The 55,299-nt window shown below is 70.3% G+C and carries 55 protein-coding genes, 1 pseudogene and 1 riboswitch (1 of these 57 only partly in view); of the genes and pseudogenes, 30 read left to right on the top strand and 26 right to left on the bottom strand.

The features are described 5' to 3' along the window. Nucleotides 1-117 carry the final stretch of an ATP-binding cassette domain-containing protein gene (locus ACIBO8_RS36515; protein WP_396120099.1) on the top strand. 780 nt of this gene lie to the left of the window's left edge, so the window shows 117 of its 897 coding nt (coding positions 781-897); the start codon falls outside the window, past its left edge; the stop codon is at nt 115-117. After that, a complete protein-coding gene (locus tag ACIBO8_RS36510) occupies nt 114-1,712 on the top strand; it encodes an ABC transporter permease (RefSeq protein ID WP_396120098.1) in 1,599 nt (532 codons plus the stop codon). Before ACIBO8_RS36515 ends, ACIBO8_RS36510 begins: the two co-directional genes overlap by 4 nt. Nucleotides 1,713-1,720: 8 nt before the next feature. Here the strand turns inward: ACIBO8_RS36510 and ACIBO8_RS36505 are convergent, their stop codons facing one another. The 4 genes from ACIBO8_RS36505 to ACIBO8_RS36490 form a co-directional block, all read right to left on the bottom strand. Then, on the bottom strand, nt 1,721-2,212 hold the full coding sequence (locus ACIBO8_RS36505; protein WP_396120097.1) for a hypothetical protein: 492 nt from the start codon (nt 2,210-2,212) through the stop codon (nt 1,721-1,723). Beyond that, a complete protein-coding gene (locus ACIBO8_RS36500) occupies nt 2,205-3,860 on the bottom strand; it encodes a Na+/H+ antiporter (protein WP_396120096.1) in 1,656 nt (551 codons plus the stop codon). Before ACIBO8_RS36500 ends, ACIBO8_RS36505 begins: the two co-directional genes overlap by 8 nt. A gap of 71 nt (nt 3,861-3,931) precedes the next feature. Next, nucleotides 3,932-5,392: an adenosylhomocysteinase gene (gene ahcY, locus ACIBO8_RS36495; RefSeq protein WP_396120095.1), complete on the bottom strand. Its 1,461-nt coding sequence runs from the start codon at nt 5,390-5,392 to the stop codon at nt 3,932-3,934. A gap of 18 nt (nt 5,393-5,410) precedes the next feature. Next, nucleotides 5,411-5,491, bottom strand: a riboswitch (S-adenosyl-L-homocysteine riboswitch). 62 nt (nt 5,492-5,553) lie between these two features. Continuing rightward, on the bottom strand, nt 5,554-6,645 hold the full coding sequence (locus ACIBO8_RS36490) for a phytanoyl-CoA dioxygenase family protein (protein ID WP_396120094.1): 1,092 nt from the start codon (nt 6,643-6,645) through the stop codon (nt 5,554-5,556). A 73-nt stretch (nt 6,646-6,718) separates the two neighbouring features. On the opposite strand from ACIBO8_RS36490, the gene ACIBO8_RS36485 reads away from it, so the two are divergent. From ACIBO8_RS36485 to ACIBO8_RS36470, 4 genes are all read left to right on the top strand, one after another. Next, nucleotides 6,719-7,756, top strand: a complete 1,038-nt coding sequence (locus ACIBO8_RS36485) for a LacI family DNA-binding transcriptional regulator (protein ID WP_396120093.1) — start codon at nt 6,719-6,721, stop codon at nt 7,754-7,756. 81 nt (nt 7,757-7,837) lie between these two features. After that, on the top strand, nt 7,838-8,167 hold the full coding sequence (locus tag ACIBO8_RS36480) for a YciI family protein (RefSeq protein ID WP_396120092.1): 330 nt from the start codon (nt 7,838-7,840) through the stop codon (nt 8,165-8,167). Next, nucleotides 8,164-9,354, top strand: coding sequence for an RNA polymerase sigma factor (locus ACIBO8_RS36475; RefSeq protein WP_396120091.1), 1,191 nt, complete (start codon nt 8,164-8,166; stop codon nt 9,352-9,354). The genes ACIBO8_RS36480 and ACIBO8_RS36475 overlap by 4 nt, the downstream gene beginning before the upstream one ends. Then, the gene (locus ACIBO8_RS36470; RefSeq protein ID WP_396120090.1) at nt 9,354-9,851 is read left to right on the top strand and encodes a pyridoxamine 5'-phosphate oxidase family protein; all 498 of its coding nucleotides are present in this window, start codon (nt 9,354-9,356) and stop codon (nt 9,849-9,851) included. Before ACIBO8_RS36475 ends, ACIBO8_RS36470 begins: the two co-directional genes overlap by 1 nt. On the opposite strand, the gene ACIBO8_RS36465 is transcribed toward ACIBO8_RS36470, so the two are convergent. Genes ACIBO8_RS36465 through ACIBO8_RS36455 form a run of 3 tightly spaced genes read right to left on the bottom strand, consistent with a single transcriptional unit; the run spans nt 9,844 to nt 12,427 of the window. Then, nucleotides 9,844-10,671 carry a TIM barrel protein gene (locus ACIBO8_RS36465; protein WP_396120089.1) on the bottom strand — a complete coding sequence of 276 codons (828 nt, stop codon included), beginning with the start codon at nt 10,669-10,671 and terminating at the stop codon, nt 9,844-9,846. The two genes, ACIBO8_RS36470 and ACIBO8_RS36465, sit on opposite strands and share 8 nt — an antisense overlap. Beyond that, the gene (locus tag ACIBO8_RS36460; RefSeq protein ID WP_396120088.1) at nt 10,668-11,666 is read right to left on the bottom strand and encodes a Gfo/Idh/MocA family oxidoreductase; all 999 of its coding nucleotides are present in this window, start codon (nt 11,664-11,666) and stop codon (nt 10,668-10,670) included. Before ACIBO8_RS36460 ends, ACIBO8_RS36465 begins: the two co-directional genes overlap by 4 nt. Continuing rightward, complete coding sequence (locus tag ACIBO8_RS36455) at nt 11,666-12,427, bottom strand: SDR family oxidoreductase (protein ID WP_396120087.1); 762 nt, start codon at nt 12,425-12,427, stop codon at nt 11,666-11,668. The genes ACIBO8_RS36460 and ACIBO8_RS36455 overlap by 1 nt, the downstream gene beginning before the upstream one ends. A 242-nt stretch (nt 12,428-12,669) precedes the next feature. On the opposite strand from ACIBO8_RS36455, the gene ACIBO8_RS36450 reads away from it, so the two are divergent. From ACIBO8_RS36450 to def, 3 genes are all read left to right on the top strand, one after another. Continuing rightward, complete coding sequence (locus tag ACIBO8_RS36450) at nt 12,670-13,773, top strand: M48 family metallopeptidase (protein WP_396120086.1); 1,104 nt, start codon at nt 12,670-12,672, stop codon at nt 13,771-13,773. A 137-nt stretch (nt 13,774-13,910) separates the two neighbouring features. After that, entirely contained in the window at nt 13,911-14,675 is a 765-nt protein-coding gene (locus tag ACIBO8_RS36445) for a sulfite exporter TauE/SafE family protein (protein WP_396120085.1), read from the top strand. A gap of 10 nt (nt 14,676-14,685) precedes the next feature. Then, nucleotides 14,686-15,222, top strand: coding sequence for a peptide deformylase (gene def, locus ACIBO8_RS36440; protein ID WP_396120084.1), 537 nt, complete (start codon nt 14,686-14,688; stop codon nt 15,220-15,222). Between the two features lie 305 nt (nt 15,223-15,527). Here the strand turns inward: def and ACIBO8_RS36435 are convergent, their stop codons facing one another. Continuing rightward, nucleotides 15,528-16,682 carry a cytochrome P450 gene (locus tag ACIBO8_RS36435; protein WP_396120140.1) on the bottom strand — a complete coding sequence of 385 codons (1,155 nt, stop codon included), beginning with the start codon at nt 16,680-16,682 and terminating at the stop codon, nt 15,528-15,530. 465 nt (nt 16,683-17,147) lie between these two features. Between ACIBO8_RS36435 and ACIBO8_RS36430 the strand changes: the two genes are divergently transcribed. After that, entirely contained in the window at nt 17,148-17,567 is a 420-nt protein-coding gene (locus ACIBO8_RS36430) for a helix-turn-helix domain-containing protein (RefSeq protein WP_396120083.1), read from the top strand. Here ACIBO8_RS36430 and ACIBO8_RS36425 read toward each other — a convergent pair. The 9 genes from ACIBO8_RS36425 to ACIBO8_RS36385 form a co-directional block, all read right to left on the bottom strand. Further along, nucleotides 17,561-19,177, bottom strand: coding sequence for an MAB_1171c family putative transporter (locus tag ACIBO8_RS36425; RefSeq protein ID WP_396120082.1), 1,617 nt, complete (start codon nt 19,175-19,177; stop codon nt 17,561-17,563). The genes ACIBO8_RS36430 and ACIBO8_RS36425 overlap by 7 nt on opposite strands. Continuing rightward, entirely contained in the window at nt 19,174-19,503 is a 330-nt protein-coding gene (locus ACIBO8_RS36420; protein ID WP_396120081.1) for a hypothetical protein, read from the bottom strand. Before ACIBO8_RS36420 ends, ACIBO8_RS36425 begins: the two co-directional genes overlap by 4 nt. A 388-nt stretch (nt 19,504-19,891) precedes the next feature. Then, on the bottom strand, nt 19,892-21,058 hold the full coding sequence (locus tag ACIBO8_RS36415) for a sensor histidine kinase (RefSeq protein WP_396120080.1): 1,167 nt from the start codon (nt 21,056-21,058) through the stop codon (nt 19,892-19,894). After that, the gene (locus ACIBO8_RS36410; protein ID WP_396120079.1) at nt 21,051-21,767 is read right to left on the bottom strand and encodes a response regulator transcription factor; all 717 of its coding nucleotides are present in this window, start codon (nt 21,765-21,767) and stop codon (nt 21,051-21,053) included. The genes ACIBO8_RS36415 and ACIBO8_RS36410 overlap by 8 nt, the downstream gene beginning before the upstream one ends. Further along, nucleotides 21,760-22,239 (bottom strand): hypothetical protein, encoded by a 480-nt coding sequence (locus ACIBO8_RS36405; protein WP_396120078.1) that lies wholly within the window; start codon nt 22,237-22,239, stop codon nt 21,760-21,762. The genes ACIBO8_RS36410 and ACIBO8_RS36405 overlap by 8 nt, the downstream gene beginning before the upstream one ends. After that, entirely contained in the window at nt 22,236-23,411 is a 1,176-nt protein-coding gene (locus ACIBO8_RS36400) for a molybdopterin-dependent oxidoreductase (protein WP_396120077.1), read from the bottom strand. Before ACIBO8_RS36400 ends, ACIBO8_RS36405 begins: the two co-directional genes overlap by 4 nt. Next, entirely contained in the window at nt 23,384-24,019 is a 636-nt protein-coding gene (locus tag ACIBO8_RS36395) for a class I SAM-dependent methyltransferase (protein WP_396120076.1), read from the bottom strand. The genes ACIBO8_RS36400 and ACIBO8_RS36395 overlap by 28 nt, the downstream gene beginning before the upstream one ends. A gap of 11 nt (nt 24,020-24,030) precedes the next feature. Further along, nucleotides 24,031-24,645, bottom strand: a complete 615-nt coding sequence (locus ACIBO8_RS36390) for a DUF2064 domain-containing protein (RefSeq protein ID WP_396120075.1) — start codon at nt 24,643-24,645, stop codon at nt 24,031-24,033. After that, nucleotides 24,642-25,310 carry a glycosyltransferase family 2 protein gene (locus ACIBO8_RS36385; RefSeq protein WP_396120138.1) on the bottom strand — a complete coding sequence of 223 codons (669 nt, stop codon included), beginning with the start codon at nt 25,308-25,310 and terminating at the stop codon, nt 24,642-24,644. The genes ACIBO8_RS36390 and ACIBO8_RS36385 overlap by 4 nt, the downstream gene beginning before the upstream one ends. Nucleotides 25,311-25,433: 123 nt before the next feature. On the opposite strand from ACIBO8_RS36385, the gene ACIBO8_RS36380 reads away from it, so the two are divergent. Together ACIBO8_RS36380 and ACIBO8_RS36375 are read left to right on the top strand one after the other, a co-directional pair. Next, nucleotides 25,434-26,477 (top strand): NAD-dependent epimerase/dehydratase family protein, encoded by a 1,044-nt coding sequence (locus ACIBO8_RS36380; RefSeq protein WP_396120074.1) that lies wholly within the window; start codon nt 25,434-25,436, stop codon nt 26,475-26,477. 302 nt (nt 26,478-26,779) lie between these two features. Then, nucleotides 26,780-28,060 (top strand): hypothetical protein, encoded by a 1,281-nt coding sequence (locus ACIBO8_RS36375; RefSeq protein ID WP_396120137.1) that lies wholly within the window; start codon nt 26,780-26,782, stop codon nt 28,058-28,060. Nucleotides 28,061-28,137: 77 nt separating this feature from the next. Here ACIBO8_RS36375 and ACIBO8_RS36370 read toward each other — a convergent pair whose 3' ends face one another. Further along, nucleotides 28,138-28,881, bottom strand: coding sequence for an alanyl-tRNA editing protein (locus tag ACIBO8_RS36370; RefSeq protein ID WP_396120073.1), 744 nt, complete (start codon nt 28,879-28,881; stop codon nt 28,138-28,140). 85 nt (nt 28,882-28,966) lie between these two features. Here ACIBO8_RS36370 and ACIBO8_RS36365 point away from each other — a divergent pair, with 85 nt between their 5' ends. From ACIBO8_RS36365 to ACIBO8_RS36325, 9 genes are all read left to right on the top strand, one after another. Continuing rightward, nucleotides 28,967-29,587, top strand: a complete 621-nt coding sequence (locus ACIBO8_RS36365) for an L-threonylcarbamoyladenylate synthase (RefSeq protein ID WP_396120072.1) — start codon at nt 28,967-28,969, stop codon at nt 29,585-29,587. A gap of 314 nt (nt 29,588-29,901) precedes the next feature. Then, nucleotides 29,902-33,003, top strand: a complete 3,102-nt coding sequence (gene ileS / locus ACIBO8_RS36360) for an isoleucine--tRNA ligase (protein WP_396120136.1) — start codon at nt 29,902-29,904, stop codon at nt 33,001-33,003. 33 nt (nt 33,004-33,036) lie between these two features. Beyond that, nucleotides 33,037-34,074, top strand: coding sequence for a hypothetical protein (locus tag ACIBO8_RS36355; protein WP_396120071.1), 1,038 nt, complete (start codon nt 33,037-33,039; stop codon nt 34,072-34,074). A gap of 74 nt (nt 34,075-34,148) precedes the next feature. Continuing rightward, nucleotides 34,149-35,273: a citrate synthase 2 gene (locus tag ACIBO8_RS36350; protein WP_396120070.1), complete on the top strand. Its 1,125-nt coding sequence runs from the start codon at nt 34,149-34,151 to the stop codon at nt 35,271-35,273. Between the two features lie 169 nt (nt 35,274-35,442). Continuing rightward, nucleotides 35,443-35,967: a hydrolase gene (locus tag ACIBO8_RS36345; RefSeq protein WP_396120068.1), complete on the top strand. Its 525-nt coding sequence runs from the start codon at nt 35,443-35,445 to the stop codon at nt 35,965-35,967. Between the two features lie 49 nt (nt 35,968-36,016). Continuing rightward, nucleotides 36,017-37,420 carry a diguanylate cyclase domain-containing protein gene (locus ACIBO8_RS36340; RefSeq protein ID WP_396120067.1) on the top strand — a complete coding sequence of 468 codons (1,404 nt, stop codon included), beginning with the start codon at nt 36,017-36,019 and terminating at the stop codon, nt 37,418-37,420. A gap of 24 nt (nt 37,421-37,444) precedes the next feature. Next, nucleotides 37,445-38,413: a zinc-binding alcohol dehydrogenase family protein gene (locus ACIBO8_RS36335; protein WP_396120066.1), complete on the top strand. Its 969-nt coding sequence runs from the start codon at nt 37,445-37,447 to the stop codon at nt 38,411-38,413. Between the two features lie 73 nt (nt 38,414-38,486). Continuing rightward, complete coding sequence (locus ACIBO8_RS36330) at nt 38,487-40,460, top strand: glycosyl hydrolase family 28-related protein (RefSeq protein ID WP_396120065.1); 1,974 nt, start codon at nt 38,487-38,489, stop codon at nt 40,458-40,460. 60 nt (nt 40,461-40,520) lie between these two features. Next, nucleotides 40,521-41,672 (top strand): Gfo/Idh/MocA family protein, encoded by a 1,152-nt coding sequence (locus tag ACIBO8_RS36325; protein ID WP_396120064.1) that lies wholly within the window; start codon nt 40,521-40,523, stop codon nt 41,670-41,672. On the opposite strand, the gene ACIBO8_RS36320 is transcribed toward ACIBO8_RS36325, so the two are convergent. The 4 genes from ACIBO8_RS36320 to ACIBO8_RS36305 form a co-directional block, all read right to left on the bottom strand. Further along, complete coding sequence (locus tag ACIBO8_RS36320) at nt 41,669-42,565, bottom strand: RimK family alpha-L-glutamate ligase (protein ID WP_396120062.1); 897 nt, start codon at nt 42,563-42,565, stop codon at nt 41,669-41,671. The genes ACIBO8_RS36325 and ACIBO8_RS36320 overlap by 4 nt on opposite strands. Before the next feature lie 5 nt (nt 42,566-42,570). Next, nucleotides 42,571-43,551: a hypothetical protein gene (locus ACIBO8_RS36315; protein ID WP_396120061.1), complete on the bottom strand. Its 981-nt coding sequence runs from the start codon at nt 43,549-43,551 to the stop codon at nt 42,571-42,573. Nucleotides 43,552-43,633: 82 nt separating this feature from the next. After that, nucleotides 43,634-43,957, bottom strand: coding sequence for a hypothetical protein (locus ACIBO8_RS36310; RefSeq protein ID WP_396120060.1), 324 nt, complete (start codon nt 43,955-43,957; stop codon nt 43,634-43,636). A 75-nt stretch (nt 43,958-44,032) separates the two neighbouring features. After that, nucleotides 44,033-44,704, bottom strand: a complete 672-nt coding sequence (locus tag ACIBO8_RS36305; RefSeq protein ID WP_396120059.1) for a DUF305 domain-containing protein — start codon at nt 44,702-44,704, stop codon at nt 44,033-44,035. Between the two features lie 131 nt (nt 44,705-44,835). On the opposite strand from ACIBO8_RS36305, the gene ACIBO8_RS36300 reads away from it, so the two are divergent. Both ACIBO8_RS36300 and ACIBO8_RS36295 read left to right on the top strand, forming a co-directional pair. After that, nucleotides 44,836-46,275, top strand: coding sequence for an LVIVD repeat-containing protein (locus ACIBO8_RS36300; protein WP_396120058.1), 1,440 nt, complete (start codon nt 44,836-44,838; stop codon nt 46,273-46,275). 141 nt (nt 46,276-46,416) lie between these two features. Then, nucleotides 46,417-46,926 (top strand): class I SAM-dependent methyltransferase, encoded by a 510-nt coding sequence (locus tag ACIBO8_RS36295; RefSeq protein ID WP_396120134.1) that lies wholly within the window; start codon nt 46,417-46,419, stop codon nt 46,924-46,926. Nucleotides 46,927-47,510: 584 nt separating this feature from the next. Here the strand turns inward: ACIBO8_RS36295 and ACIBO8_RS36290 are convergent. After that, nucleotides 47,511-47,696 (bottom strand): annotated as a pseudogene (locus ACIBO8_RS36290) (IS630 family transposase); the annotation flags it as partial. A gap of 85 nt (nt 47,697-47,781) precedes the next feature. Continuing rightward, complete coding sequence (locus ACIBO8_RS36285; protein WP_396120057.1) at nt 47,782-48,174, bottom strand: hypothetical protein; 393 nt, start codon at nt 48,172-48,174, stop codon at nt 47,782-47,784. Between the two features lie 267 nt (nt 48,175-48,441). On the opposite strand from ACIBO8_RS36285, the gene ACIBO8_RS36280 reads away from it, so the two are divergent. Beyond that, nucleotides 48,442-48,759: a hypothetical protein gene (locus ACIBO8_RS36280; RefSeq protein WP_396120056.1), complete on the top strand. Its 318-nt coding sequence runs from the start codon at nt 48,442-48,444 to the stop codon at nt 48,757-48,759. Beyond that, nucleotides 48,692-49,252 carry a tyrosine-type recombinase/integrase gene (locus ACIBO8_RS36275; protein ID WP_396120055.1) on the top strand — a complete coding sequence of 187 codons (561 nt, stop codon included), beginning with the start codon at nt 48,692-48,694 and terminating at the stop codon, nt 49,250-49,252. Before ACIBO8_RS36280 ends, ACIBO8_RS36275 begins: the two co-directional genes overlap by 68 nt. Before the next feature lie 19 nt (nt 49,253-49,271). Here the strand turns inward: ACIBO8_RS36275 and ACIBO8_RS36270 are convergent, their stop codons facing one another. Further along, entirely contained in the window at nt 49,272-50,090 is an 819-nt protein-coding gene (locus tag ACIBO8_RS36270; RefSeq protein WP_396120054.1) for a M15 family metallopeptidase, read from the bottom strand. 380 nt (nt 50,091-50,470) lie between these two features. Between ACIBO8_RS36270 and ACIBO8_RS36265 the strand changes: the two genes are divergently transcribed. The 3 genes from ACIBO8_RS36265 to ACIBO8_RS36255 are packed head-to-tail and all read left to right on the top strand — an operon-like array spanning nt 50,471 to nt 51,998. Beyond that, a complete protein-coding gene (locus ACIBO8_RS36265) occupies nt 50,471-50,704 on the top strand; it encodes a helix-turn-helix transcriptional regulator (protein WP_396120053.1) in 234 nt (77 codons plus the stop codon). A 23-nt stretch (nt 50,705-50,727) separates the two neighbouring features. Then, complete coding sequence (locus ACIBO8_RS36260) at nt 50,728-51,825, top strand: LuxR C-terminal-related transcriptional regulator (RefSeq protein WP_396120052.1); 1,098 nt, start codon at nt 50,728-50,730, stop codon at nt 51,823-51,825. Further along, nucleotides 51,825-51,998 (top strand): hypothetical protein, encoded by a 174-nt coding sequence (locus ACIBO8_RS36255; protein ID WP_396120051.1) that lies wholly within the window; start codon nt 51,825-51,827, stop codon nt 51,996-51,998. Before ACIBO8_RS36260 ends, ACIBO8_RS36255 begins: the two co-directional genes overlap by 1 nt. Here the strand turns inward: ACIBO8_RS36255 and ACIBO8_RS36250 are convergent. Next, nucleotides 51,995-54,193: a carbohydrate-binding protein gene (locus tag ACIBO8_RS36250; RefSeq protein WP_396120050.1), complete on the bottom strand. Its 2,199-nt coding sequence runs from the start codon at nt 54,191-54,193 to the stop codon at nt 51,995-51,997. The two genes, ACIBO8_RS36255 and ACIBO8_RS36250, sit on opposite strands and share 4 nt — an antisense overlap. Nucleotides 54,194-54,285: 92 nt before the next feature. On the opposite strand from ACIBO8_RS36250, the gene ACIBO8_RS36245 reads away from it, so the two are divergent. Next, nucleotides 54,286-54,846, top strand: a complete 561-nt coding sequence (locus ACIBO8_RS36245) for a dienelactone hydrolase family protein (RefSeq protein WP_396120049.1) — start codon at nt 54,286-54,288, stop codon at nt 54,844-54,846. A gap of 55 nt (nt 54,847-54,901) precedes the next feature. Then, the coding region (locus ACIBO8_RS36240; protein WP_396120133.1) for an ATP-binding cassette domain-containing protein at nt 54,902-55,299 on the top strand (398 nt) is incomplete at its 3' end.

Here is a 55,299-nt window from a genome sequence, read left to right as displayed (position 1 = left end):
GCGCTCGAGCCCGCGCTGCGCCGCCTCGTCGACGTCGGGGTCCGCAGCCTCACCAGCCAGCCGCCGACGCTGGAGGAGCTGTTCCTCCGGCAGTACCAGAAGGACCCGGTCCGATGACCGGCACCGGGCGGCTGATCCGTCTCGTCCTGCGGCGCGACCGGGTGCTGCTGCCGCTCTGGGCCGTGGTCCTCGCGCTCGTGCCCGCGCTCTACGTCAGCTCCTTCGAGAGCCTGTTCCCCACCGCGGCCGACCGCCTCGAGTACGCCCGGGTCAGCGCCGGCAACGCGGGCTTCGTCGCGCTCTACGGGCCGCTGCACGGCGCCGGCCTGGGCGAGCTGGTCGCCTGGCGCGGCGGCTTCCTGCCGGTGATGATCGGCCTGTTCAGCCTTCTCACCGTCATCCGGCACACCCGTGCCGACGAGGAGGCCGGGCGAACCGAGCTGATCGGTGCCGGCGTCGTCGGGCGGCATGCCGGACTGGCCGCGGCGCTGATCGTCACCTGGGGCGCCAACGTGCTGCTGGCGCTGATCCTGAGCACGGCCATGGTCGCCCAGGGCCTGCCCGTCACCGGTTCGGTGCTCATGGCCGCCGGCTTCGCCCTCGTCGGCTGCGTGTTCGCCGGCGTCGGCGCGGTCGCGGCCCAGGTGACATCCGGCGCCCGCAGCGCCCGGTCGATCGCGGCCGTGGCGCTCGGAGTCGCGTACGTGCTCCGCCTCTCCGGGGACGTCAGCGCCATCGGCGGCGGGGCGGTCTCCTGGCTGTCCTGGCTGTCGCCGATCGGGTGGGTGCAGCACATGTTCCCGTACGGCGCCGACCGCTGGTGGCCCGGCGTGCTCGCCGTCGCGCTCACGGCCCTGCTCGCCCGGGCGGCCGTGGCCCTCGCCGCCCGGCGGGACGTGGGCGCCGGCCTGGTGGCGCCCCGTCCGGGCCCGGCGCGGGCGGCCGCCGGACTTCGCGGTCCCGTGTCGCTCGCCTGGCGCCTGCACCGCGGGTTGCTGGCCGGCTGGATCGCCGGTTTCGCGGCGCTGGGGCTGGTCTTCGGCGGCGTGGTCCGCAGCGTCGCCGACCTCAGCGCGGAGAATCCCCAGCTGGCGCGGATGTTCGAGCGGATGGGCGGCGCGTCGGGCGTCACCGACAGCTTCCTCGCCGGGGTCAGCGGGGTCATGGGAGTCGTCGCGGCGGCGTACGCCGTGCAGGCCACCCTGCGGCTGCGCGACGAGGAGAGCTCGGGTCACGCGGAGGCGGTGCTGGCCACCGCGCAGGGAAGGCTGCGGTGGGTCGGCAGCCACCTGCTCTTCTCGCTGGCCGGTCCGGCGCTCGCGCTGACGATCGGGGGTGCCGTCTGCGGCGTGGCCACCGGGCTGGCGATGCACGACGTCGGGGGTGAGTTCCCGGCCGTTCTCGGCGGCATGACGGCTCAGTTGCCGGCGGTCTGGGTGCTGGCCGCGCTCACCGTGCTGCTCTTCGGCGCCGTTCCCAAGGCCGCCCCGGCGGCGTGGGGCGCCGTGGCGGCCTGCGTCCTGCTCCTGCTGGTGGGGGCGACCCTGGACCTGAGCCAGTGGGTCATGGACGTCTCGCCGTTCACGCACATCCCGCACCTGCCCGGCGGCGAGCCCTCGGCCACACCGTTCGTGGTGCTGACGCTGATCGCGGCGGTCCTGGCGGCCGCCGGCCTGGCCGGGTTCCGGCGTCGGGACGTGCCCGCCACCTGATCCCGCGGTCAGATCGGGATCTCGACCGCGCGTACGTCCCCGTTGTCCGCGATCCGCCACAGGTCGCGCTCGTCGCCCAGGGCGATGCCGTCGACCGTGGCCGGGTCGACGACCAGGCTGGTCCCGTCGTCGAGCGCGAACGCCACCCCGCGCACGAGCCCGTCGGCGAAGTCGTCGTCCACGTAGAGGGTGACCGTCTTGCACTCGATCGCCCGGTGCACGCTCAGGTACATGCTGGTGAGGTCGATCAGCACCGGGCGCAGCTGGTCCTCGGCGTCGAGGTCCGGGTGCACCACGGGCTCGTCGACCACCCCGATGCGCAGCAACTGCCCGAGCTCGGGCACGGAGAGGTTGACGTAGCCCTGCCCGGGCGCGCCGATGTACACCTGCTTGCCGTAGAGGAGGACCCGCTCGGGGCTGCTGCTCAGGTCGCCGTACCCCGCGGCGAGCACCTCCTCGAAGCGGCGGCACCGGCGGAACAGCCGGATCAGCTCATCCATGGGCCGACCTGTCGGGCAGCAGGCGTTCTTCGTGGTCGAGTTCGCGTTCGAGCACCCGCATCCCCTCGTCCGAGAGCCGGCCGGCGTCGCGCCAGCGCAGCAGTTCCTCGCGCTGGGCATCGATGACCGAGCGGCGCACCCGCAGCGCGGCCTCGTACTGCGGCGAGACCGGCACCTCGTCCGAGTCCGCCCGCTCGAGCAGGTCCAGGCGCCGCCGGTAGCGCTCCAGGCGCAGCCCGAGCTGCTTGCGCATCGCCTCGATGGCGTGGTCGTCCACGTGGTCGTGGCGTTGCTGCTGGATCTCCTCGAGCCGGTCGAGGGCGGCCTGCACCGAGGCCGAGCGAGCCTCGTTGCGCAACCGCACCTTGTCCGCCTCGTTCGCCTTGAGGCCCAACATCCGTACCAAAGGTGCGAATGTGATGCCCTGTCCCACCAGGGTAACCAGGACGACCGCGAATGCGCAGAACAACAGCAGGTCCAGGTCGGGGAAGGGTTGCCCGCTGCGCGTGCGCGCCGGGATGGTGAAGACCGCCGCCAGGGTGATCACGCCCCGGGTGCCCGACCAGCTGAGCGCGACGATCTCCCGGCCGTCGAGGCGGCGTTCCCGGGCGCTCGTGTCCTCCTCCGAGGCGGGGTCGCCACCGAGCCGCGCGTGCATCGAGCGCGGCAGCATCTGCGTCAGCACCAGGAAGAGCGGGCGGAGCAGCAGGACGACGCCCACCGAGACCGCCACCGCGATGACGATCGTCGAGGTCCGGTACTCGGACAGGCCGTTGATCACGCGGGGGAGCTGCTGCCCGATGAGCAGGAAGACCAGACCCTCGAGCAGGAAGTCGACCAGCCGCCAGACCGCGGTGACCTGCAGCCGGCTGGCGCCCGAGGCCAGCCGGGGCGCGTCGTGGCCGACGATCAGGCCCGCCACCACGACCGCGAGCACGCCGGACACGTGCACCCCCTCGGCCAGCAGGTACGCGACGAACGGCGTGGCCAGCGACACCGCGTTCGCGATCAGCGGGTCGCGCTGGAGGGGCCGGGCGGCGCGTACCACGTACGCGACCACGATGCCCGCGATCACCCCGCCGGTCGCCGAGATGACGAACTCGCCGACCGCGGCGGAGAAGGAGAACTTGTGCCCGACCGCGGCGGACACCGCCACGCTCAGCAGCGTCAGCGCGGTCGCGTCGTTGAGCAGCCCCTCGCCCTGCACCAGCGTGACGATGTTGCGCGGCAGGCCGACCTTCTTGCCCACCGCCAGGGCCGCCACCGGGTCGGGCGGGGCCACCGCGGCGCCCAGCGCCACCCCGGCCGCGAGCGTCGCCCCGGCCACGAAGAAGTGGAAACCGACGCCGATCAGCAGCGCCGTGAGCAGCACCAGGACCACGGACAGGCTGATCACCGTACGCATGTTGCGGCGGATGTCGATCAATGAGGAGTCGAGCGACGCGCTGTAGAGCAGTGGCGGCAGCACCAGCGTCAGGATCAGCTCGGAATCGAGGTCGACGTTGGGGCCGGGCAGGACGGCGTAGAGAATGCCGAGGAGGGTGAGGAGGGCGGCCGCGGGCAGCCCGGTGCGATCGGCGATCCGGCGGACCCCGACGATCACCGCGACACCGGCGAGGATGAACAGCAACGTCATCTCGACACTCACCGGCACATTGTCCCGGAGGAACCCTGCGGCGGGTCACCTGCGCTCGATCGCGCAGATGACCCGCCGGGGAATCAGTAGCGGTAGTGGTCGGGCTTGTACGGTCCCTCGACCGGCACGCCCAGGTACTCCGCCTGCTTCTTGGTCAGCTCGGTGAGCCGGACGCCGAGCGCGTCCAGGTGCAGCCGCGCGACCTTCTCGTCCAGGTGCTTCGGGAGCACGTAGACCTGGTTGTCGTACTCGTCAGGCTTGGTCCAGAGCTCGATCTGGGCCATCACCTGGTTGGTGAACGAGTTCGACATGACGAAGCTGGGGTGGCCGGTGGCGTTGCCCAGGTTCATCAGGCGGCCCTCGGAGAGCACGATGACCGCGTGCCCGTCCGGGAAGCGCCACTCGTGCACCTGCGGCTTGACCTCGATCTTCTCGATGCCCGGCACCTTGGCGAGGCCGGCCATGTCGATCTCGTCGTCGAAGTGGCCGACGTTGCCGACGATCGCGTTGTGCTTCATCGCGGCCATGTGCTCGACCGTGATGATCTCGGTGCCGCCGGTGGTGGTGATGAAGATGTCGGCCTCGGAGACCACGTCCTCGATCCGGGCGACCTGCATGCCGTCCATCGCCGCCTGCAGCGCGCAGATCGGGTCGACCTCGGTCACCACGACGCGGGCACCCTGGCCGCGCAGCGTCTCGGCCGAGCCCTTGCCGACGTCGCCGTAGCCGCAGACCACGGCCAGCTTGCCGCCGAGCATGACGTCGGTGGCACGGTTGAGGCCGTCGACCAGCGAGTGGCGGATGCCGTACTTGTTGTCGAACTTGCTCTTGGTGACCGAGTCGTTGACGTTGATCGCCGGGAAGAGCAGGTCGCCGGTCTTGGCGAACTTGTAGAGCCGCGCGACGCCGGTGGTGGTCTCCTCGGTGACGCCCTTGATCTCCGCAGCGATCTTGGTGAACCGCTGCGGGTCCGACGCCAGGCTGCGGCGCAGGGTGTCGAGGATGATCGTGTACTCGTGGGGGTCCTCGGCGGTGGTCGCCGGGACCGCACCCGCCTTCTCGAACTCCACGCCCTTGTGCACGAGCAGGGTGGCGTCGCCGCCGTCGTCGAGGATCATGTTCGGGCCGAGGCCGTCACCGAAGTCGAACAGCTGCTCGGTGCACCACCAGTACTCCTCGAGCGTCTCGCCCTTCCAGGCGAAGACCGGGGTGCCGGACGGGGCCTCGACCGTGCCCTCGGGGCCGACGACGATCGCCGCGGCGGCCTCGTCCTGGGTCGAGAAGATGTTGCAGGAGACCCAGCGGACCTGCGCACCGAGCGCGACGAGCGTCTCGATGAGCACCGCGGTCTGGATGGTCATGTGCAGCGAGCCGGCGATCCGCGCGCCGCGCAGCGGCTGCGCGTCCTTGTACTCCTCGCGGATCGACATCAGGCCGGGCATCTCGTGCTCGGCGAGGCGCATCTGGTGCCGGCCGAAGGCGGCCAGCGACAGGTCCGCCACCGCGAAGTCGATGCCGTTGAGCTGCTGGAGACGTGATGACATGGAGAAGGGCACCCCCCTCGTCAGGAGGCGCCCTTGCGACAGTGGCCCACAGGCCGAGCGTGGCGGACCTCAGGGTCCGTCGCAGCGCCTCTCGGCAAGGGGCAGCGCCGCTTCGGGCGCCCCACCACCATAACGTCGCGATTCCAAGATCGGGAACCCGCTCAGGCGGCGGCCCGGCGTCGCTCCTGCTGATCGCGCAGGGCCTTCTCGAATTGTGACGCGTCCCACTGCTCGGTGAGCGCCTGCCGCATCAGGTCGGCCTGGGTCTGCGGGGCCATCCCGTCCACGGGCTGGTCGCGGTCGAGGTTCGTGGGAAAGGCGTACCCCTCGGCGGCCGTCGCGACGACGTTGTCCACGTTCCCCGGGTAAGCCCGCAGCACCGGATAGAGGGCCCGGCACATCGCGACGCGGTCGACCGTCTCCATGGCCCGCCCGAACGCCGACGAGACCTGGAGCAGGTTCGCCATCCGCCGGACGTCCGCGCTGCGGTTGGCGCCGGCGCCGTGGAAGAGCGCCGGGTTGAAGAAGGCGGCGTCGCCCTTCTCCAGCGGCAACTGCACGTAGTTGGCATCGAAGTACTCGGTGAACTCCGGCTGGTGGAACGCGAGATAGCCGCCCGGGTACTTCTGCGAGTGCGGCAGGTACAGCGTCGGACCGGTCTCCACCGGCATGTCGACGTGTGCGACGGCGCCCTGCAGGGTCAGTGCGGGGGAGAGCAGGTGCAGGTGCGCGGGATAGCGCTCGGCCAGCTCGCGGGACATGAAGCCCAGGTGGTAGTCCCGGTGCGCGACCTGTGCGACGCTGCCCGGGTTCACCACGTTGGGCTGCGAGGTGACCTGGTAGCCGGGGCCCAGCCAGCACTCGGAGATCAGCGCGAGGATGTCGTTGTCGTAGTACGCGGCGAAGGCCTCCGGATCGCGGACCGCGAACTTGTCCACGGCGCCCCAGATCCGGTCGTTGGCGCCGGGCTTGGCGAAGTGGTCGCCCCGGGCGGCCCCGGTGGCCTTCTGCTCCTCGATCATCGCGGTGAAGACGGCGGTCGCGCGGTCCACCACGGCTGCCGCGAAGGCGCCTTTGAACACCACGATGCCGGGGCCGTCCAGCAACGCCCGGATCAGTTCGTCGCGGGCCTCCCGTCCGGCCGTCCCGTCGTAGATCAACACGTTTCGTTCCACGCCGGCGGCGTGCCGATACTCGCCCGGGTCGGTGGTCTGCTCGACCAGTTTCCGGAAGTCGTCAAGGCAGATGTCCATGCCGTCAGGCTAGGGAGGGATACAACATCAAAGTCCCTTGAAAAGACCTCAAAAACCCCTCATCGTGTACGGGGTGAAGCACCCGTACCGCATCCGCGAGATCGCCGTCCAGTCCGGCCTCAGCCCGGCCACAGTGGACCGTGTGCTGCACCGGCGCGGCGGTGTCCGGGCGAGCACCGTGCGCGAGGTGGAGCAGGCGATCGAGGACCTCGACCGGCAGCGGTCCCAGCTGCGCATCGGCGGGCGTACGTTCATGATCGACGTGATCGTGCAGGCACCGTCGCGCTTCTCCACCGCCGTCCGCGCGGCGTTGGAGGCCGAACTGCCCGCGATGCGACCGGCGGTGATCCGCTCCCGCTTCCACCTGCTCGACAGCGCCGGCGTGACCGACCTCGTGGCCGTGCTCGACAAGGTGGGCCGCACCAAGTCGCACGGCGTGATCCTCAAGGCACCGGACGTGCCGGAGATCGTCGCCGCCGTTGCCCGCCTGGCCCGGCAGGGTATCCCGGTGGTGACGCTGGTGACCGACCTGCCGACCAGCCCGCGCGCGGCGTACGTCGGCATCGACAACCGCGCGGCCGGCGCCACCGCGGCCTACCTCGTGCAGGAGTGGCTGGCCGAACGCGCCGGCGACGTGCTGGTGGTCCGCGGGCACGGCTCGTTCCGCGGCGAGGACGAGCGGGAGATGGGATTCCGGGCCGAGATGCGTACGCGGGCCGCGGGCCGCCGCCTTTTCGAGGTCGTCGACGAGGAGGACCGCGCTGAGGCCGTCCACATCGGAACGCGGGAGGTGCTGGCCGGCAACCCGGCGGTCCGCGCGGTCTACTCCCTGTACGCGGGCGCCGGCGGCAACGCTGCGGTGGTGGATGCCTTCGACCGCGAGAACCGGCGCTACGACGTCTTCGTCGCGCACGACCTCGACGGCGAGAACACCGCCCTGCTCCGCGAGCGCCGGCTCTCCGCCGTGCTCCACCACGACCTGCGGCAGGACCTGCGCCACGCCTGCCACGTCGTCATGCAGGCACAGGGCGCACTGCCCGGTCCCGTACGGTCGAACCCCTCCGCGATCCAGGTCATCACCCCGCACAACGCCCCGCCGGCAGAATTCTGAGATTTCCGGTGCGATGCTGTCCGGATCCGCGCGGACCGTTCGTCACGAGGGTGGATCACCACCGGAGAGAAGGACGCTGAGATGAAGTACATGATGTTCGTCTGCACCGACACCGAGCCCGAGACGGACGAGTCGCAGGTGCCCGACATCGAGCAGTGGGTCGCCGAGAACGACGCCGCGGGCCGCCGCCGGGAGGGCAGCCAGCTCGCCCCTCCGGCGTCGGCGACGACAGTACGGGTCCGTGGCGGCGAGCTGCTGCTGTCGGACGGCCCGTTCGCCGAGACGAAAGAGGTGATCGTGGGCTTCGACATCCTCGAGTGCGCCGACCTCGACGAGGCCATCGAGGTGGCTCGCGCCCACCCGATGGCGTGGAACGGCCGGGTCGAGCTGCGCCCGTTTGTCGGGGAATGACCGAGGTCGCCGAGGCGGTCGCCGCCGCCGGCGTGGAGTCGCGGGCCCGGATCGTCGCAGGACTGATCCGGGTCACCGGCGACTGGCAGCTTGCCGAGGACTGCACGCAGGAGGCGCTCGCCCTCGCGCTGGAGAAGTGGCCGGGCGAGGGCGTGCCGGCGAATCCGGGCGGCTGGCTGGCGACGGTCGCACGTAACCGTGCGATCGACGTACTGCGGCGCGCGACCGTCGAACGCCGCAAGCTGACGGAGCTGGCGGTGCTCACCTCCGGCGCGGAACCGGCGCCCGCGTCCGACGACCGGCTCCGGCTGATCTTCACCTGCTGCCACCCCGCGCTCTCGCTCGAGGCGCGGGTGGCGCTGACCCTGCGTACCGTCGCGGGCGTGCCGACCGCGGACATCGCGCGCGCCTTCCTCGTCACCGAGCCGACGATGACGCGGCGGCTCACCCGGGCCAAGACCAAGATCGCGCAGGCCCGGATCCCGTACCGGGTGCCGTCCGGGCCGGCCCTGGGCGAGCGGCTGCCCGGCGTCCTTGCGGTGCTGTACCTGCTCTTCACCCGCGGCTACGACGTCGACGGCGAGCCGGCGTTCGCGGCGGAGGCGATCCGGCTCGCGCGGCTGCTCGCCGAGCTCATGCCGGACCAGCCCGAGGTCCGCGCACTCCTGGCGCTCTTCCTGCTCCAGCACTCGCGCCGGGACGCCCGCCGCGACGAGCACGGCAACCTGCTCACCCTGGACCGGCAGGACCGCAGCCGCTGGGACCACGACGCGATCACCGAAGCGCGGTCGTTTCTGCCACCCGCCGATGGCCCGTACGCGGTGCAGGCACACATCGCCGCCTGCCACACCGCCGACGTCACCGACTGGCCCCGCGTCGCCGCGCTCTACGACCGGCTCGCGACCCTCGTGCCCTCACCCGTCGTGCGGCTCAACAGAGCGGTGGCCCACGGGTACGCCCACAGCCCGGCGGCCGGACTCACCCTGCTCGCCGAGGCGCGCGCCGCCGGCGGCCTCGACGGGTATCCGCTGACCGTGGCCGCGGAAGCCGACCTGACCGCCCGCGCCGGCGATCGCGAGCGAGCGGTCACCCTGTACGAGCAGGCCGCCGCGGCCGCCCACTCCGACCCCGAACGGCGGGCCCTGCTGGCGCGCGCCGAGGAACTCACCATTCCCGAGGAGGACTGATGGAACCGACCGTCGAGCTCAACAGCGACTTCAGCGAGCCCGGCACCACGGCGGTGCCCTGGGCCGACGTGCTGGCGGTGCTGACCGGATCGGAGATGTTCTGGCTGTCCACCGTGCGGCGCAGCGGCCGGCCGCACGTCACCCCGCTCCCGGCCGTATGGGACGAGGGCGTGCTGCACTTCTGCACCGGCGATCAGGAGCAGAAGTCGGCGAACCTGCTGGCCAATCCCGCCTGCGTGCTGACCACGGGCACCAACCGGCTGCACCGGGGCCTGGACGTCGTGGTCGAGGGCACCGCCGTACGCGTGACCGGCCAGGACCGCCTCCGCCGGCTCGCCGCGCTGTGGAAGACCAAGCTGGACTGGGACTTCGAGGTCGACGCGGAGGCGTTCCACGACGACGACGGGCGTACGGCCTGGGTGTTCGGGGTCGCGCCGGACAAAGTGCTGGCGTTCGGCAAGAACCCGTACACCCAGACGCGCTACCGGTTCAGCTGAGGATCTCGCGCAGCCGCTCGGCGCTGCGCCGCACGTCCGCCACGGGACCCTCGCCCGCCGGTTCGGCCGCCAGGATCGTGTCCTGCTCGAGGACCCACCAGCCGTCGTACCCGTGCCGCCGCAGCGCCGCCGCGACCCGGGCGAAGTCCACGTCCCCGTCCCCGATCGGCCGGTACATGCCGGCCGCGACCGCCTCGGTGTAGGTGCGCTCCGCCCGGCGTACCTCCGCCGCCATGCCGGCGTCCACGTCCTTCGCATGCACGTGCGCGATCCGGTCACCGTTCCGCTCGGCCAGCTCGACCGGGTCCGTACCGCCGATCAGCAGATGCCCGGTGTCCAGGCACAGGGCGATGCCCGAGCCGTCCAGCACCCGCCGCACCTCGGCGGGAGTCTCCACCATCGTGCCGACGTGCGGGTGCAGCACCGCGGTCAGACCCCGCTCCCGAGCCGCTGCGGCGAGCCGGTCCAGGTTCGAGAGCACCCGTTTCCAGCCGGTGTCGTCCAGCTCCGGGCGGGTGTCGTACCCGTCCTGGCCGGTCGCGGCCGCGAGCACCACCGTGTCCGCACCGGCGGCGACGAAGCGGTCCAGGTCCACGGTGGGCTCGCCCTCGTGCAGGACGACCGGCACGAAGCCACCGACCGCGCACAGGCCCAGCTCGCGCAGGATGTCGTCGGAGGGCAGGAACCCGTCCGGGCCGAACTCCGTCGCGGTCAGGCCGATCTCGCGCATCTCGCGCAGCACCCGCTCGGCGCTCAGCTGATGCCCCCAGCCGGGGACCTCGCACACACCCCACGAGATGGGGGCTCCGGCGATCTTCATGCCGCACTCCTCACTTCGGTCATCCGTACGGGACGGTGCTCGCGCAGTGACACCGTGCACGCCTCGGCGATCCACTGCGCTTCCACGGCGTCCGCCACCGTGCAGGGGCTCTCACGCGTACCGGCCACGACCTCGGTGAAGGCGGCCAGCTGCCGGCGGTACGCCGTGGCGAACCGGTCCATGAAGAACGAGTGCGGCGGCCCGGCCGGGAACGTGACGCCCGGCTCCGCGGAACGCAGCGGCAGGCGGTCGTCCAGTCCGGCGGCGATGCTGTCGTCGGTGCCGTGCAGCTCCAGGCGTACGTCGTAACCCCGGCCGTTGTAGCGGGTGTTGGACACCACCGCCAGCGTCTCGTCGTCGAGGGTGAGGATCGCGGCGGTGGTCGCCGCATCGCCGGTGTCGGCGAACACCCGGTCGCCGCGGCTGCTTCCGGTCGCGTACACCTCGACCACCTCGCGCCCGGTGACGAACCGGATGATGTCGAAGTCGTGCACGCTGCAGTCGCGGAAGATCCCGCCCGAGGCGGCCAGATAGCCGGCCGGCGGGGGTGCCGGGTCCATGGTCGTCGACCGTACGGTGTGCAACCGGCCGAGAACGTTGCCCCGCACCGCCTCCCGGGCCGCGACGAACCCCGGGTCGAACCGGCGGTTGTACCCGATCTGGACCGTACGCCCGGCACAGTGCCGCAGCACCTCCTCGGCCGCGGCCGCACCCTTGGCGACCGGCTTCTCGCAGAAGACCGGCAAGCCGGCTTCCACCGCGGCGAGGATCAGTTGCGGGTGTGCGTCGGTCGCCGCGGCGATGACCACACCGTCCACGTTCCCGCGCAGCAGGTCGCCCGGATCCTTCGCGGGCTCGGCCCCGTATTTGGCGACGATCCGGTCGGTCGCCGCCGGGACGGCGTCCGTGACGACCAGGTCGACACCCGGCAGGGAACTGAGGGTCTCGGCGTGGAACGCGCCGATCCGGCCCAGTCCGATCAGTCCGATGCGCATCAGTCCATACCGCCGATCACTTGTTGGTCCCAGTCGACGACCGATCCGGTCACCACGCCGCTGCGCGCCGACAGCAGGAAGACCGCGAAGTCCGCGATCTCGTCCACCCGGGCGAGCCGGCCCATCGGCAACCGCTTACCGGCCTGCTCGCGCCAGTCGTCGCCGGCGTCGTGGTACGTCCGCTGCGTGACGTCCTCGCCCTCGGTGTCGGTCCACCCGATGTCCAGGCCGTTGATCCGGATGCGGTCGAAGCGGTGCGCGTGCGCGGCGTTGCGGGTCAGTCCCGCCAGCCCGGCCTTCGCCGCGACGTACGGCGCGAGATACGGCTGGCCGCCGAGCTCTGACGTCGAGATGATGTTGAGGATCGTGCCGGGCTCACCGCGGCGCAGCATGTCGCGGACCGCGGCCTGCATGAGGAAGAACGGCGCCCGGAGATTCACGGCGAGGTGCTGGTCGAACAGCTCCGGGGTGGTGTCGAGCAGCGTGCCGCGCGCCGTGAGGCCGGCGGCGTTGACCAGGCAGTCGATCCGGCCGTACCGGTCGACGACCGCCGCGGCCGACGCGCGCGCACTCTCCACATCGGAGACGTCGGCAGCGACATACATGACACCGATCTCCGCGGCGAGTCGCTCACCGACGTCGCGGCGGCGGCCGGTGACGACGACCCTCGCCCCTTCCCGTACGGCGGCGCGCGCGATGCCGGCACCGACACCTTGGGTGCCGGCGCTGATCAGCGCCACCCGGCCGTCCAGAAGCGTCATGCCTGTAGAGGATGGGTGGGTTAACGAGATCGTAACAAGGCGGGTGGCCCATCAAAAACACCTCAGCTTGAGGTTTTGTCCGTTCCTTCCCCTAGGGGTGAGCCCCCGCTGCCCCGATCGGCCGAAAGTCAGAGGCGTACGCGTGCAGTTCCGGCTCGGAGCCGATGCGCGAATCGGGCGAGCGGGCCAAGCTCTACTGCCGTAGAGCCTTCAGGCGAAGGCGTCGACCTGGAAGGACCACCATGACGATCGACGACGAGAATCGGCCCGCACGCCAGCGGGTCACGCTGACCGGCATCAGCTCCCGCGCCTGGGAGCACCCTGCCGACCGCGGCGCCCTGACCGCGCTGCGGGAGCTGCGCGGCTTCGACGATGTGGTGAAGGCGTTCTTCGGCATGTGGAACGAGCGGGGCTTTCGCCTCGCCTACCTGGCCGGATCCATCCGCGTCGACCACCGTCAGTACCCCCGCGTCTACGAGCGCTTCACCGAGGCCGCCGCAACGCTCGACGTGGCCGAGCTGCCCGAGCTGTACGTCACCCAGGCGCCGATGATCCACGGCGAGGCGATCGGCATGGACAAGCCGTTCATCGTCATCACCACCGCGGCCGTGGAAAAGCTCGACGACGACGAGCTGCGGGCGCTGCTCGGCCACGAGATCGGCCACGTCCGCAGCGGCCACGCCGTCTACAAGACGATCATGATGATCCTCACCCGCTGGGCGACCAACGTCAGCTGGATCCCGATCGGCGCCATCGCCCTGCGCGCCATCATCGCCGCCATGTACGAGTGGTGGCGCAAGGCCGAGCTCTCCGCCGACCGCGCAGGCCTCCTCGCCGGCCAGGACCCCGCCGCCTCGACCCGCCTGCTGATGAAGCTGGCCGGCGGCGGCGACCTGTCCCAGATCGACACCGCCGCCTTCCTCGAGCAGGCCGCCGAATACCAGGGCGGCGGCGACATCCGCGACAGCCTCCACAAGATCGGCATGACCGCCTGGAGCAGCCACCCGGTCCCGGTCGCCCGCGCCGCCGAACTCCGCCGCTGGATCGACTCCGGCGAGTACGCCCGCATCCTCACCGGCGAGTACGACCGCCGCGACTCCGACGGCAACGCCTCGGTCACCGCCGACGTCAAGGCCGCCGCGTCGCACTACCGCGAAACGTTCCAGAATTCGCAGGACCCGCTGGTGACGCTGGCACGCCGGGTGACGGGCGGCGCCGCGGACCTCGGCGACTGGGCCGGCACCCAGGCCGGCCGGGCCCGCAACTGGGCGAACACGGCGGCCGAAGCGGCCGGCCGGGCAGCCCGCCGAACGAGCCCGCCGCCCGACGACGCCCCCGCCACCTGACCGACCCGCCGGACGAGCTCGTGTCGTATCGCCCCACGGTCCGATGACTTGACCGCCGCTCGTCGCCCCGGCCCCCGTTCGAGGCGACGGGCGGCGGTCATTCCCTTGCCCGGCCGGGCTCGGAGGACACTCGACCCGTGCTGGATCTTGTCCTCGGCCTTGCGGCCGGCCTGGTCATCGCGCTGCTGACGACCCCCGCCGGGGTGTCCGGGGCGGTGTTCCTGCTGCCCGTGCAGCTGAGCCTCCTGGCCGTACCCAATCCGGCGGTGACCCCGACGAACCTGCTCTTCAACGTCGTGTCGGGACCGGGAGCCCTGCTCCGGTACGGCCGCCGCGGCGCGCTCACGGGCCCGTTGACCCGGCTGATGCTCCGCGGCACCCTGCCCGGAGTGATCGTCGGCGCGCTGCTCCGCGTCTACGCCGTGCCGGGCCCGCGCGCCTTCCGGATCATCGTTGCGGTGTTCCTGCTACCGCTGGGGGCGTGGCTCTGTGTCCGTACCGTCAGAACCGGGGTGCCGATCCGCGCCGAGCCGAGCCCGCGCAGCGTGACCCTGCTGTCCCTGGCCGTCGGCGTGGTGGGCGGGATCTACGGCATCGGCGGCGGCTCCCTCCTCGGCCCGATCCTGGTCGGCCGTGGCATGCCGGTCGCGGTCGTCGGACCGGCCGCCCTCGCGTCGACCTTCGTGACGTCGATCGTGGGCGCCGGCACGTTCGCCCTGCTCGCGCTGGGTGCCGAAGGCGCCGTCGCACCGCACTGGCAGGTCGGCCTGTCGTGCGGCGCCGGCGGACTGATCGGCGGCTACCTGGGCGCCCGGCTGCAACCCCACCTGCCGGAGACGGGACTACGGCTGCTCCTCGGCGCGCTCGCCACGAGCATCGGCCTTCTGTACCTGGCTTCGTAGTATTGGCGGCGTGCAAACCCGTGCCGGAACCCCACGACCGATCACGCGCTACGGCAACCCCGTGCTCCACCGTCGCTGCGCCGACGTCACCGTCTTCGACGACGACCTCCAGCAGCTGATCGCCGACATGTTCGCCAGCATGGCGGCCGCGGAGGGCGTCGGCCTGGCGGCGAACCAGATCGGCGTCGACGCCCGCGTCTTCGTGGTCGACTGCCCGGACGAGACCGGCACCAACGTCGTGGCCCACGTGGTGAACCCGATCCTGGACCTGCCCCACGACCGGGGGCTCGACGTCGACAGCGAAGGCTGCCTCTCGGTTCCGGGCGTCCGCGCCGACGTGGGCCGCCCGGCCACGGCGTCGGTGACGGGGGTCGACATGCACGGCAACCCGGTCCGGATCGACGGTACGGGTCTGCTGGCCCGCTGCCTGCAACACGAGACCGACCACCTGGACGGCATCCTGTACGTCGACCGGCTGCCGACCAAGAAGCGGAAGAAGATGCTCACCGAGAGCGCGGAAGCCCCAGGCGTCGGCGTCGCCGAGTAGCGACCCGCCCACCGTCGTCCTTCCGCTGCCGGCGTGGCGCTTCGGTGGGCTTTCCGCACCGGATCGCCTCGGCCGACCGGCTGGCCCGGGATGACGCAGGGGCCGACCCCGGCACCGGATCCGCCGAGCCGTCCTGTGCCGACCGGCGGATGAGTATGCCGTTTCGGCCGGTCACGCATGATCGCCGGTACGGATGGACAACAACCGCAACGGTCGATACTCTTTCCCTCGACGCCGTTGCGAGTTCTTCCCCCGTGGAATTCGCAGCGGCGCTCCTATTTCTCCTTCCGCGGCGTTGCCCGTCATCAACCCACGCTGATCGGCAGCCTCGTGTAGCCGCGGATGGCCAGGCTGTCCCTGCGCTCCGGCGCCGCCGCGAAATCGAGCTTCGGAAAGCGGTCGACCAACGCCGGAAGCGCGATCTGCGCCTCCAGCCGCGCGAGCGGCGCACCCAGGCAGTAGTGGATGCCGCCGCCGAACGACAGGGGCGCGTTGTCGGCGCGGGTCAGATCCAGCCGGTCCGGTTCCGCGAAGCGTTCCGGGTCACGGTTGCCGGCACCCAGGTACGCCACGAAGCGCTCGCCTCCCGACACCGGTACGCCCGCCACCTCGATGTCGTCCCACGCCACCCGGCTGATGAGTTGCACCGGGGTGTCGTACCGAAGAAGCTCTTCGACCGCACTCGGCGCGAGGCCCGGATCGGTGCGCAGCAGGGCTAGCTGCTCGGGGTTGCGCAGCAGCGCGACCACGCTGTTGGCCAGCAGGTTCGTCGTCGTCTCGAAGCCGGCCGCGAAGAGCAGCGCGGCCATCGTGAGCAGCTCGTCCTCGGTGAGCTTGTCGCCGTCGTCCTCGGCCGCGACGAGCGCGCTGATCATGTCGTCGGCGGGCTTCCTGCGCCGCTCGGCGGTGAGCCCGGCCAGATACTCCCGAATCGTCGCCGCCGCGGGGTCGGCCGTCTTGAGTACGTCGGAGGTGACCACCTCCAGGACCCGGGTCCAGTCCCGGACGAGCTCCTGGAACTGCGCCCGGTCCGGCTCCGGAACCCCCAGCAGCTCACCGATGACGTTGACCGGCAGCGGGAAGGCGAACGCCTCGACGAAGTCCACGTCGCCGGTCATGCGATCGAGCAGTTCACCGACCATTTCGGCGATCCGCGGCTGCAGCGCCTGCACCCGCCGGGCCGTGAACGACGAACTGACCAGGCGGCGCAGGCGCGTGTGGTCGGGAGGATTGATGACCAGAATGCTCGTGAACAGCTGCCGCAGCGCGGGATGGTCCTGCCACCCCGGACTCACGAAATCGATCATGTGCGGCGGCATGTGACCGAGCCGCGAATCACGGGTGACCGCCACACAATCGGCATGCCGGGTCACCACGAGCGCGCCGTCGTCGGCCCGCACGATCGGTGAGATCTCCCGCAGCCGGTGATAACGCGGGTACGGATCGTCGCGCCCGGTCATCCGCGTCAACTCGTCGAGCAGCGTCGATACCTCTGGACTCTCCACGATGGCCGTCATGCTGCCGAGCGTACCGGCGGGTTGAGTGACTGTCGTCCATGGTTTACGCTCGGCTTTAGTGTCATCAACGTGAGTTTACGGTCGTCAGTGGGGCCCAGCATCGGGGGATGTGCAGCCATTGGTTGCTCATGGGCATCAATGTGGCGGCCGGTTTCGTCGGTACGATCCCTTCGTCCCAGCGGTTCTTTCGTCCGAGCGGCTTTTCGACCGAGCAGCTCCTTCGACTGAGCGGTTCCCTCGTCGGAGCGGTGCTGTTGTCCGAGCCCCCTTCCTTCGACGGAAACGCCCCGGCAGCTCCTTCCGGATACCGCAGGGGTTCGTGCCAGCAACCTGCACGCGTGCGGACGGCCGACGTCCCCGTGCAGGCCGAGGATGAGCCGCCGGATCCGGCGAGGAGGGGGACGGCACATGCCGCGCGAGTTCTCCATCGCCGCGAAACTGGACCGGCTCTTCACCCAGGTCCGCGCCGCCGGCCAAGGCGAGATCAGCTACATGGCCGTCGCGGAGGCGATCCGTGCCGAGCAGGGCATCCAGATATCCCACACGTACATCTGGCAGCTTCGCACCGGCCGCCGCGACAACCCGACGGTCCAGCACCTGACGGGCCTGGCCGGATACTTCGGAGTCCCGGTCGCCTACTTCCTGGACGACGACGAGGCCCGCAAGATCGACGGCCAGCTGCAGCTCCTGCGAACGCTGAAGGACGCGCAGGTCACCGAGATCGCCCTGCGGGCGGCGGATGTGTCGCCGAGCAGCCGCGACACGATCGGGGAGCTGGTGCGGAAGGTGTGGGAGCTGGAACGCGACCGCGCGAAGGACGATCACTGATCGGCGTGCTGGTCGGGTGGTGAGCTGGCGTCGCGGCGTGTGGCGTGACGGGCGAAGCGGCGCGGTTCCCTGCGCCGGAAGGCGGCGCTTACGGCGCTGAGCCAGGCGACCTCGTCGGTCAATGCTCGTTCGTCGGCCGGGGCTCGTTTGTCGGTCGGGGTTCGTTCGTGGGTCGGGGTTCGTTCGTGGGTCGGGGTTCGTTCGTGGGTCGGGGTTCGTTCGTGGGTCGGGGCTTCTTTGTCGGTGAGGGTTCGTTCGTGGGTTGAGGCTCGTCTGTCGGCCGGGATTCGCAGGTGGGTTGAGGTTCGTTCGTCGGCCGGGATTCGATCGTGGGTAGGGGCTCGTTCGTGGGCCGGGGCTCGTTTGTCGGTGGGGGCTCGTTCGTGGGTTGAGGTTCGTCTGTCGGCCGGGACTCGTTCGTGGGCCGGGGTTCCTGCGTCGGTCGAGGATCGCTTGTCCGTCGAGGTTCGCTTGTTGGGCGGCTGAAAGCCGCGGCCGGCGGATCTGCTCGTGTCGGACCACCGGCCGCTCGTCGGGGCGGGGATGCCGGCCCGATGGCGTTCCAGCGCCAGGGCGATGCCGCATGCCTCGACAAGCGCCACATCGGCGGCGGAGCTTGCACCGTTGCTGGACGAGAGCGGCCGTGATGTTGTGGCGGGGGTGCTGAGGAACGTGCGGGCGTTGTCCAGTGCATCGGCGGGCAGGTAGTCGCGGAGCGCCAGCATGCCGTCGCGGATCTCGATCACCCGGCGGTAGAGCCGCAGGTTCACGTCGTCGACGGCGGCCAGTTCCACCAGGGCGCGGCGCCGGGAGAACAGGATGATCTCGGGGAACGTGCGGCGCATCGCACGCCATAGGGGACGGAGAGCCCACAGCGCGCGATACGCCCGCAGGACCGAGCGGATCTTGCCGGTCGCGGGGACCGCGGCGCCGACCACGGCCAGAATCGTGCCTGCTGCGCGGAGTCCGTTGGCGGCGGGCTCGATCGACTCGACACCGATGGTGACACCGCAGGCGTGCAGAACGATCAGAGTAGTCTTGAGCGCCGCGTACGTCGCCATGATCAGTGTGCCGACGGTGATGGCTCGCAGCCCGTTGCGGAGAAGTCCGGCGGGCGCGGAACGGCTGACCCGCCAGAACAACACGCTCGCGATGGCGAGGACCGCACCCAGGTAGCCGTTCAACGTCACCCAGTACGCCGCGGCTGAGGCGGCTGTGGGCGTACCCATGAGCTCTATGCCCTTGGTCTTGATACCTCCCGGCGTGATCACGATCAGCGTCAGCAGGATGAGCCAGACGCCGACGGCGAGCAGCACCTGGTAGCGCGCAGCCCGTGGCCGGGCCGAGTAGTAGGCGGTGACGAGCGAGATGAAGCGCAGCAGGAAGAAGGCGGTTGCCACGCCGATCAGGTGAGGGATGACCTGCGGCTGGCTGACCACGTCTCGGAGCAGGGCGTTTACTGCCGGCGTCGCGGTGGTCTTGGCCACGGCGAGGGTGCAGAGCGTCGCCCAGATGGCCCGTTGCTGGGCATCGCGCCACAGTGTCGGAAAGCGGACCAGCACCGTGCCCCACAGCAGTGTCAACAGGACGCCGGTCAGTACGCCGTTCAAGGTCTGAACTTCAGAACATCGGCCACTCGCCCCAGCGTGCCGTCGGGCAGTTCGGCGGAGGTCCGGTGCCGCGCGCCCCGCGCGCGGATCAGGGAGGCGAGCATCTCCGCCTCCCGCTCCTGGGCGGTCGTGTAACTGACGCGACCCAAGATCGTGTGAACCGTACGCGGATCGAGGTCCGGTACGAGCCGAGCGACCGCAGCATTGCCCCCGTCCAGCCCGGTCGTGTGGCCGCTCAGCATGTGCGCGAGTTCGTGAAGGACGATGTGTTCCGCGTGCAGCCGTGAGGTGTCCGGATCGAAGAAGACGTAGTCGGCGGCGGGCACCGAGATCCACAGTCCACAAGGGGCGCCCGAGGCGAGACCGGACAGTGGATAGAGGGTGAGCGGGCGACCTCGGTGAGTGGCCACTGTGGCGCAGAATGCATCGAGATCGAAGGGCTGGGGGATGGGCACCCCGTCGAGGTGTCGTTCGCAGCGCCTGCGGAGCCGACTCACCCGATCCCCCCGGTTTCGGTCCATCGGCCCGCAAGGCTACCCGCAATTTCACGCTCCGGACACAATTCCTGCTGCAGGGTGATGGGAGGGGTGCCGTCGCCGTTGGTGCTTCGTTAGGCGATGCCTGCCGGGTACGAAGGCTCGTCGTGCCGGGGCCTGGACGCGGTGCGCGTCCCCCGGCCGTCTCGGAGGCTTGCCTGGGTGGCTTGGGGGCGGCTCAGGTGGCTGCGGCCGGCCGGCGTGGAGAGTCCGAGTGCCCGTGAGGTGGTGCAGTGCCGCGTCCTCCGGCGCGGTGAGAGGCGAAGCGCTTCGGACCGCCTGGGCCCGAAGCGGCCGGCCGCGACGAATCCTGCCTGGTTGTTGGCGGAGGTGACATGGGCAGGCGCACCTCGAATCGGCATCCCACCGTGGTGTTGTCCACGTGCACCCGCCCGCCGTGAGCTTCGACCAGACCCCGGACGATGGCGAGGCCGAGCCCACCGCCGAAGGTGTCCTCCTGCGGCTGTGGAGTCCGAGCGCTCTCCCCTCGGAATGCCACTTCGAAGACGCGGGGCAGGTCTGCTTCGGGTATGCCGCCACAGGTGTCGGAGACCGTCAGCCACACCTCGCCCTGTTCGGTGCCGGCGTCGATCTGCACGGAACCATGGGGTGGCGTGTATCGCACGCTGTTGACGAGGAGGTTGGCGATCACCCGGGTGAGCTCCGGCTCGCCGGCTGTGATCACGGGCCAGTCCCCGTCGCGGGCGATCATGCGTACGCCGCGGCGCTCCGCCAGGGGAGCGGTGGTGGCGATGGCGTCCGACACGACGTCCGCGAGAGGCACGCTGGCGAAGGCGAGCTGCAGGGTCCCTGCGTTGATGCGGGACAACTCGAACAGGTCGTCGACGAGGTGGCTCATGCGTTCGGTCTCGACGCGGATGCGGCGGTGATAGTCCGCGACGGTCGCCGGATCACTGACGACCCTGTCCTCCAGTGCCTCGGCCATCGCCCGCAGGCCGGCGAGTGGCGTGCGGAGGTCGTGGGAGACCCAGGCGACCAACTCCCGACGGCTGGCCTCCACCTGTCGCTCTCGCTCGCGGGCTTGGACCGACCATACGGAGGCGGCCGCTAGACGGCGCCCGAACGTGGTCCCCACCGCGAGACTCACCGTCGCCGACGCCAGCACGGTGATGAGCACGACCTGCAGATCATGCGCGGACAGGAACATGGCGCGCGCGACCGCCGCGACACCGGCGACGACGGAGGCGACCGTGATCGTCAGCATGACGGAGATGTGCATGATGATCGATCGATGGCGGAGGAGTCGTAGGGACACCTCACCGAGCACCCCGACCACGGTGCCCGCGGCCAGCGCGTACACCCCGATCAGCATCAGGTCACGCATGGTCGGTGCCCATTCGCTCGAATCGGTAACCTGCGCCGTACGAGGTGATGATCCGCTTCGGCGAGTCGGTCGCCGGCTGGATCTTCGAGCGCAGCCGGGCCATGGCGGTGGTGACCGTGCCGGGCTCGCCTACTGACCAGCCCCAGACCCTTTCGAGGAGCTGCTGGTGAGTCCAGGTCCGGCCGGCGTGGTTCATCAGGAAGACGAGCAGGTCGAACTCGCCCTTCGTCAGCTTGACCGGCGCGCCGGCCATCGTGACGGACCTGCGGGAGATGTCGACGACCAGGTCGCCGTCGGCGAGCACGGACTGGTGTTTGTCCGCATGGCCGGTGCGACGGAGGATCGAGCGGATCCGGAGGGTCAATTCTCGTGGGGAGAACGGCTTGGTGACGTAATCGTCCGCCCCGACCTCGAGCCCGAGCACGCGATCGGGTTCCTCGCCGAGTGCCGTCAGCATGACCACCGGGAGATCGGGGGCAGTCCGGCGCAGGCGGCGGCACACCTCGATCCCGTCGATCCCCGGCATCATCAGGTCGAGGACGACGAGGTCCGGCATATCGGCGGAAGCGGCTCTCAGGGCAGCCTCGCCGTCGTGGACGAGCCGGACCCGGCAGCCGTCCTGTTCCAGGTAGCGCCGGACCACATCGCTGACGGTCGGATCGTCGTCGACGACGAGTACGTCATGGGTCACGACAACGACGCTACCCATCGGAAGGGCTCCGAGGGGTCGTCCGCATTCTTACGATCTTCTGACGATCGCCTTGGCCAGACGGCTTCCGGCGTCCAGCGCAGAGCCGACGAACGGCCTGGAGTGCGAGAACGGTGGCCCAAATCGCCGCCAGAATGAGCGCGAGTCCGTTTCCGTACGCCAACGGCAGCGCCGACGGATTGTCCGGACTTCGGCCGTAGCCGAGCACGAACGGCAGAGCGACCACCGTGACGACGAAGCTCACGATCATTGCGGCCCGGATCAATGGGGGTGATCGAGTCAGCAGGGCGCCGACTCCGATGACCAGCGGCATCAAGACCCCGTCATGCAGGACCAGCACAGCGCCGAGAAACAGCAGTACGCCACCCAGCTTGAGACCCGGATCGGTGACTGCTCCGATGACCGCAAACGCCATGAAGAACCCGCCGACCCCCATCAACAAGCCCCGGGCGCCACCAATGCTCCTTCTCATGACTCCTCGCCCGTATTGCGAATAGTGATCCGTTCGACCCACTTCGTTTGAAGCACGCCAGGTCGATTCGGAGCGATGAGCCGTGCGGGATAACCGTGGTCCAGGTGCAGGATCGCGCCGTTGAGCTTGAGCGCTATCAATGTCAATCCATCCCTCAGGTGCGAGGCCGGCACGGTGGACGCCCGGTAGCGACCCTTGCGCTCGAGTGACTCGACCTCCGCAGCTGCGCCATCCGGATCTCCACCGACGAGCGCGGCCAGATCCCGGAGACGTACGCCGCTCCAGACGCCGGTGGCGCTCCAGCCTTCGACGCAGGCGATCGGCAAGATCACGGTGTGTTGGCTCATGGCCGCAAGGTCGGCGACGGAGAGGCTGATCTCGCGTTTCGGCCCGACCACCACCAGCCGATATGAAGGATCGAGAGCTTGTGTCCGAACGTCTGCCCCCACAGCGGTCTTGTTGACCGGAAGGCCCTGCGGTCCAGTGGTGGGGCGCCGGGGAGCAAGCAGGGATATGCGAGCCAACGGGCTGATGGTTTGTCCCACCGTGGCCACGGTGATGACGCCCGCTGCGGCTGCAACCGTGGTGAGGAGTCCACGGCGGCTGAGTCCACCTTTGTGATCCTCAACGTTCAAGCGGGTGAGGGAATCGCGCGCGATCCGTAGCTTCACGCCGATGTGGGTGAGCAGTGCACCGATCGTCAACCACGCCACCCAGTAATGACCGGTTGTGAAGAAGTAAGGCAGTGCGCCATACCAACGGGAGATGTTCAGAACGCCGCCGACGACCTGGAACAGGGCGCCCGCCACCAGCACTGCGATGCTCGCTCGTTCGACGGCGTGACGAATGGACCGCAACGGGGGCCGCTCGAAGAGCCGCGGGTAGACCGACCACAGCTTCGCGCCGAGCAATGGCACGCACGCGAGTCCCGTCGCGACATGAAGTCCCTGAGTGAAGCGGTAGAGCCCGACGGGACGCGAGGGCCAGGAGAACCACGCGGGCGGGTGTTGAATGAGGTGGCTGATCAGACCGGTGGCGAAGCAGGTCACGAACGCGATGCCGAGAGCAATGCCGAGTTGACTCGTCAGACGCGTGGACCGGAGTTGCGAGGGGAAAGCCTCGGGCCGCGCCAGGTCGGGAAGCCTCAGTTCTTTGCCAAGGACACGAACCATCGCCCCGCCTCCTGCCACGTGTCCACCGGATGCAGGGCCGCCGGGCCGGAAAAGGTCGCCAGGTCGTCCGCCGCTACTTCAGCCCAGCGGAAGGACGCGGCGGGGCGATCGCTGGGACCGCGTACGGTTGCCCGTCCCGCCCAGCTTCGTACGCCCGGAGGGGAAAGCTCGACGTGCACCCGACCTGTCGTGCTGACCAGGTCGTGGCATCGCCGGAGGAGGGCGCAGGGATCACCCCCGATACCCACGTTCCCGTCGGCGAGCAGAACGTCCGTCCACCTCCCGTGGCCGGGTACGGGTTGGAAAACGTCGCGGCGCAGCACGACCGCCCCGCGCATGCGAGCTATGCGCACCGCCGTACTGCTGATGTCCACCCCGAGGGCGGGACGTCCGAGTTGATGAAGGGCGACGGTCAAGCGGCCGGGACCGCAGCCGACGTCGAGTGTCGGGCCGGAACAGCGGCCGAGCAGTCCCGCGTCGCCCGGCAGATGGTCGGTGTACCAGTCGGCCGCGTCGATCATCCGTTCCGCGCCGAACGCGTCTCGAAGGATCAGCTCGGCACCGCGGTGCTCCTCGGCTGCCCGTAACGCGTCGTCATAGTGGCTCATGACCTCGGCGCTCATTCCGTCATCGCCTCCACGGTGCTTCTGAAGCGGCCGCCGGTGGAGCACATCTGAGCGACGGCCCGAGCGTCCGGAGCCGTGTCGACGTCGCGGAGCACCGGAAGGAGGGTCACGCGGAGTCCGCGATCCCGAAGCGCGGTCAAGGTCTGCGCCCCGGTCTCGGGGGTGGATGTCGCAATGGAACGCAGCACTGAGGCGTCCCCCGCCCTGCGAAGCCCGAGCGCCCACCAACCGCCGTCCTCGGCGAGGCCGAGCGTGGCGTCTGCGTCGGTGAAATCCGCCGCACGGGCCAACAGCTTCGCGGTCAGCTGGGGTGTGTCCATGCCGACCAGTACGGTGGGTGGCCCGGCGGTGTCTGCGAACGCATTGGCCAGGCGATCCTTCAGCCACCTGCCTCGTTGAGCCAACCTGGTCCAACCGGCAGGGGCTGGGTGGTCCCCGTCGACCACAAGGGTTCGCCGGGTCGCGGGGGCACTCGACACCGCGACGATCGTGTCCGAGAGGGCGGCGGCAGCCACGTCAGCGGCCTGCTCATAGGTCCATGGAGGGCACAGTCGAGTCTTGACGCGGCCGGGGACAGGCGTCTTGGCGAGAACGAGGAGCTGAGTCATCGGGTCAGCACCGCCTGCATGTCACGGATGGCCCGAACCGTGCCTCGGACAGTCCCCGTGACCTTGGATTTCGTGCCCACGGCTCGCGAAAGGTAAGGCACGTCGAGCTCGGTGACTCGCCATCCCGCCCGGCCGGCGGCCACCAGCAGCTCCAGCGGATAGCCGAATCGGCGGTCACGCAGGCCGAGGCTTAGCAGGGCGGCTCGCCGGGCCGCCCGGATGGGACCGATGTCGTGCACGGAGAGGCCGGTCGTCCGGCGCACTCTGCGGGCAAGTATCGCGTTTCCAGCCCGCGCATGCATGGGCCACGAGTTACGGCTGGTGGGTCGACGTCGGCCCACGACCAGGTCGGCGATGCCCTCTCGAACCGGGTCTGCGAAACGGGTCAGCTCGCGGGGGTCGAAGGAGCCGTCGGCGTCCATCACGCACACCACGTCATCGGCCGGATCGGCGGCGATGAGCCCGGCGTGAACCGCGGCGCCGTAACCAGGCTGTGGAACGGACACCACCCGAGCGCCGTACGCACGAGCGATGTCGGCCGACCCGTCGGTGGAGCCGTTGTCAGCCACGATCGCGCGGAAGCCGACCGGCAGCCGCGTCAATAACCACGGCAGGGCGGGAGCCTCGTTCAAACAGGGCAACACGACATCGGTCATGTAGGGCAAGCTATCGCCGATCGAGCCGGGATAACCCTTACAAAGTGCTGACGAATCTGCACTTCTTACGAAGCTCTGACGCTTCGACCAAACACCTTTCCGCCGGTCATCGGTCGACATACGGTCGGCATCGTGACCCAGGTACTCGTAACCGGCGGTGCCGGCTTCATCGGAACCCACGTGACAACCGCCCTGGTGGCGACCGGCTATTGCGTGTCCGTCGTGGACAGCGCGCACCCGGCTGCGCATCGTGACCCGATTCCCCAGAATGTCGCGAACGCTCCGGTTACGATCGTGGATTTGCGCGACCGGGAGGCCGTGGCCCGTGCGTTACGGGGGGTGGAAGTGGTCGTGCATCAGGCGGCGATGGTCGGGATGGGCCTAAATCTCGACGATCTTCCTGACTATGTCAGCAATAACGATCTGGGCACCGCGGTGCTTCTGGCCGAGATGGCTCGGGCCGGCATCGGTCGCCTTGTGCTGGCCAGCTCCATGGTTGTCTATGGAGAAGGTGCGTACGAATGTCTTGCGCACGGTAATCAACGACCGGCTCCGCGTCGTCCGTCCGACCTTGTTGCCGGCAACTTCGAGCCCACGTGTGTGCTTTGTGGTGAGGACCTCACGTCGTCGCTCGTTCCGGAAGATGCGCCGCTTGAACCACGCAGCGTCTATGCCGCTACCAAGGTTGCTCAAGAGCACCTTGCAGCGGCTTGGGCCCGTCAGACAGGCGGGTCTGTGGTCGCGCTTCGGTACCACAACGTGTACGGGCCAGGGATGCCGCGAGATACGCCGTACAGCGGCGTGGCGGCAATCTTCCGGTCAGCACTGGAAAGAGGGCAGGCGCCGCACGTCTTCGAAGACGGTCGGCAAAGACGGGACTTCGTTCATGTGGCCGATGTGGCCAGGGCGAACGTCGCGGCTGTCGAGGCGGAGGTCGAGGGATTGGTCGCCTACAACATCGCCTCGGGTCGGCCTGCAACGGTCGGCGACATGGCGACGGCCCTGTCTGACGTGATGGGTGGGTCCCGACCGGTCGTGACGGGCGAATTCCGGTTGGGGGATGTGCGGCATGTCGTTGCCTCGCCGCAGAAGGCAGCCCGAGAGCTGGGGTTTCGTGCTCAGATTGACATAACGACAGGCATGGCCGACTTCGCGCGCGCCGCTCTACGGCGATGAGCATCAAGCCGGGGCCGGGGCCGGGGCCGGGGCCGGGGCCGGGGCCGGGGCCGGGGCAGGGGCAGGGGCAGGGGCAGGGGCCAGGGCCCGGGCAGGGGCAGGGACCAGGACCGAGACCCGGGCTAAGTAAGAGATCAGGGCTTAAGCCACGGCGGGGATCGCGGTTGCAGGTCGTGCTTGAGTCGCGCCCAGAACTGCAGCCGGTTTCCCAGCGACGGCCCGAGCCGGAGCTACAGCCGCAACCGCAGCTCGAGCGACAGCTTCAGCAGCAAGCTGGCTGGCGAGTCCCCCGCGTAGACGCGATTGCGGGTGCTTCCGCCCTGTTGCTGGTCGCCCTGGCCGCTGTGGTCGGCGGGCTGCTCTACCTCCACGGTCGGCCCGTGCAGGCGAGTGCCGCGCCGTTCTACGCGCATTGGCTTCCACACATCGGGCCGGGAACGCCGATCGCCATTGCCGTCGCTGCGGCGGTGATGTGGAAAGGTCCCGAGCTCGCCGCACGGATGTCGTGGCGTTCCCTACTGCTTGCCGGCTATCTCTCGGCTGTTGTTTGGACGGTGAGCCTCGCGCTCGTGGACGGTTGGAAAACCGGTCTCGCCACGCGGCTCACCACGACTCCTGAGTACCTGCACGAGGTGCCTGGGGTCATCGACGTGCGTGCGGCAGTCCGGGGTTTCGCGGGGCGGATCCTCGACTTCCAACCGGACTCATGGACGACTCATGTAGCCGGTCATCCACCGGGAGCCTTGCTGACATTTGTCTGGCTGGACCGGATCGGGCTCGGCGGCGGGGGATGGGCCGCGATCGTGTGCGTCCTGGTCGGTGCTCTTGCAGCAGTCGCGGTTCCCGAGACGTTGCGCCTGATCGGAAACGTCGATGTCGCGCGCGTGGTGGTTCCCTTCGCGGTCCTCTTTCCCGGTGCTGTCTGGATCGGTGCTTCTGCGGACGGCTTGTTCGCTGGTGCTGCGGCTGTCGGAATCATGCTGCTCGCGAGGGGGCAGCGGAGATGGGCTGTCGTCGGAGGCGGACTGCTTGCCTTCGCGGTCTACCTCTCGTACGGTCTGGTGCTGCTTGCCCCCATCGTGGTCCTCGTCCTCGTCCGACGACGGGCTTGGTCGTCCATGGGCGTCGCCGTGCTCGGCGGGGCGGTCGTCGTGGCCGCGTTCACTGCTTCGGGTTTCTGGTGGCTTGACGGGTACCACCTGGTAGTGGAGCGGTACTACCAGGGGCTGGCCAGTGTGCGGCCGTACGGATATTGGGTCTGGGCGAATGTCGCCGCGCTTGTAGGTAGCGGCGGCCCAGTGCTGGCGGTCGTTCTCCGCCGTGCCTTCGCGCAGGCGATTGCCGCGCGCTCGCGTCACCTGCCCAAGGCGACATGGCTTCTACCCCTGGCGGCCGCCGCGGCGATTCTGCTGGCCGACATCTCGGGGCTCAGCAAGGCGGAAACCGAACGGATCTGGCTCCCCTTCGCGGTGTGGTTCACCGCCGGCGCAGCCTTGCTGCCCGCGCAGAGCCGACGCAGCTGGCTCGCCGTCCAGGCGGCGACAGCCCTGCTCATCAACCACCTACTTCTGACGAGCTGGTAGCGATGGCAGCACAGAGCAGGCCGCGAAGCGACGCTCGCCCGGCGTGGGCGACGACGTCGACTCTTACGGGCGGGCGTTCAGACCAGCCGGATCCGTACGCGCCGGTTCTGGCGACCCTTGCTCTCGACCTTGACCACCTGCACCCGCCCGACCTGGGCCGTGGATGCGACGTGCGTACCGCCGTCGGCCTGGACGTCCAGGCCGACGATGTCCACCACCCGGATCTCCGGGTTGTCCAGCGGGGGCAGCGCGTCCTGGGTGCGGACCAGGTCCGGGATGCGAAGGGCCTCCTCGCGCGGCAGCACCCGCGCGACGATCTTGCGGTCGGCGGTGATCTCGGCGTTCACGGCGTCCTCGAGGGCCTGCTTGAAGCCCGGCGGCACCTCCGGCAGGTTGAAGTCCATGCGGGCCTCGCCCGGCTGCATGTTGCCGCCGGTGACGAGGGCGCCGAAGTCGCGGAATACGGTGCCGCAGAGAATGTGCAAGCCGGAGTGGGTCCGCATGAGGGTGCTGCGGCGGTCGTCGTCGATCGCGCCGCGCACGCTGGTGCCTGCCGGGGGTATCGGGTCGCCGGGGGCCGGGATCAGGTACAGGTCGTCGCCCTTGCGGGTGTCGACGATGCGGGTCTGGACGCCGGACCAGATGAGGACGCCGTGGTCCGGGGGCTGGCCGCCACCGCCCGGATAGAACGCGGACCGGTCGAGGACCACGCCGGCGTCCGGGTCGGCGGGGTCGGACCAGACCACGGTGCAGTCCCATTCGCGGATCGTCGGGTCGACCCAGTCGAGGCGGTGGGTGTGCCCGTGGTGCTCGAAAGCCATGGGCGCAGAGTAGCGCTGACGCCGGCCCCGGGCCGTACGCCTGTCGTTGATCGACGACTGCGTTGCGGGGACCTAGGCTTTCCGGATGGCCAAGTACTTCGACGTGCACCCGGACAACCCGCAGCCCCGGGCCATCGCGCAGATCGGGCGGATTCTGCGCGACGACGGGCTCATCGCGTACCCGACCGATTCCTGTTACGCGCTCGGATGCCGGATCGGCAACGCCTCCGGGATCGACCGGATCCGGGACATCCGGCATTTGGGCAGCGGTCACCACTTCACGCTGGTGTGCCGGGATTTCGCTCAGCTCGGTCAGTTCGTGCAGATCAACAATGCTGTTTTCCGTACGGTCAAAGCCGCCACCCCGGGCAGTTACACCTTCATCCTGCCGGCGACCCGGGAGGTGCCGCGCCGGTTGTTGCACCCGAAGAAGAAGACCGTCGGGGTGCGGATTCCCGAGAACACCGTGACGCAGGCGATCCTCGCGGAGCTCGGCGAGCCGCTGCTGTCCAGCACCCTGCTGCTGCCCGACGAGGAAGAGCCGCTCACCCAGGGCTGGGAGATCAAGGAGCGGCTCGATCACGTGGTCGACGCGGTCATCGACTCGGGGGAGTGCGGCACCGTGCCGACCACCGTGATCGACCTGTCCGAGGGAACTCCGGAGATCCTTCGGGTCGGTGCCGGGGATCCGGCTCGGTTTGCCTGAAAACCGCTCGGGTACGGGCACCCGGCCGCGTTAGCATTCGATTCCGCGAGGCGTTGACGAGGACGAGTAACGCCGGAAGCAGCCTGAGAGCGACCGGGGACGGTGGGAGCCCGGAGGTGTGCCCGGCGCGAAGATCACCTCCGAGCCGGACGACCAGAAACGGAGTGGATCACGCATCGCCGTGGTCAAGGAGGGTGGTACCGCGGGGCCCGTGCCTCGTCCCTCCGCCGGTGAGCCCGACGAGCGGGTGCGAGCCCGAGGAATCGGGTGCGCGCCCGACGAGCCGGGCGCGAGCCCGACGGAGGAGCGTGACGATGTACCGGTCCGTACCCGCGCAGGTCGACCTGGGCGAGCTCGACCACGAGGTCCTGCACTTCTGGCATGCCAACAGCGTCTTCGCGCGCAGCCTCGAGCAGAGTGCCGGGCGACCCGAGTGGATCTTCTATGAGGGTCCGCCGACCGCGAACGGCATGCCCGGCACCCACCACATCGAGAGCCGGGTCTTCAAGGACGTGTTTCCCCGGTACAAGACGATGAAGGGCTTCCACGTCGCCCGCCGGGCCGGGTGGGACTGCCACGGGCTGCCGGTCGAGCTCGCCGTGGAGAAGGAGCTCGGCTTCACCGGCAAGCAGGACATCGAGGCGTACGGGATCGCCGAGTTCAACGCGAAGTGCCGGGAGTCCGTCACCCGGCACACCGACGCGTTCGCCGCGTTGACCGAGCGCATGGGCTACTGGGTCGACATGGACGACGCGTACAGGACCATGGATCCCGCGTACATCGAGTCGGTGTGGTGGTCGTTGCAGCGGATCTTCGAGAAGGGTCTGCTGGTGGAGGACTTCCGGGTGGCGCCGTGGTGCCCGCGGGACCAGACCGCGTTGTCCGATCATGAGTTGGCGCAGGGCTACGAGACCGACGTCGACCCCTCGGTCTTCGTGCGCTTCCCGATCACCGGCGGACCTCTGGCCGGCACAGCGTCGCTGCTGGTGTGGACTACTACGCCGTGGACGCTGGTCTCCAATACCGCGGTCGCCGTCCATCCGGAGGTGACCTACGTGGTGGCCACCGACGGTGCCGAGCGGCTGGTGGTGGCCGAGCCTCTGCTGGAGCGGGTGCTCGAGGGCTGGTCGCGCACCGGGGAGAGCTGGAGCGGCAAGGAGCTGGAGCGGTGGGCGTACCGGCGTCCTTTCGATCTGGTCGACGTGCCGGATGCGCACATCGTCGTGCTTGCCGAGTACGTCACGACCGACAGCGGCACGGGGTTGGTGCATCAGGCGCCCGCGTTCGGGGCGGACGACCTTGCGACGTGCCGGGCGTACGGTCTGCCGATGGTCAATCCGGTGCGCCCGGACGGTACCTTCGCGCCGGAGGTTCCGCTGGTCGGCGGGATGTTCTTCAAGAACGCCGACGCGCCGCTGGTCGCCGATCTGCGAGACCGGGGGCTGCTGTTCCGCGAAGAACGGTACGAGCACAGCTACCCCCACTGCTGGCGGTGCCACACTCCGCTCATCTACTACGCACAGCCGTCCTGGTACGTCCGCACCACCGCCATCCGCGACCGGCTGCTGCGCGAGAACGAGCGCACCCACTGGCAGCCCGAGACGATCAAGTACGGCCGCTTCGGCGACTGGCTCACCAACAACGTGGACTGGGCGCTGTCGCGGTCCCGGTACTGGGGGACGCCACTGCCCATCTGGCGCTGTCCCGACGGCCACCTGAGCTGCGTGGGGTCGCTGGCCGAGCTGAGCGCCAAGGCCGGGCGTGACCTCACGGACCTGGATCCGCATCGGCCGTTCATCGACGAGGTCACGTTCGCGTGCGAGTGCGGCGCCACTGCCACGCGCGTGCCGGACGTCATCGACGCCTGGTACGACTCCGGGGCGATGCCGTTCGCTCAGGTCGGGTACCCGTACCGGACCGGGGAGCTCAGTTATCCGGCGCAGTTCATCGCGGAGGGTATCGACCAGACGCGGGGGTGGTTCTACACGCTCATGGCCGTGGGCACGCTGGTCTTCGACCGGTCCGCGTACGAGAACGTCGTCTGTCTCGGGCTCATCCTGGCCGAGGACGGCCGCAAGATGTCGAAGCACCTGGGCAACATCGTGGAACCCATGCCGCTGATGGAACGGCACGGTGCGGACGCGGTGCGCTGGTTCATGGCCGCGGTCGGCTCGCCGTGGTCGTCGCGACGCATCGGGGACACCGCCCTGCAGGAGGTGGTCCGGAAAACGCTGCTGACGTACTGGAACACGGCCGCCTTCCAGGCACTGTACGGGCGTACCGCGGGCTGGTCCCCGTCGGCGGCGGACCCGGCGCCGGCCGACCGCCCGGTGCTCGACCGCTGGGTGTTGTCCGAACTGCACACCCTGGTGACCGCGGTGGATCGGGCGATGGCCGCGTTCGACACGCACGAGGCCGGGAAGCTGCTCGCGGGTTTCGTCGACGACCTCTCCAACTGGTACGTGCGCCGCAGCCGCCGCCGGTTCTGGCGTGGCGACCCGGCCGCGCTCGCCACCCTGCACGAGGCGCTGGCGACAGTGACGTTGCTGCTCGCGCCGATCACGCCGTTCATCACCGAGCGGGTGTGGCAGGACCTGGTGGTGCCGGTGACGCCGACCGCCGTGCCGTCGGTGCACCTGGCCGCGTACCCGGTCGCCGACGAGGCCCTGGTGGACGGGGAGCTGGCCGGGGAGATGGCGCTGGCCCGGCGGCTCGTCGAGCTGGGCCGTGCGGCCCGCGCGGACTCGGGCATGAAGACGCGGCAGCCGCTGGCCCGGGCGCTCGCCTCGGCGCAGGGTTTCGCCGGGCTCGGCTCCGAGCTGCTGGCGGAGGTCGCGGCGGAGCTCAACGTCGGCGTGGTGCTCGGCGTGGGCGCGGCCGGGGAGTCTCTCGTGGACACCACCGCCAAGGCCAACTTCCGCCCGCTGGGCAAGAGGTTCGGCAAGGCGGTGCAGGACGTGGCCCGGGCGATCGCGGCGGCGGACGCGGCTGCGTTGAAGCGCGAGCTGGCTACGGGTACGGCGACGGTCACCGTCGACGGCGCACCGGTCGAGCTGGCGCCCGACGAGGTCGTGATCACCGAGACGCCGCGCCAGGGCTGGGCGGTTGCCGCCGAGGCAGGCGTGACGGTGGCGCTCGACCTTTCGCTGACGCCCGAGCTGCGCCGGGCCGGCCTCGCCCGGGACGCGATCCGGCTGATCCAGGAGGCGCGCAAGGCGAGCCGCCTGGAGGTCTCCGACCGGATCGCGCTGCGGTGGACGGCCACCGACGACGACACCGCGGCCGCGCTGGAGGAGCACCGCGATCTGGTTGCCGACGAGGTGCTCGCCACGGAGTACGCGGCCGGCGCGCCGTCCTGGGGTGTGCCGGTCAGCGACCCGGGGACCGGCCTCACCTTCTGGCTGCGGAAGGCCTGAGGGGTGCGGACGGCAGCGGCGGTTCTGGCTGCCGTGCTCGCGCTCGCAGGCTGCACGACGTCCGGGCCGCGATGGGAGGAGATCACCCTCCCGGCCACGCAGCCGGTCGTCCTGCGCGACGCCGTGCACTGCGCCGACCACTGGTACATCGTCGGCGCGCTCGGATCGTCGGGCGCGCCTCAGCCGTCCGGAGAGCTCCAGCCGTCGGGCGCGCCTCAGCCGTCCGGAGAGCTCCAGCCGTCCGGCGCGGATCCGAGCCCGGCCGCGTGGGAGAGCTCCGACGGCCGGGCCTGGCGCAGCATGCGGATCGTGCCGCAGCCCGGCAGCTACTACGGTCCCCGCAACGTGCTCTACTCGGTCGCCTGCGCCGGGGGCCGGATCGCCGCGTTGGGCGCGCAGAGCGGCGGCGCCCACGGTAATCCGCGCACCAGCAGTTGGATTCAGCGCAAAGACGGCGCCCTGGCCGAGGTCTCCGCTCCCTTCGAGCTGTACGGCGGTGACGAGGCCGTGGACGCCGGCCGGATCACGGGCGGGCCGACGGGTTTCCTCATCGTGGGCAATCGTACGAGCGGCCCCGCCGCCTGGGTCTCCGCCGACGGCGCCCGATTCACCCGGCACGAGATCGGGGAGAAGGGCTCGCTGGCTCGCGACGGTGTGGTCCTGGCCGACCGGTACCTGCTGGTCGGCGGACCGGCCGCGGGATGGGAGTCCACCGACGGCATCCGGTGGACCGAAGCGCGCCTGGACGGTGTCGAGGCTCAGCGCGTCACCGTCCTCGGGGGCGACGTCATAGCGGCCGGGCAGCGCGGCGAGAGGTTCGGTGCCTGGCGGTGGCGGTCCGGGTCGTGGACCGATCTCGGCGATTTCGGTACGGCCACCCCGGCCGGCCTTCGCTCGCTGACGGTCTGGGACGGGCACCTGGTGGCGGCCGCCGACCGGGTGTGGTCGACGCGGGACGGCCGCGCCTGGCACGAGGTCCCGACGCCGGCGCCGCCGGTCGCGGTGGCCGGTGCCGGGACGGACCTGCTGCTTCTCGGCGGCGGGCGCGCCTGGCTGGCTCACACGGTGTGACATTTTCCCCACGAACGAACGGCCTGACCAGCCGTAAGATTCGAGCTTCACCGATGCGTTCACCGGGAGTCACCATGCTGACCGTTCCCCCTGGCCTCGCCGGCGTAGTCGCCTTCGACACCGAGATCGCGGAACCCGACCGCGACGGCGGGTCCCTGCGCTACCGCGGCATCGACATCGAAAAGCTCGTCGGCAAGGTGTCCTTCGCCGACGTCTGGGGGCTGCTCGTCGACGGGGACTTCGGTTCCCCGCTGCGCCCCGAGGAGCCCTATCCGCTGGCCCTGCGTTCGGGCGATATCCGGGCCGACGCCCAGGCGGCCATCGCGACCGCGGCCCCGGCCTGGAACGCCCGCCCGCTGATCGACATCGACGACGCGCAGGCCCGCGTCGACCTGGCCCGGACCTCGGCCACGCTGCTCTCGCTCGTGGCCCAGGGCGCGCGCGGCACGGAGCTCCCCGCCGTGCCCGAGCGGCGGGTCGACGAGGCCTCCAGCATCGTCGAGCGATTCATGATCCGCTGGCGTGGCGAGCCCGATCCGAAGCACGTCAGCGCGATCGACCGCTACTGGATCTCCGCCGCCGAGCACGGCATGAATGCCTCCACCTTCACCGCGCGGGTCGTCGCGAGCACCGGCGCCGACGTGCCGGCGGCCATGTCCGCGGCGGTCGGCGCGATGTCCGGCCCGCTGCACGGCGGCGCGCCCTCGCGGGCCCTGCACATGGTGGAGGCGGTCGAGCGGTCCGGGGACGCCCGCGGCTACGTGAAGCAGGTGCTCGACAGCGGCCAGCGGCTCATGGGCTTCGGCCACGCGATCTACCGCGCGGAGGACCCGCGCGCCCGGCTGCTGCGTGCCACCGCCAAGGAGCTGGGTGCGCCCCGCTACGAGGTGGCGAAGGCGCTGGAGGACGCGGCCCTCACCGAGCTGCGCGAGCGCAAGCCCGACCGGGTGCTCGAGACCAACGTCGAGTTCTGGGCGGCCATCATCCTCGACTTCGCCGAGGTGCCCGCGCCCATGTTCACCTCGATGTTCACCTGCGCCCGGACGGCGGGCTGGGCCAGCCACATCCTCGAGCAGAAGCGCCTGGGCAAGATCATCCGGCCCTCCGCGGACTACGTCGGCGTGGCCGACCGCGACCCCTCGGAGATCGCCGGCTGGGAGGACGCGCTGAAGCGCAACGCGGGCCGGACCTACGTCTGACCGTTCACGGTGCTCGGTGGCAGCGTGACAACCGGGTCATGACGGCGGCGCCGCAAAGGCAGCGGCCAAGGAGCGCAGCCGAGGAGCACAACCGGCCGCGGCCGGGCGTCCGAGTGACGCCCGGCCGTTTGGCTCCCGTAGTCCAGGGCAAGCGCGAAGAGTGGCCCTAATGACTGCCGCGGATCTCGAGCTTCCGGCCGGCGCGACCGGTGTGGTGGCCGTCGTTCGGGGGAGCGGCTCCCGCCTGGTCGCCGAGGCGCTGAACCGGCGCGGCCTGGGCACGGTCCCGGTGGACCTGGGCGCCGGGGAGGACCCGGCCGACCGGCTGGCGGGGGTCGTGGACTGGCTGGGCGAATACGGCCCGACCGCGGACCTGGAGGTCGGGCTCTTCGGCGCGGGCGCCGGCGCGGCGGCGGTCCTGCTCGCGGCGGCGGCCCGGCCCGATCCGGTACGCGCGGTGGTGTGCCACGGCGGCCGCCCCGACCTCGCCGGTCCGGCCCTGATCGAGGTGGCCGCCCCGACCCTCTTTTTGGTGGGCGAGCGCGACGGCGAGGGGCTCGAGCTCGATCGCCAGGCGTGCGCGACCATGACGGTGGCCGTCGAGCTGCGGATCGTCCCCGGCGGCGGGGACCAGGTGGCGGAGCAGGCCGGGGAGTGGTTCGCCGGGCACCTGGAGCGCCGGCCGGCGCATTGACGCAGCCCACAACGGCTCAAGTGCGGCGTGGGCGGTCCGATGGGGTGGCGTGTCCCGGACCGGCGTACGACTCTTCCTCGTGGTGATGTTCGTCGTCACCCTCGTCGAGGCGGTGTACTACTACGCGGTGCCCGGCGAGGTTCTTCACGTCGTCGCGTACACCGTGCTGTGCTCGCTCGCCTGGTGGTCGGCGTTCCGGTGGCCCCGGGGCGGCGGCCGTACGCCGTGGCTGCTCATCGCCACCGGGATGACGCTGTGGTTCGTCGGGGACGCGTACGAGCTGTTCGAGGTGCACTTCTTCGGCAGCACCCCGGACGTGGGGCTGGCCGACGCCTTCTGGTTGGGCGGCTACCCGCTGCTCGCCATCGCGCTCGCGCTGATCGCCCGGAGCCGGGCTCCCGGCCGGTTGCGGGGTGCGGTCGTCGACGCCCTCACCCTGACCGTGGCCGCCGGGGCGGTGAGCTGGCAGTTCATCATGAAGCCGCTGACCGAGGGCTTCACCCTGGCCGAGTCCGCGGTGCCGCTGCTCTACCCGTTCGCCGATGTGGTGCTGCTCAGCGGCGCACTGGTCGTCGCCCTGTCGCCCGGGATCCGCACGGCGCCCACCCGGCTCGTGCTCGCCGGCGCCGTCTGGTTCCTCGCCATGGATCTCGGGTGGAATGTCCTCCCGTACCTCGTCGACAGTCAGCTCTACGGCCGGCTCGGCGCCGCGACGCTCTTCGGCAACGCGCTGGTCGTGGCCGCCGCGCTGCACCCGGCCCGGGGTGAGCTCGCCCGGGCGGGCACCGAGGCCGGCACCCTGCACCCGGCCCGGATCTTCTTCCTCGCCGTGGCGCTGATGACCGCCCCGCTGCTCACGCTGGTGGCCGACGACAAGATCACCGCTGTGGTCGCCTCGGCGGCCTGCGCGTTGCTGGTGATCGTGCGCTTCACCGCGGCGGTCCGCGAGCAGGAACGGGCGCAGGCGCAGCTCGCGTACCAGGCCCGCTGCGACCCCTTGACGGGCCTGGCCAATCGTTCGGTGCTCGGCGACCGGCTGGCCCGGGCGGTGCCGGCGCCGGACGAGCCGGTCGCGGTGCTCTACCTGGACCTGGACGGCTTCAAGCAGATCAACGACCGGTACGGCCACGAGGCGGGCGACGCGGTCCTGCGTACGGTCGCCGGCCGGCTCTCGGCCGCGGTCCGCGAACAGGACCTCGTGGCGCGGCTCGGCGGGGACGAGTTCGTGCTGCTCTGCCCGGGGGTATCCGCCGAGGAGGCGGCCCGGCTGGCGGAGCGCCTGATCAACGACGTCTCCTGGCCGGTGTCCTACGAGGGCCACCACCTCACCGTCGGCGCCAGCATCGGGATCGCGGCGCGCACCACGATCGGCGACGAGGGCCTGCTGCGGGTCGCGGACGCCGCCATGTACGAGGCGAAGCGGCTGGGGCGCGGACGTTACATCCTGAGCTAGATTGATTCCATGGAAACTACTTCTATGGAAGCCATCGTGTTGGAAGCGCCCGGCCCGCCCGAAGCCCTGCAGCTGCGTCGGCTGCCGATTCCCGTCCCCGCGCCGGGCCAGGTGCTGATCCGGGTGAAGGCGTTCGGGCTCAACCGCTCCGAGCTGCACACCCGGCTGGGGCTGGCCGAGGGTGTTACGTTCCCGCGGGTGCCGGGCATCGAGGCAACCGGCGTGGTGGCCGCCGCGCCAGGCGGCGAGTTCGAGCCGGGTCAGCAGGTCGTGGCGATGATGGGCGGCATGGGCCGCACCTTCGACGGCGGGTACGCGCAGTACACCTGTGTCCCCGCCGGCCAGGTGATCCCGTTCCGCAGTGACCTCGACTGGGCCGTGCTGGGGGCGGTGCCCGAGACGTTGCAGACCGCGTACGGCTCGCTGACCGAGGGTCTCGACGTGCGGCCCGGGCAGACGCTGCTGATCCGCGGCGGCACGTCGTCGGTCGGGATGACCGCGGCGGTGCTGGCGAAGCGCCTCGGCATCACCGTCCTGTCGACCACTCGGAACGAGGCCAAGGCGCCGGCGCTCAAGGGCATCGGCGTGGATCACGTGCTGATCGACGACGGCGCGGTGGCCGAGCGGGTGCGGGAAATCGTGCCGGACGGGGTGGACAACGCGCTGGAGCTGGTCGGCGTCCCTACTCTGCCGGACACCCTGCGTGCCGTTCGGAAGCTCGGCGTCGTCTGCTTCTCCGGCATGCTCTCCAACGAATGGATCGTGAAGGACTTCTATCCGATCGGTTACCTGCCGCGTGGCGTGCGGCTGTCCGCGTACGGCGGGGATGCGGACGATCTGCCGCAGGTGGTGCTGCAGGACTTCCTGGACGCCGTGGCGGCGGGGGAGGCGGTCGTGCCGCTGGACCGCACGTACCGGCTGGACCAGATCGCCCAGGCGCACGCGGATATGGAGGCGAACCGCGCGGCGGGCAAGCTCGTCGTTCTGCCCTGAAAGAAGTCGACGAGAATACGAAAATTGCTGACTGCCTCTTGTGAACTTCGTAACAGCCACTTATGGTCTCCGCATGTCGCGAACGAGGAGCCGAACGAGAAGCCTGGTGGTCGCCGCCCTCCTCGGGCTCGGGTCGGCCGTCGTCCCCGGTGGACCGGCCGGCGCCGCACCCGCCGTACCCGTGACCCGGTCCGCCCTCGACCCGGCGCTGGTGGCAGGGCGTGGGGAGGCCGTCGGCTTCCTCGAGCAGGAGGCGGAGAACGCGCGCTTCACCGGCTCGGTCATCGGTCCCGACCGCACCGCGTACACGCTGCCCGCCGAGGCATCCGGCCGGAGGGCGGTCCGGCTTACGCCGGGCCAGTACGTCGAGTTCACGCTGCCCCGCGCGGCGAACGCGATCACCGTCCGCTACGCCCTTCCGGACGCGCCGGGCGGTGGCGGGATCACCGCACCGCTGGGCGTCAGCGTCAACGGCACAGCGCGCCGCACCATGACGCTCACCTCCCGGTACGCGTACCTCTACAACCAGTACCCGTTCACCAACGACCCCGGTGCGGACCTGCTGCATCCGGATTGGTGGATCACCGAGTGCGGCTGCGTACCGGCCGCGACGACGCCCGCTCCGGTGATCGTGAAGCCGTTCCGGCCCATGCACTTCTACGACGAGCAACGGCTGCTGCTGGGCCGGACGTACGGGGCCGGCGACACCGTACGGCTCACCGCATCCGCGGGCGCCGCCTGGACGGTCATCGACCTGCTCGACTCGGAGCTGGTGGCGCCTCCCAAGGTGACCGCACACGCCGCCGACGCGCTGCTCTTCGGCGCCGATCCGACCGGACGCCGCGACTCAGCCGCCGCCCTGGACCGGGCGATCGCTTTCGCCCGCAAGGCGCGCCTCAAGGTCTACATCCCGCCGGGGACCTACCGGGTGGACCGACACATCATCGTGGACGACGTGACCATCGAGGGCGCCGGCAACTGGTACACGATCATCAAGGGGCGGCAGGTCACCCTCGGCGAAGCGCACACCGGCGTCGGCTTCTACGGCAGGGACGCGGCCGACGGTGGCAGCCACAACGTGCATCTGCGCGACTTCGCGATCGAGGGCGACGTCCGCGAGCGCATCGACACCGACCAGGTCAACGGCGTCGGTGGCGCGCTCACCGACTCGTCGGTGGAGCGGCTGCACATCCGGCACACCAAGGTCGGCATGTGGTTCGACGGCCCGATGCGCCACCTGCGGATCGAGGGCAACGTCATCGTGGACCAGATCGCCGACGGACTGAACTTCCACACCGGCGTCACGGACTCGCTCGTGCGCAACAACTTCGTGCGCAACACCGGCGACGACGGGCTGGCCATGTGGTCGGAGAAGACCGCCGACGCCGGCAACACCTTCGACCACAACACCGTGCAGACGCCGACGCTCGCGAACGGCATCGCGATCTACGGCGGCACGGACAACACCGTGTCCGGCAATCTCGTCGCGGACCCGGTCCGGGAAGGCAGCGGCATCCACGTGGGCTCCCGGTTCGGCGCCGAGCCGTTCGCCGGCCGGCTCACGATCAAGGACAACACCGTGGTACGGGCGGGCACGTACGAGCTGAACTGGACCATCGGCCTCGGCGCCATCTGGTTCTACGCCCTGGACCGGACGATCGACGCGGACATCCGGGTGACCGGTGACCACTACCTCGACACCACCTACAACGCGATCATGCTGGTCAGCGACTGGAGCGTGAAGGACCGCTACGCGATCCGCGGGGTGGCTTTCCGGGACATCCAGGTCGACGGTACGGGGACCTCCGTGGTCAGCGCCCGCACCGAGGGCTCGGCGTCCTTCGAGAACGTGGACGCGCGCCACGTCGGCGCCGTCGGCGTCAACAACTGCGGGTCCTTCCACTTCACCCCGGCCGGTTCGGAATTCGCCCTGACGGATCTCGGGGGAAATGACGGGGGGTGGCTGGCGCCGTACCTTCCGAATGTGATCTCGTGCGACGACCGGCCGCCGGTGGTCCCGCCACCGCCACCCACCACCTGGGAATGAGGGCTTTTTGAGGTACGGGCGGCCTTGGCCGCCCGCCTCGGCCGCTCCTACGCTGCGGCCATGAGGAGATCGCTGGGCGTCGCCGTCGCCGGATTCGGATGGATGGGCCGGGTCCACACCCAGGCCTACCTGCGGGTGCTGCACCACTTCCCGGATCTTCCGGTACGCCCGCAGCTGGTCGCCGTGGCCGACGAGGTGCCCGGCCGCGCCGAGGAGGCCGCCGACCGGTACGGCTTCACAAGCCCGACCCGGAACTGGCGCGACCTGCTCACCGACCCGGCCGTCGAGGCGGTCAGCATCGGCGCGCCCAACTTCCTGCACCGCGAGATGGGCGTCGAGCTGGCGCGCGCGGGCAAGCACATCTGGATCGAGAAGCCGGTCGGTCTCACCTCCGCGGACGCCCGCGCCGTCGCCGAAGCGGTCCGATCGTCGGGGGTGCAGGGCACCGTCGGGTTCAACTACCGCAACGCCCCCGCGGTGGCCGCCGCCCGCGAGCTGATCGCCTCCGGTGCGATCGGCGAGGTCACCCACGCGAGGTTCCGGCTGTTCAGCGACTATGCCGCCCACCCGGACGGCGCGCTGAGCTGGCGCTTCGAGCGGGCCCGCGGCGGCAGCGGGGTGCTCGGCGACCTGGCGGCGCACGGCGTGGACCTGGTGCGGCACCTGCTCGGGGAGATCGGCTCGCTGGTCGCCGACACGGCCGTCTTCGTGCCGGAGCGGGCCCGGCCGACGGGAGCGACCGCCGGGCACACCCGGGCCACCGGCGGAGAGCTCGGCCCGGTCGAGAACGAGGACTACGTCTCCGCGCAGCTGCGGCTGGTGTCCGGGGCGCGCGCGGTGCTCGAGGCCAGCCGCGTCGCGGTCGGCGACCAGAACAACTACGGCTTCGAGATCCACGGCACCCGCGGCGCGGTGTCCTGGGATTTTCGGCGGATGGGGGAGCTGACGGTCGGCTCGGGCGGCGACTACCAGGACCAGCCGATGAGTACGGTCCACGTCGGACCGGGGCACGGCGAGTTCGCGGCCTTCCAACCGGGCGCTGGCACCGCCATGGGATACGACGACCTCAAGGTGATCGAGGCGTGGCACTTCCTGCGGTCGATCGCGCAGGGCCGTCCCTCCGGTGCGACCCTCACCGACGCCGTACGCAGCGCCGAAGCGCTCGACGCGATGAGCACCTCGGTGGAATCCGGGTCGTGGGTGACTCTCTAGGCGGCGGCGCGGGCGATGATCGCCTCGGCGTAGTGGCCGCACTGGTCCGGGAAGTGCGGGAAGAACTTCACCGGCGCCACCAGCTCCGCCTCCAGGAGCAGCAGGCCGGAGGGGGACGCCGGGTCGATGATGAAGTCCAGGCGTACCGACAGCGGCTCGTTGACCAGCAGGCCGCGCAGCTCGGCGTACGTCTGCCGGATCACCCGCTCCTGCTGGGCGGTGAAGCCGGGATAGGGCTGCGGGTCCGGGTGGAACGCCCGCGCCCGGTCGCCCGGCCGCAGGATGGCCGCCTTGGTGACGGCGTGCGAGATGGCGCCGTCGAGGGTGACCACGCCCAGTTCCCGGTGCGTGTCGATGGCCGCCACGTACGGCTGGACGATCGCGGTGCCGAGCTCCCGCAGGTAGGCGGCGAGGGCGGGCAGCTCGTCCGCGGCGAACTCGCGCGCGCCGAGAGTGCCGCCGGACGCGATCGGCTTGGCGACCACCGTGGGCCGCGCCGGGTCCACCGTCCGGAAAAGGTCACGCAGGGTGTCGGGATCCGGCTTCTCGACCAGCGTGGTGGGCACGATCGGTACGCCCGCCTCGCCGAGCCGCGAAAGATACCTCTTGTTCGATCCCAGCGCGATCGCGTCGAGCGGGTTGAGCAGGCGGGTGCCGTCCAGTTCGCGCGCCCACAGCCACTGGTCGAAGGCGGACAGGTCGGTCCACATGCTCCACGGCGATTGCAGCACCACCGCGTCGTAGCCGGCCCACTCGACCCGCTCGCCGCCGTCCCAGGTGACGATCTCGGGCGTCGCTCCGCGGGCGCGCAGCTCGCCGGCCACCAGCGGGCTGTCGGTGTCCCGCCAGAGCGGGTCGGGGAAGCCGCGCGAGGTGACCAGGGCGATCCGCATGGTGGTCAGCGCGCCCCGGCGATCCGTGGACGCCCGCCGGTCGGCTGCGCCCAGGCCGGCAGCTCGCGCCGGCCGGACCGCACCTCCTGGGTCGCGTCGGCGGCGGCCGCCGGGACCGGAAGCGCCTGCGTGACCACGGCCTGTGTGGTTTCCGCCCCGCTCGCGATCTGTCCCAGTCCGAGCCCTGCCTCCACGGCGGCGGCCACCGCGGGAGGGCTCAGCACGACCTTGTCCCGCTCCGCTCGGTCGAGCACGGCCCGGGCGGCGTCCGGCAGGGCACGCCGGGCGGCTTCCGCCACCGCCTGAGCGGCCATCACCTCGTTGCGCAGGGTGCGTACCGCTGCGGTCGCCACGTCGGCGGCCTTCCAGGCGGCGTCCTCGGCGTCCAGCGCCTTCTGGTACTCGGCGAAGCGATGGTCGGCCGCCGCCCGCGCGAGCACAAGCTCCTGCTCGACGGGGTGCAGCGTCGGGTCCCAGCCGTTGCGGTAGGTCAGCGCGTCCAGGAGCTGGGTGTCGGAGAGGTCGCCGCGACGGTGGGCGGCCTGAGCGGCCCGGCGCAACGCCTGCACCCGCTCGCCGCCGTCGTCCCCGGCCGGCTCGGGTGTCGCGTACGCGGCGGCCCGGCGTGCCCGCTCCAGCGCCGCGTCCGCGTCCTGCCACGCCTGCCATGCGTGCTCCACCAGGGACTGCGCCTGCTGGCATTCCTCGCGGCGGCGTTCCGCGGTGGCGGCGGCACCCCGGGCCGCCACGGCGATCTCCTCGGCGTACCGGATCGTCTCCTGCGCCTCCGCGGCCCGCTGCTGCAGCTCGGCGCGTTTCTGCGCGGCGGACTGCTGCAGCCAGGCGGTGATCTGCCGTGGCCGGCGGACACCCCGGGGAAGTGCGAGTCCGCCGAGGGCGACGACGGCCAGCACGATCAGCGCCAGCCAGATGGCGGCCGCCCGGCCGCCGCTCTCGCCGACGAGGAGCTCAAGCGCGTGTTCCATGTCCCATCCCTTTTCCACCAACGAGCACCGGTAATCGATCGGCCCCGATCCGCCCGCGGGGGGCCGGGGAACTGCCGTGCGATCAGGCGGTGGTGGGAGGTGCCCGCGACCCGGTGGCGAAGCCGCTGACCTGGCCGGCCAGGAGGGTGATCGGGGCCGTCGCGGCGAGGGGGACCGCGGCATCAAGGGCGACGGCCGGACCGGCGGCCGGGGCCGTGGCGAGCAGGAACGACGGCGGCTCGGAGGCCGGCGCGGGGGTGATCTCGGCGGCCGCGACGGTGGCGGTCACCGAGACGGGCGCCGGCTCCACGGGCGCGGCGGTGACGGCTGCCCCGCCGAGCAGCGCGAGGAAGAGCGAGGCGACGAGCGGCAGCCGCGTACGCCGCAGCACCCCCCGCACATCCACACCGGACAACCTATCCAGGAACATCAGCCCCGCGCACCTCCCGTACGGAGGATCGTGATCGATGCAACCCCGTCCTCACGGAAGTCGCAGCTGTTCCATGCGGCGGATCTCACTGCCCTGCTCGACCGCCATCTCGTTGGCCATCTCGCGCAGCTGTTGATCGCTTCCGCCGCCCACGACGTCGCCGGCCATCTGGATGGCCCCCCGGTGGTGGGCGCTCATCATGGTGACGAACTTGCGGTCGAAGGCCGCGCCGGTGAGCCCGGCGAGCACCGCCATGTCGGCGTCGGACTGCATGCCGGGCATGGTGCGGTGGTCGTGCGCCGGATCGCTCGCCGGCAGCCTGCGGTCGCGCAGCCAGGCCCGCATCCAGGTCACCTCGGGCGCCTGAGCGGCGCCGATGCGGCTCGCCAGCGCCCTCAGCCGGGGATCGCCGGCCCGGCCGGCCGCGAGCCCGGCCATCTCGATCGCCTGTCCGTGGTGGACGATCATCATCTGGACGAAGGCGGTGTCGATCGAGTTGAACGTGGCGCCGTCCGGCGCCCGGACCTCGTCGGAATCCGTCACCACCGCCGGGTCGCCCGGCTTGCCCGGAAGGACGACGCGTTGCGGCGGCACGGAACTTGCCGCGGCGCGCGGAGCGGCAGCCGACCTGTCGTCGCCGGAGCGTGCGGCCACGGCGGCGCCGCCCGCGCCCAGCACCACCGCGGCGGCAGTGATCAGCGTCAATGTCCTCTGGCGGCTCATCGGGTCCTCTCGGCCACGCGAACAAGCTTCCCCGGGTCAGTGCCGGAGCACTACTGTAGCGACGAACGTCAATGCGCACCGACCGTGACCACATCATGCCCCTCGGTGCGTCGACAGCCGGAAGGAGCTTCATGAAGCACTCTGCCCCACGAGGGCGGCAGCTCAAGCGCCTGGCGGGCCTGAGCGCGGCTGCAGTCGTCGCCGGCTTGCTCGCCGCGCCGTCCAGCGGCGCGGCGCAGGCCCCGGCCGACCCGGGTACGCCGCCCGGCGTCGACGAGGTCGCCAGCACGCCGAACATCAACCAGGTCGCCTACCTGCCGAAGACGGGCCCGTTCGCCACCTCGACCAACACCGACTGGGCCTTCCAGGGCAGGTACGCGTTCGGCGGCAACTACAACGGCTTCACCGTCTACGACATCGCCGACCCCAAGGCGCCCGCCGTCGCGGCCCAGGTGCTCTGTCCGGGATCGCAGAACGACGTCTCGGTCAGCGGCAACCTGCTCTTCCTCGGTACGGACTCCCAGCGTACGAACGACTCGTGCGACAACGCCGCGTCGACGAGCACGGCACCCGGCGACCGCTGGGAAGGCATCAAGGTCTTCGACATCAGCGACCCGGTGACGCCGCGGTACGTGAAGTCGGTCAAGACGACGTGCGGCTCGCACACACAGACGCTGGTGCCCGGAAAGGCGGGCGACGACTCGGTCTACATCTACGTGTCGTCGTACAACCTGGCCGGTGCCGACCAGCCGAACTGCGCGCTGCCGCACGACAAGATCTCGATCGTACGGGTGCCCCGGAGCGACCCGGCCGCCGCTGCGGTCGTCGCCACGCCGGTGCTGTTCCCGGACGGCGGGAACCCGGGCGGGCCCGCGAACCAGGCCCCGACGACCGGGTGCCACGACATCACCGCGTACCCGGAGAAGGACATCGCCGCGGGCGCCTGCATGGGTGACGGCGTGCTCATGGACATCTCGGTCCGCTCGGCACCGCGGGTGATCACCACGGTCCGCGACACCGAGAACTTCGCCTTCTGGCACTCGGCGACGTTCAACAACAACGCCACCAAGGTCGTCTTCACCGACGAGCTCGGCGGTGGCGGCATGGCGACCTGCAACCCGGAGATCGGACCCCACCGCGGCGCCGACGCGATCTACGACATCGTGGGCCGCGGCGCCGATCGCAAGCTGGAGTTCCGCAGCTACTTCAAGATCCCGCGGACCAACACCGACACCGAGAACTGCGTGGCCCACAACGGCTCGCTCGTCCCGGTGCCGGGCCGCGACATCATGGTGCAGGCGTGGTACCAGGGCGGCGTCTCGGTCTGGGACTTCACCGACTCCCGCAACCCCAAGGAGATCGCGTACTGGGAGCGCGGCCCGATCTCGGCCACCCAGTTCGTGCTCGGCGGCTCCTGGTCGGCGTACTGGTACAACGGCTTCATCTACTCCAACGACATCAGCAAGGGCGTCGACGTGCTGGAGCTGAAGGACGTCCGGACCAACCCGGCGCGCCGGGCCCGTACGGACGAGTTCAACGCCCAGTCGCAGGACAACTACCGCAACTGGTGACGACCTGCGTCACAGGCCCGGTCCTTCGCGGGGCCGGGCCTGCCCGCATCTGGCAAGGTGCGAGACGTGGAGAACCTCTGGCTGCAGAAGATCGCCGAGAACCCGGGCCACTCGCGCTGGTACATCGAGCGGTTCCGGACCATGGCGGCGGAGGGCGCCGACCTGGCCGGCGAGGCCCGTCTGATCGACGCGATGGTGCCGCGCGGTTCCCGGATCCTCGACGCGGGCTGCGGCACCGGCCGCGTGGGCGGCTATCTGGCGGCCGCCGGTCACGACGTCACCGGCGTCGACCTCGACCCGGAGCTGATCGCGGCCGCCCGGGAGGACCACCCCGGCCCCCGTTGGCTCGTGGGCGACCTGTCCGAGCTGGACCTGCCGGAGCGCTTCGACCTGATCGTGTCCGCCGGCAACGTCATGACGTTCGTGGCGCCGAGCACCCGCGTCGAGATCCTCCGCCGGCTGCGCGGCCACCTGAGCCTGGGCGGCCGGGTCGTGATCGGTTTCGGCGCGGACCGCGGCTACGCCTTCGCCGACTTCCTCGCCGACGCCGCGAGTGCGGGTCTGGCGCCCGGCGTGCTGCTCGGAACCTGGGACCTGCGCCCGTACACCGAGGACTCCGACTTCATGGTGGCCCTCCTGGAGCCGCGCTGATCGCTCAGCGGTCGTTCAGGCTGAAGTGCATGTTCAAGGTCACCGCTTGGTCATATCCCTGGTGAGGGTGCTGAGCGTACTGGTCGATGTTGGTGGGTGTTCGACGGCCCGACGACGGCCCGGAGGGCCCAGAGATGGCCCAGAAATCACTCCGGCTCCGGCTCGCCAACGCTCGAGCGGCAAGCTTGCCGTTGTAGTTCATTTCGAACCAAGCGGCGGAATGCGCTGACCTTGCCGCATTGCCCGAATCGCTGCCGTGTGCAGGCGTCCAACATCCCGACTGGCTGGGCCTTCTCCTTCGCGATCGTCTCCGGCCTCGTCCTCGGACGACGCGAAGTCGTCAAGCTGGTCTTGGGCCTCGTCCTGATCGTCCGGGCGGCGCAGCGAGACCTTCCGGCTATCGCTCGAGCGATCTTTCCCCCGAATAGCCGCAAGTAGCTGAGGAAAGATCCGGGATCCGCTTCGTGTGGCACGTCCAGGCGTCGGCCCCGGTCATCCCGATCAGGATGACCGGGGCTTCGTCATAAGCGCCGATGCCGTGCGAGCTGCCGCCAGTCCGCGCGCCGGGAGCGAAGCGGCAAGGCGCGGACCGCGTCCTCACCGCCCTGGACGAGGCGGGCGATCGCCGGGACGGTGTTCCCGCTGGCCGACGCCATGATGACCATCGCCCGCCGCAACCGGATGGGTGACCCGGTCCCACGCCGCACGATCGGCTGTAATCGCCGGCCTTCCTCATCGCTGGGCCGGCGGCCCCGAACGGGATCTGCCATCCACACAGCCTGAACCCCGACCACAGCGAACCCGGGAACGCCGACCGGCGTGTCACCCACCCGGCCAACGTTCGCGGTCAGAGCACTAGCTTGGGCCAATCCACAGCGCGAGCCAGCCTGCGATCATGCTGCTGACGCTGACCGCCAGCGAAAGGATGTCGAAGCCTCGGGGCCGGCTCGGTTCCCCTGACGGCTGCCTGCGGGGGAGCCCTGGCGATGCGGTCGCCCGGACGGACTTGTCTGGGTACCGGTAACGGGCCGCCCTCCGATCGCGGTCGTGGCCGAAGACCCGCCCGAGCCGATCGAACCGATGGCGATAGCACCCGATCAACAGGCCGAGGCCGATGTTGCGGCATGCCTGCCGCTGGCGCGTGTAGCCGCCACACTTGAACGGGGCGATGAAAGTTAGGTACGGCACGAACAGGGCGAGCGCGACGAAGATCGCAAGACGACGCTGGTCGGAGATCCAGAAGAGCACGGCCAAGATGGCTAGTACGAAGCCACCAACCGCCCGCCCGGCAACCTTCGAAGACCTGCGGGCCATAGACCGACGCTAACGTCCGTCATTGAGAAGCGGAAGCCAGGCATGGGGTAGCCAATCCGACAGGGCCGGGACGTGCTCGCCGTGTCGCCACTGCGACGTACAAGTCCAGCGACGGTTGCATCGACGGCATCGGGTTGCGCCGGGCACCTTCGGGTGGTGCGTTTGCTACGGTCGGGCCAGGCGGGGATGGGCGGACGCGGAGTGACGCAGACAGCGATCGAGTTCCGGCGATGGGTCGGGAAGCTGGTGTTGTTCTTGACCCTCTGCTGGGTGGTCGTCCTGGTCTCCCTGGTAAGCGGCGCGGCCCGGGGTGCCTCGATCTCACCGCTCAATGCCGTCCTAGCTGTGCTGCCGGGTTGCGCCTTTGTGCCGGCCGCCTACTTCGTCGTGCAGCTGCACAGGACGACGGACTCCGTGCAGATCGGCCGGCTGTGGCCCAAGACGTTGGTGTATGGGATCGCCGGATTGGTCCTGCTGTTCGGTGGCGCCTACGCCGTCTACGCGGGGAGCCAGTCGTGACGTTCCAAGTCGAGCCGACGGACCTCGTCGCCTATGCCGCCCGAGTGCCGCTACCGGAGTCAGTCGCCCGAGTCGCGCAAGCGCATCTCGCGGAGTTCGCTGCCGTGAGCGTGACGGTGCCGTGGGAGGACCCGCGCCGAGGACAGTTGGTGACTGTCCCGCTGTTGTTCACGACGACCCACCGGAAGCCTCTGCTCAGAGCGGATTCGCCGCCACTTCCTGGCACCCGGCGCTCAAGGGTGCCGGTATCCAGCGGACGCGGGCTAATGGCCTGCACGCGCTACGCCATTTCTACGCCTCGGCGCTGCTGCACGCGGGCGAGAGCATCAAGGCCGTCGCCGAGTGGCTGGGCCACGCCAATCCTGCCTTCACGCTCCGCGTGTACGCCCACCTGATGCCCGACAGCCCTGGGCGCGCTCGAACGGCGCTGGACGCGCTGTTTGGCGGCTCCGACGCAACCGACGGCCCAGCGACGGCCCAGAAGGGAAGCTGATCTTCATATGCGCAGGTCGTCAGCGGTCGTTCAGGCTGAAGTGCATGTAGTCCTTCAACGTGCGCCAGCGTCCGCCCCAGGAGAGGCCGTTCGCCGTGAACGCGCGAACGGCGCCGGCCGCATGCATCATTCCGCGCCGGTACGGGGCTCGCGCCAAGAAGTCCACGCCGGAGCGCGGGTCGATGTAGGAGCCCCTGATCATCGGGTTCTGCACCGGGTTGACGTCGATGGCGAGCCCGTACGCGTGCTGCGACAGCGTCTTGCTCCCGGCCACCTTCCGGCAGCTGTAGCCCGAGGTCACGGTGCTCATGTCGGTGATCCACGGCGCGTTCAGCGACATCGGGCTCATACCCATGATCCGGAATCGCATCCGGTAGAGGCTCAGGAACGCGCGCTGGACCCGCTGGGCGATCGCCTTGTGGACCACGATGCTGCCGCTGCGGGCGGCGCCGTAGAAGTCGATGTAGGTGACCCAGACCTTGCGGAGGTCGGCCGGTAGCACGGGGCACTTCTTCTTCGGGTCCCAGTTGACCGCGGCCGGGGTGACCCGTTCGATCCGGGTGTGCCAGCCGGTGAGGAGCGTCGGTGGCTTCGCCAGGTGCAGGACGCCGTCGACGCTGGGCTGATGGGGCTTCACGATGCCGTTCCAGGCGCGCAGCTGGGCGGGGGTGATGTCGTACACCGCGGCGATCTTCTTGATGGTCTCGCCCGGCCGCACCACGTGGTACGGCGGTGTCGTCGACGCCGGCGACACCGGTGCGCGGGGCGTGGCCCGGGCCGGCGGGGCGGCAGAGAACGGGACGATCAGGACGGCGAGGAGCACGAGAATCTTCTTCATCACCACCATTACGCACCAGACAGCCATGATCATGGGCAGGAACGAGGAAAACGGGCGGACCGGTTCCGACGTCCCCCGTCTGAACGTCGGAGCCGGCCCTGCCGGCGTGTCCTGCCCCGTGCCCGTGGCGGCGAGGCGCGGGCCCGGACCGCCGGGCGCGTCGGCGAGCGGTCGGCTCGTCCCGTGCGCTGCCAGATTGCTGAGGGACTGCCCGGTCGGTCAACGGGCGGCCGCTGCGCGGCCGGGAAATTGCGGGATACGGAAGCGGGCCGGTGCGGTTTTGCGCAATGGCAAGCCGCAAATCCGGCAGCTCTGGACCGCCGGCGCGGGGCTGTGGTTGCATGCGGCCGAGATGAGGACACCCGAACGGAGCAGCCGCTTTGCCGAAGATCACCCTGTCCGACCGCGAACGTGAGCTGGTGGCCCTGCTCGCCCAGGGGCACACCGACATCTCGGCGGCCGCACAGCTCGGCATCAGCGCGCGGTCCGTCACGAACATTCTGCGGAGCCTCATGGACCGGTTGGGGGTCGACAACCGCTTCCAACTCGGGCTCGCGCTCGGCTTCCTCCGCAAGGCCAACGTTCCAAGTCCGTCCGTCGGAAGCGACGATTGACGTCGTAGATGAGAATCGATGGAGTGACGAGCTCTCCCGTTCCCCTCGGCGCCGCCGTACCCTCCCTGGTCCGTTGGGGACTGTCCAGCGACGCCGACCTCGTCTTCCGCACCCTCGTGACCTTCGGTCCGCGCACCGAGCGCACCCTGACCGTCGAGCTGGGCCTGCCCGGGCGGCGTACGGCCGCGGCGCTCGCCGAGCTGCGGGAATCGGGCGCCGCGGTGTCCACCGACGACAGTCGTACGACGACCCGCATCTGGACCGCCCGGCGGCCGGCGGCGGTCGTCTCGATGCTGCGGTCGCGGCGGCTGAGGCTGGTGGACGGGCAGACCAAGGCGAAGTCGCACCACGGCGTGGTGCACGCGCTGCGCAGTTCCGGCATCGGTGCCGCCCTTCCCCTGGGTTCCTTCCCCGGCCTGGCCGGCACGTTCGCCGACGGCATGCGCTATCTCCCGAGCCGCGAGCAGACCCGCGAGCGCCTGGTCGAGGTGCTCGGTGGCCCGCTCCGCGAGGTCATCTCGATGAGCAACGAGCAGGTCATCGACGCGACCTCCGCCCGGGCCGCCGCGCCGTTGGACCTGCAGATGTACGAGCGTGGCGTCCACCTGCGCGTCCTGGCCATGCCGCCGGCCGACGGCGACCCGCTCGACGTCAGCGGGCACCTCGTCAACGGCACCACCTTCCAGCGCCGGGAGGCCACGGAGGTGCCGCTCAAGCTGCTGCTCATCGACCGGCGGATCGCGCTGTTCCCGGCCGATCCGCAGGATCTGGAGCGTGGCTACCTCGAGGTCTGCCGGGCCCCGGTGGTGCAGGCGCTGGCCGGGCTCTTCGACCGGCACTGGAGCGCCGCCGCGATCACCCAGCAGCGCACCGTCGCGCCGATCGTGCTGTCCGAACGGGAGCGTGGCCTGATCACCCTGCTCGCCGCCGGGCACACCGACCACACCGCCGCCGAGCGCATGCGGATAAGCGCTCGCTCGGTCACCGGCATCCTGCGTAACCTCATGGACCGTCTCGGCGTGGAGAACCGGTTCCAGCTGGGGCTGGCGCTCGGCTCGTTGCGAGTCGTCGCGCCACCCTCCCTCTCGTACGATCCCGACATTCCCGATCCGGAGTCCTGATGTCTTCCCGGTTGTTCCTGGCCCTGTTCGCCGTCCTCGCCGCCCTCGTGCTCGCCCTCGGGGCGTACGCAGGCACTGCCCGGTCGTCCGGCGGCACTCCCGACCGCGTGGTCGTCGCGGTGACCACGCCGCCGCCGGACGACCCGAACAGCACCTGCATCGCCTGCGTCTAGTCGGACAGCCGGAGGTAGTCGAGGTTGAACCCACCGGTCTCGCAGTAGACGGTCACGAGCTGGTCGCCCGCGGCCAGATCGACCGTCGTGTGCACCGACTGATAGGTGCCCCAGCCTCCGGTATCCGGGACCGACACCCTGGCCAGGACCGCGCCGGCCGCGTCCCGGAAGGACACCGCGTCCGTGGCGACCGCTCCGGTCCCGTTGGCCACCCGCAGCTCCAGGTCGTAGGTGCCGGCCGCGGCGACGTCGACCCGGTAGGTGAGCCAGTTGCCGGGCGCGGTCCAGCCGACGTTGCGGCCGCCGCTGGCCGAGGGGTTGGTCTCGATGAAGTTCGGCCCGCCGTCGGTCCAGCCGTGCTGCCCGGTGTAGGCCTCGGCCTCGACCTTCACCCCGACCGGCGCGCCGCGCGGCACCACCGTGACGTGCACCGTCACCTCGTCGCGAGCCCGCCCGTCCGTGACGGAGAACGTGAGGTCCTGCGTCCCTGCGGTCGTCGGGTGCAGCGTCACCAGACCGGTCGCCGCGTCAACGGTGACGCCCTCGGGCAGGTCGACGGCATAGTAGGCGAGCCGGTCGCCGTCCCGGTCGGTGGCGGTCAGCCGCACCTGGGCGGTGCCGTACTGGTCGGCGGTCACGTCCGCGACCGGCCGCAGGACCGGGGCATGGTTGCGCTTGGGCGGGACATGGGCCTTCCAACGGTACGTGGCATACGAGCCGGCCGGCACCTTCACGACGAACGACCGCCCGGCGAGCACCACCCGTACCGTGGAATCGTTGGTGTTGGTGTTGCCGAGGATCGCCACGTAGTCGTCACCGTCGCGGTAGACGACGTTGCTCACCCCGGCGGAGGTCGCGCTGGACTCGACCCGGACGTGCCGCGGGGTCAGGTAGCGGGCGAACTGACCCATCGCGTACAGCTCTTCGCGTACCGTGAAATCCCGCGTCTCGGTGTTGACCTTGACCAGGCGGTTCGGCCACTTGGTGGTGCGGCCGATCTCTTCCCAGTCCACATTGTTGTCCCGCTTGTCGGTCCAGTGCAGCGTGCCGCCGTCCTGGTCGGTGGTCTGCGCCCACATGATGTAGGAGCTCGCGTCCAGCCGGAAGAACGACAGGATGGTCGCGGGGTTGAGATCGCTGGTCTCGGTCATGTGCACGGGCTTGCCGTACTGCTCGTACGCCTGCCGCATGACGGCCGGATCACCCCAGTACGGATGGAACGCGATGCCGTCCGCCGCCGCGAGCGCCTTCGGGTCGTCGAAGATCCGATAGTAGTTCTTGGTCGCCGTGCTGTTCGGGTCGCGCCAGTCCCAGAAGTTGAAGTCGTGCACGTAGAGGGAGGTCCGCAGCCGGGCGGCGGCCAGCTCCCGCTTGATCGCGACGGCGAGCTTCTGCTGCTGGGCGACGCTGATGTCCATGGCCGGGTAGACCACGTCCATGCCCGGCTCGTTCAGCAGGGTCAGGGCGTCGATCCGGATGCCCTTCCGGGCGTACGCCTGCAGGTACTTCACGTAGTACCGGGCGAAGACGTCGATGCAGTCGTCCCGCAGCTTCCCGGCCTGGTAGTAAGCGGTCGTGCTGCCGGGCAGCAGCGCCACCTCGCCGGTGAACTTGTTGTTCGTCTTCATCCACGCCGGGGCGCTCCACGCGGAGGCGAAGAAGGTGGCCCGCGGGTTGTAGCGCTGGATCAGCTTGACGGTGTCGACGATGTGCAGGTCGATGTCGCGCTTGATCGAGAAATGCTGGAGTCCGAAGTCCTCGGTCACCCCGGCGGGAAGCTCGTCGTACGACCAGAACGGCAGGTGCTCGATCAGGTCGGGGCTGCCGATGGTGAGCCGGAACCGGTCGAGGCCGGCCCCCGACCGTGGGTCGACGAGCAGGCGGACGGCCTCCTCGCGCTTGGCCGGGGTGAGCTTCCACAGGTTGGAGACGCTGGTCTCGTCGATGGAGAAGCCGATGCCGGCGTACCGCTGCCGGACCTGGCTCGGGTCCACGACGACGGTTGCGTCGGTGGGGGCGCCGGCGTCGCTGCCGACGTACGTGGTGGGGAGCGGCTGCCACGCCTTGGCAGCCCCGGCGGAATACGTCCCGGTGACGGGTTGACCGCGATGGGTCGCCGCGGCGGGTCCGACGGGGCTGAGCACGGTGGCGGCCGTGGTCAGGACCGCCAGGGCCGCGGTCAGGGAACGCCTCACAGAGCCTCCTCGAGGTATCGACGATCACTTATTTTGCACCTCGAACTAAGGGTCGGCAATAGTGCGGCGGCTCGCTGCGGCATCATCGGACCATGGCTGACGTGCTGCTCTTCCACCACGCGCAGGGGCTGACCCCGGGCGTCCAGGATTTCGCCGAGACGCTGCGGCAGGCGGGCCACACGGTCCACGTCCCCGACCTCTACGCGGGCCGGACTTTCCCGTCGCTCGCCGAGGGCGTCGATCACGCACGGCAGACCGGCTTTTCCACCATCATCGACCGGGGTGCGGCCGCAGCGACCGACCTGCCGCACGAGCTGGTGTACGCCGGCTTCTCCCTCGGAGTGTTGCCGGCTCAGCTGCTGGCCCAGACGCGCCCCGGGGCGAAGGGGGCACTGCTCTTCCATGCCTGCGTCCCGCCCGCGGAGTTCGGCGTACCGTGGCCGGAAGGCGTGCCGGTGCAGGTCCACGGCATGGACGCCGACCCCGAATTCGCCGCTTCAGGAGACCTCGACGCAGCGCGCGAGCTGCCTGGAGCTTCCCTGTACCTGTATCCGGGGGACAAGCATCTCTTCGCGGACAGCAGCCTTCCGTCGTACGACCCGCAGGCGGCGGCGTTGCTGACCTCGCGCGTGCTCGAATTCCTGCGACTGTGATCCAGGTCACTCCGCCCGCGGAACCGCAGGCGATCAAGTCGTCGTCTTGCTGGATGTGAAACGAACTTTGGACACCGAGACGGCCCCGACCACGCATCCGTGGGCAGTGCACACCGAGGGCTTGCGGGTTCGCGCGGGTCGGCATCTGGCTGTGGATGGTTTGGATCTGGCGTTGGGTACGGGTGTGCATGGTCTGCTGGGGCCCAATGGTGCGGGTAAGACGACGCTGATGCGTGCGCTGGCGACGGTGATCAAGCCGGCTGGTGGGCGGTTGTCGTTGCTGGGTGAGGACGTCGATGGCCGTGCCGATTTGCGGCGGGTGCGCCGGGGGTTGGGGTATCTGCCGCAGCAGTTCGGGTTCTATCCGCGGTTCACGGTGCGGGAGTTCGTGGAGTACATGGCCTGGTTGAAGGAGATGCCCAAGTCGGTGGTGGCGGGGGCGGTGCAGCGGGC

The organism is Actinoplanes sp. NPDC049681 (assembly GCF_044465265.1).
Classification (GTDB): Bacteria; Actinomycetota; Actinomycetes; order Mycobacteriales; family Micromonosporaceae; genus Actinoplanes.
The sequence above is the reverse complement of the archived record's forward strand: the minus strand, read 5'-3'. Positions and strand labels throughout refer to the sequence as shown.

Coding starts and splice junctions, on each gene's coding strand:
- ACIBO8_RS36510 (WP_396120098.1), top strand. CDS start 114: ATGACCGGCACCGGGCGGCTGATCCGTCTCGTCCTGCGGCGCGACCGG.
- ACIBO8_RS36505 (WP_396120097.1), bottom strand. CDS start 2,212: ATGGATGAGCTGATCCGGCTGTTCCGCCGGTGCCGCCGCTTCGAGGAG.
- ahcY (WP_396120095.1), bottom strand. CDS start 5,392: ATGTCATCACGTCTCCAGCAGCTCAACGGCATCGACTTCGCGGTGGCG.
- ACIBO8_RS36490 (WP_396120094.1), bottom strand. CDS start 6,645: ATGGACATCTGCCTTGACGACTTCCGGAAACTGGTCGAGCAGACCACC.
- ACIBO8_RS36480 (WP_396120092.1), top strand. CDS start 7,838: ATGAAGTACATGATGTTCGTCTGCACCGACACCGAGCCCGAGACGGAC.
- ACIBO8_RS36475 (WP_396120091.1), top strand. CDS start 8,164: ATGACCGAGGTCGCCGAGGCGGTCGCCGCCGCCGGCGTGGAGTCGCGG.
- ACIBO8_RS36470 (WP_396120090.1), top strand. CDS start 9,354: ATGGAACCGACCGTCGAGCTCAACAGCGACTTCAGCGAGCCCGGCACC.
- ACIBO8_RS36465 (WP_396120089.1), bottom strand. CDS start 10,671: ATGAAGATCGCCGGAGCCCCCATCTCGTGGGGTGTGTGCGAGGTCCCC.
- ACIBO8_RS36460 (WP_396120088.1), bottom strand. CDS start 11,666: ATGCGCATCGGACTGATCGGACTGGGCCGGATCGGCGCGTTCCACGCC.
- ACIBO8_RS36455 (WP_396120087.1), bottom strand. CDS start 12,427: ATGACGCTTCTGGACGGCCGGGTGGCGCTGATCAGCGCCGGCACCCAA.
- ACIBO8_RS36450 (WP_396120086.1), top strand. CDS start 12,670: ATGACGATCGACGACGAGAATCGGCCCGCACGCCAGCGGGTCACGCTG.
- ACIBO8_RS36435 (WP_396120140.1), bottom strand. CDS start 16,682: ATGACCGGGCGCGACGATCCGTACCCGCGTTATCACCGGCTGCGGGAG.
- ACIBO8_RS36430 (WP_396120083.1), top strand. CDS start 17,148: ATGCCGCGCGAGTTCTCCATCGCCGCGAAACTGGACCGGCTCTTCACC.
- ACIBO8_RS36415 (WP_396120080.1), bottom strand. CDS start 21,058: ATGCGTGACCTGATGCTGATCGGGGTGTACGCGCTGGCCGCGGGCACC.
- ACIBO8_RS36410 (WP_396120079.1), bottom strand. CDS start 21,767: ATGGGTAGCGTCGTTGTCGTGACCCATGACGTACTCGTCGTCGACGAC.
- ACIBO8_RS36405 (WP_396120078.1), bottom strand. CDS start 22,239: ATGAGAAGGAGCATTGGTGGCGCCCGGGGCTTGTTGATGGGGGTCGGC.
- ACIBO8_RS36400 (WP_396120077.1), bottom strand. CDS start 23,411: ATGGTTCGTGTCCTTGGCAAAGAACTGAGGCTTCCCGACCTGGCGCGG.
- ACIBO8_RS36395 (WP_396120076.1), bottom strand. CDS start 24,019: ATGAGCCACTATGACGACGCGTTACGGGCAGCCGAGGAGCACCGCGGT.
- ACIBO8_RS36390 (WP_396120075.1), bottom strand. CDS start 24,645: ATGACTCAGCTCCTCGTTCTCGCCAAGACGCCTGTCCCCGGCCGCGTC.
- ACIBO8_RS36370 (WP_396120073.1), bottom strand. CDS start 28,881: ATGGCTTTCGAGCACCACGGGCACACCCACCGCCTCGACTGGGTCGAC.
- ACIBO8_RS36365 (WP_396120072.1), top strand. CDS start 28,967: ATGGCCAAGTACTTCGACGTGCACCCGGACAACCCGCAGCCCCGGGCC.
- ileS (WP_396120136.1), top strand. CDS start 29,902: ATGTACCGGTCCGTACCCGCGCAGGTCGACCTGGGCGAGCTCGACCAC.
- ACIBO8_RS36350 (WP_396120070.1), top strand. CDS start 34,149: ATGCTGACCGTTCCCCCTGGCCTCGCCGGCGTAGTCGCCTTCGACACC.
- ACIBO8_RS36345 (WP_396120068.1), top strand. CDS start 35,443: ATGACTGCCGCGGATCTCGAGCTTCCGGCCGGCGCGACCGGTGTGGTG.
- ACIBO8_RS36335 (WP_396120066.1), top strand. CDS start 37,445: ATGGAAGCCATCGTGTTGGAAGCGCCCGGCCCGCCCGAAGCCCTGCAG.
- ACIBO8_RS36330 (WP_396120065.1), top strand. CDS start 38,487: ATGTCGCGAACGAGGAGCCGAACGAGAAGCCTGGTGGTCGCCGCCCTC.
- ACIBO8_RS36325 (WP_396120064.1), top strand. CDS start 40,521: ATGAGGAGATCGCTGGGCGTCGCCGTCGCCGGATTCGGATGGATGGGC.
- ACIBO8_RS36320 (WP_396120062.1), bottom strand. CDS start 42,565: ATGCGGATCGCCCTGGTCACCTCGCGCGGCTTCCCCGACCCGCTCTGG.
- ACIBO8_RS36315 (WP_396120061.1), bottom strand. CDS start 43,551: ATGGAACACGCGCTTGAGCTCCTCGTCGGCGAGAGCGGCGGCCGGGCG.
- ACIBO8_RS36305 (WP_396120059.1), bottom strand. CDS start 44,704: ATGAGCCGCCAGAGGACATTGACGCTGATCACTGCCGCCGCGGTGGTG.
- ACIBO8_RS36300 (WP_396120058.1), top strand. CDS start 44,836: ATGAAGCACTCTGCCCCACGAGGGCGGCAGCTCAAGCGCCTGGCGGGC.
- ACIBO8_RS36295 (WP_396120134.1), top strand. CDS start 46,417: ATGGCGGCGGAGGGCGCCGACCTGGCCGGCGAGGCCCGTCTGATCGAC.
- ACIBO8_RS36275 (WP_396120055.1), top strand. CDS start 48,692: ATGGGATCGCCGGATTGGTCCTGCTGTTCGGTGGCGCCTACGCCGTCT.
- ACIBO8_RS36270 (WP_396120054.1), bottom strand. CDS start 50,090: ATGAAGAAGATTCTCGTGCTCCTCGCCGTCCTGATCGTCCCGTTCTCT.
- ACIBO8_RS36255 (WP_396120051.1), top strand. CDS start 51,825: ATGTCTTCCCGGTTGTTCCTGGCCCTGTTCGCCGTCCTCGCCGCCCTC.
- ACIBO8_RS36245 (WP_396120049.1), top strand. CDS start 54,286: ATGGCTGACGTGCTGCTCTTCCACCACGCGCAGGGGCTGACCCCGGGC.